53 protein-coding genes (1 of these 53 running past the window's edge) are annotated in these 56269 nt (G+C 67.5%); 24 read left to right on the top strand and 29 right to left on the bottom strand.

What is annotated here, in order from left to right:
• On the bottom strand, window positions 1-523 hold the 5' portion of the coding sequence (locus SB771_RS15410; RefSeq protein ID WP_175659299.1) for a Crp/Fnr family transcriptional regulator. 266 nt of this gene lie to the left of the window's left edge; only the first 523 of its 789 coding nucleotides appear in the window; it begins with the start codon at window positions 521-523; its stop codon lies off the left edge, out of view.
• A gap of 216 nt (window positions 524-739) precedes the next feature.
• On the opposite strand from SB771_RS15410, the gene SB771_RS15405 reads away from it, so the two are divergent.
• On the top strand, window positions 740-2392 hold the full coding sequence (locus SB771_RS15405) for an acyl-CoA synthetase (protein WP_175659298.1): 1653 nt from the start codon (window positions 740-742) through the stop codon (window positions 2390-2392).
• 54 nt (window positions 2393-2446) lie between these two features.
• On the opposite strand, the gene SB771_RS15400 is transcribed toward SB771_RS15405, so the two are convergent.
• The 3 genes from SB771_RS15400 to SB771_RS15390 form a co-directional block, all read right to left on the bottom strand.
• Window positions 2447-4429: a methyl-accepting chemotaxis protein gene (locus SB771_RS15400; RefSeq protein WP_175659297.1), complete on the bottom strand. Its 1983-nt coding sequence runs from the start codon at window positions 4427-4429 to the stop codon at window positions 2447-2449.
• Window positions 4430-4569: 140 nt separating this feature from the next.
• Entirely contained in the window at window positions 4570-5001 is a 432-nt protein-coding gene (locus SB771_RS15395; protein WP_006755377.1) for a YqaA family protein, read from the bottom strand.
• A gap of 59 nt (window positions 5002-5060) precedes the next feature.
• The gene (locus SB771_RS15390; protein WP_175659296.1) at window positions 5061-5705 is read right to left on the bottom strand and encodes a LysE family translocator; all 645 of its coding nucleotides are present in this window, start codon (window positions 5703-5705) and stop codon (window positions 5061-5063) included.
• 283 nt (window positions 5706-5988) lie between these two features.
• Between SB771_RS15390 and SB771_RS15385 the strand changes: the two genes are divergently transcribed.
• The gene (locus SB771_RS15385; protein ID WP_006755380.1) at window positions 5989-6471 is read left to right on the top strand and encodes an Lrp/AsnC family transcriptional regulator; all 483 of its coding nucleotides are present in this window, start codon (window positions 5989-5991) and stop codon (window positions 6469-6471) included.
• Window positions 6472-7192: 721 nt separating this feature from the next.
• Here the strand turns inward: SB771_RS15385 and SB771_RS15380 are convergent.
• Window positions 7193-8857, bottom strand: coding sequence for an IclR family transcriptional regulator (locus SB771_RS15380; RefSeq protein WP_175659295.1), 1665 nt, complete (start codon window positions 8855-8857; stop codon window positions 7193-7195).
• Window positions 8858-9034: 177 nt separating this feature from the next.
• Here SB771_RS15380 and SB771_RS15375 point away from each other — a divergent pair, with 177 nt between their 5' ends.
• Together SB771_RS15375 and SB771_RS15370 are read left to right on the top strand one after the other, a co-directional pair.
• A complete protein-coding gene (locus SB771_RS15375; RefSeq protein ID WP_105832838.1) occupies window positions 9035-9994 on the top strand; it encodes an MBL fold metallo-hydrolase in 960 nt (319 codons plus the stop codon).
• Window positions 9995-10176: 182 nt separating this feature from the next.
• A complete protein-coding gene (locus tag SB771_RS15370) occupies window positions 10177-11556 on the top strand; it encodes an MFS transporter (protein ID WP_175659294.1) in 1380 nt (459 codons plus the stop codon).
• A 206-nt stretch (window positions 11557-11762) separates the two neighbouring features.
• On the opposite strand, the gene SB771_RS15365 is transcribed toward SB771_RS15370, so the two are convergent.
• Window positions 11763-12563, bottom strand: coding sequence for an SDR family NAD(P)-dependent oxidoreductase (locus SB771_RS15365; RefSeq protein ID WP_126225350.1), 801 nt, complete (start codon window positions 12561-12563; stop codon window positions 11763-11765).
• 141 nt (window positions 12564-12704) lie between these two features.
• On the opposite strand from SB771_RS15365, the gene SB771_RS15360 reads away from it, so the two are divergent.
• Window positions 12705-13664 carry a GlxA family transcriptional regulator gene (locus SB771_RS15360; RefSeq protein WP_041491644.1) on the top strand — a complete coding sequence of 320 codons (960 nt, stop codon included), beginning with the start codon at window positions 12705-12707 and terminating at the stop codon, window positions 13662-13664.
• 10 nt (window positions 13665-13674) lie between these two features.
• On the opposite strand, the gene SB771_RS15355 is transcribed toward SB771_RS15360, so the two are convergent.
• The gene (locus SB771_RS15355; RefSeq protein WP_165753049.1) at window positions 13675-14166 is read right to left on the bottom strand and encodes a 2,4'-dihydroxyacetophenone dioxygenase family protein; all 492 of its coding nucleotides are present in this window, start codon (window positions 14164-14166) and stop codon (window positions 13675-13677) included.
• A gap of 193 nt (window positions 14167-14359) precedes the next feature.
• A complete protein-coding gene (locus tag SB771_RS15350) occupies window positions 14360-15334 on the bottom strand; it encodes a LysR family transcriptional regulator (protein ID WP_244096719.1) in 975 nt (324 codons plus the stop codon).
• Window positions 15335-15439: 105 nt separating this feature from the next.
• On the opposite strand from SB771_RS15350, the gene SB771_RS15345 reads away from it, so the two are divergent.
• Window positions 15440-16798 carry an aspartate aminotransferase family protein gene (locus SB771_RS15345; RefSeq protein WP_011658742.1) on the top strand — a complete coding sequence of 453 codons (1359 nt, stop codon included), beginning with the start codon at window positions 15440-15442 and terminating at the stop codon, window positions 16796-16798.
• A gap of 48 nt (window positions 16799-16846) precedes the next feature.
• A complete protein-coding gene (locus SB771_RS15340; RefSeq protein ID WP_175659292.1) occupies window positions 16847-18364 on the top strand; it encodes a CoA-acylating methylmalonate-semialdehyde dehydrogenase in 1518 nt (505 codons plus the stop codon).
• 171 nt (window positions 18365-18535) lie between these two features.
• Here SB771_RS15340 and SB771_RS15335 read toward each other — a convergent pair whose 3' ends face one another.
• From SB771_RS15335 to SB771_RS15325, 3 genes are all read right to left on the bottom strand, one after another.
• On the bottom strand, window positions 18536-18910 hold the full coding sequence (locus SB771_RS15335; RefSeq protein WP_012366002.1) for a hypothetical protein: 375 nt from the start codon (window positions 18908-18910) through the stop codon (window positions 18536-18538).
• Window positions 18911-19216: 306 nt separating this feature from the next.
• The gene (locus SB771_RS15330; protein WP_175659291.1) at window positions 19217-20149 is read right to left on the bottom strand and encodes an AEC family transporter; all 933 of its coding nucleotides are present in this window, start codon (window positions 20147-20149) and stop codon (window positions 19217-19219) included.
• A gap of 173 nt (window positions 20150-20322) precedes the next feature.
• Window positions 20323-21207: a LysR substrate-binding domain-containing protein gene (locus SB771_RS15325; RefSeq protein WP_041491454.1), complete on the bottom strand. Its 885-nt coding sequence runs from the start codon at window positions 21205-21207 to the stop codon at window positions 20323-20325.
• A 290-nt stretch (window positions 21208-21497) separates the two neighbouring features.
• Here SB771_RS15325 and SB771_RS15320 point away from each other — a divergent pair, with 290 nt between their 5' ends.
• A complete protein-coding gene (locus SB771_RS15320) occupies window positions 21498-21875 on the top strand; it encodes a nuclear transport factor 2 family protein (protein WP_175659290.1) in 378 nt (125 codons plus the stop codon).
• Between the two features lie 18 nt (window positions 21876-21893).
• Here SB771_RS15320 and SB771_RS15315 read toward each other — a convergent pair whose 3' ends face one another.
• On the bottom strand, window positions 21894-22694 hold the full coding sequence (locus tag SB771_RS15315) for a helix-turn-helix transcriptional regulator (RefSeq protein WP_175659289.1): 801 nt from the start codon (window positions 22692-22694) through the stop codon (window positions 21894-21896).
• 183 nt (window positions 22695-22877) lie between these two features.
• Between SB771_RS15315 and SB771_RS15310 the strand changes: the two genes are divergently transcribed.
• On the top strand, window positions 22878-24284 hold the full coding sequence (locus SB771_RS15310) for an APC family permease (RefSeq protein ID WP_175659288.1): 1407 nt from the start codon (window positions 22878-22880) through the stop codon (window positions 24282-24284).
• A 64-nt stretch (window positions 24285-24348) separates the two neighbouring features.
• Complete coding sequence (locus tag SB771_RS15305; RefSeq protein ID WP_175659287.1) at window positions 24349-25458, top strand: P1 family peptidase; 1110 nt, start codon at window positions 24349-24351, stop codon at window positions 25456-25458.
• A 159-nt stretch (window positions 25459-25617) separates the two neighbouring features.
• On the opposite strand, the gene SB771_RS15300 is transcribed toward SB771_RS15305, so the two are convergent.
• Entirely contained in the window at window positions 25618-25830 is a 213-nt protein-coding gene (locus SB771_RS15300; protein ID WP_011658750.1) for a hypothetical protein, read from the bottom strand.
• Between the two features lie 147 nt (window positions 25831-25977).
• The gene (locus SB771_RS15295) at window positions 25978-28161 is read right to left on the bottom strand and encodes an FUSC family protein (protein ID WP_175659286.1); all 2184 of its coding nucleotides are present in this window, start codon (window positions 28159-28161) and stop codon (window positions 25978-25980) included.
• 190 nt (window positions 28162-28351) lie between these two features.
• Between SB771_RS15295 and SB771_RS15290 the strand changes: the two genes are divergently transcribed.
• Entirely contained in the window at window positions 28352-29299 is a 948-nt protein-coding gene (locus SB771_RS15290; RefSeq protein ID WP_126225357.1) for a LysR family transcriptional regulator, read from the top strand.
• A gap of 142 nt (window positions 29300-29441) precedes the next feature.
• Here SB771_RS15290 and SB771_RS15285 read toward each other — a convergent pair whose 3' ends face one another.
• On the bottom strand, window positions 29442-29744 hold the full coding sequence (locus SB771_RS15285) for a DUF4148 domain-containing protein (RefSeq protein ID WP_012366011.1): 303 nt from the start codon (window positions 29742-29744) through the stop codon (window positions 29442-29444).
• Window positions 29745-29970: 226 nt separating this feature from the next.
• Entirely contained in the window at window positions 29971-31113 is a 1143-nt protein-coding gene (locus tag SB771_RS15280; protein ID WP_011658754.1) for a porin, read from the bottom strand.
• 307 nt (window positions 31114-31420) lie between these two features.
• On the opposite strand from SB771_RS15280, the gene SB771_RS15275 reads away from it, so the two are divergent.
• From SB771_RS15275 to SB771_RS15260, 4 genes are all read left to right on the top strand, one after another.
• Window positions 31421-31885, top strand: coding sequence for a VOC family protein (locus SB771_RS15275; protein ID WP_175659285.1), 465 nt, complete (start codon window positions 31421-31423; stop codon window positions 31883-31885).
• A gap of 73 nt (window positions 31886-31958) precedes the next feature.
• Window positions 31959-33200 carry a cytosine deaminase gene (gene codA / locus SB771_RS15270; protein ID WP_175659284.1) on the top strand — a complete coding sequence of 414 codons (1242 nt, stop codon included), beginning with the start codon at window positions 31959-31961 and terminating at the stop codon, window positions 33198-33200.
• A 178-nt stretch (window positions 33201-33378) separates the two neighbouring features.
• On the top strand, window positions 33379-34725 hold the full coding sequence (locus SB771_RS15265; RefSeq protein WP_175659283.1) for a chloride channel protein: 1347 nt from the start codon (window positions 33379-33381) through the stop codon (window positions 34723-34725).
• A 230-nt stretch (window positions 34726-34955) separates the two neighbouring features.
• On the top strand, window positions 34956-36278 hold the full coding sequence (locus tag SB771_RS15260; protein WP_041491456.1) for a TIGR00366 family protein: 1323 nt from the start codon (window positions 34956-34958) through the stop codon (window positions 36276-36278).
• Window positions 36279-36344: 66 nt separating this feature from the next.
• On the opposite strand, the gene SB771_RS15255 is transcribed toward SB771_RS15260, so the two are convergent.
• From SB771_RS15255 to SB771_RS15240, 4 genes are all read right to left on the bottom strand, one after another.
• Window positions 36345-37673, bottom strand: a complete 1329-nt coding sequence (locus SB771_RS15255) for an MFS transporter (protein WP_175659282.1) — start codon at window positions 37671-37673, stop codon at window positions 36345-36347.
• A gap of 233 nt (window positions 37674-37906) precedes the next feature.
• Window positions 37907-38839, bottom strand: a complete 933-nt coding sequence (locus SB771_RS15250; protein ID WP_175659281.1) for a 3-keto-5-aminohexanoate cleavage protein — start codon at window positions 38837-38839, stop codon at window positions 37907-37909.
• A 35-nt stretch (window positions 38840-38874) separates the two neighbouring features.
• Complete coding sequence (locus SB771_RS15245) at window positions 38875-39672, bottom strand: SDR family oxidoreductase (RefSeq protein ID WP_175659280.1); 798 nt, start codon at window positions 39670-39672, stop codon at window positions 38875-38877.
• A 74-nt stretch (window positions 39673-39746) separates the two neighbouring features.
• Complete coding sequence (locus SB771_RS15240; RefSeq protein ID WP_175659279.1) at window positions 39747-40457, bottom strand: GntR family transcriptional regulator; 711 nt, start codon at window positions 40455-40457, stop codon at window positions 39747-39749.
• 328 nt (window positions 40458-40785) lie between these two features.
• On the opposite strand from SB771_RS15240, the gene SB771_RS15235 reads away from it, so the two are divergent.
• Together SB771_RS15235 and SB771_RS15230 are read left to right on the top strand one after the other, a co-directional pair.
• Window positions 40786-41100 (top strand): helix-turn-helix transcriptional regulator, encoded by a 315-nt coding sequence (locus tag SB771_RS15235; protein WP_324251717.1) that lies wholly within the window; start codon window positions 40786-40788, stop codon window positions 41098-41100.
• The gene (locus tag SB771_RS15230; RefSeq protein ID WP_175659278.1) at window positions 41093-42352 is read left to right on the top strand and encodes a type II toxin-antitoxin system HipA family toxin; all 1260 of its coding nucleotides are present in this window, start codon (window positions 41093-41095) and stop codon (window positions 42350-42352) included. The genes SB771_RS15235 and SB771_RS15230 overlap by 8 nt, the downstream gene beginning before the upstream one ends.
• 15 nt (window positions 42353-42367) lie before the next feature.
• On the opposite strand, the gene SB771_RS15225 is transcribed toward SB771_RS15230, so the two are convergent.
• Together SB771_RS15225 and SB771_RS15220 are read right to left on the bottom strand one after the other, a co-directional pair.
• Window positions 42368-43786 (bottom strand): cytochrome-c peroxidase, encoded by a 1419-nt coding sequence (locus SB771_RS15225; protein ID WP_175659277.1) that lies wholly within the window; start codon window positions 43784-43786, stop codon window positions 42368-42370.
• 121 nt (window positions 43787-43907) lie between these two features.
• Window positions 43908-45581, bottom strand: a complete 1674-nt coding sequence (locus SB771_RS15220; protein WP_175659276.1) for a phospholipase C — start codon at window positions 45579-45581, stop codon at window positions 43908-43910.
• A 399-nt stretch (window positions 45582-45980) separates the two neighbouring features.
• On the opposite strand from SB771_RS15220, the gene SB771_RS15215 reads away from it, so the two are divergent.
• Window positions 45981-46835, top strand: coding sequence for an EamA family transporter (locus SB771_RS15215; RefSeq protein WP_175659275.1), 855 nt, complete (start codon window positions 45981-45983; stop codon window positions 46833-46835).
• Window positions 46836-46884: 49 nt separating this feature from the next.
• Here the strand turns inward: SB771_RS15215 and SB771_RS15210 are convergent, their stop codons facing one another.
• From SB771_RS15210 to SB771_RS15195, 4 genes are all read right to left on the bottom strand, one after another.
• On the bottom strand, window positions 46885-47220 hold the full coding sequence (locus tag SB771_RS15210; RefSeq protein ID WP_175659274.1) for a hypothetical protein: 336 nt from the start codon (window positions 47218-47220) through the stop codon (window positions 46885-46887).
• On the bottom strand, window positions 47217-47849 hold the full coding sequence (locus SB771_RS15205; RefSeq protein WP_165753070.1) for a type VI secretion system amidase effector protein Tae4: 633 nt from the start codon (window positions 47847-47849) through the stop codon (window positions 47217-47219). Before SB771_RS15205 ends, SB771_RS15210 begins: the two co-directional genes overlap by 4 nt.
• 3 nt (window positions 47850-47852) lie before the next feature.
• Complete coding sequence (locus SB771_RS15200; RefSeq protein ID WP_244096718.1) at window positions 47853-48413, bottom strand: PAAR domain-containing protein; 561 nt, start codon at window positions 48411-48413, stop codon at window positions 47853-47855.
• 225 nt (window positions 48414-48638) lie between these two features.
• Window positions 48639-49112, bottom strand: coding sequence for an Lrp/AsnC family transcriptional regulator (locus SB771_RS15195; protein WP_175659273.1), 474 nt, complete (start codon window positions 49110-49112; stop codon window positions 48639-48641).
• 319 nt (window positions 49113-49431) lie between these two features.
• On the opposite strand from SB771_RS15195, the gene SB771_RS15190 reads away from it, so the two are divergent.
• The 6 genes from SB771_RS15190 (at window position 49432) to SB771_RS15165 (ending at window position 53758) form a co-directional block, all read left to right on the top strand.
• Complete coding sequence (locus SB771_RS15190) at window positions 49432-50817, top strand: amino acid permease (RefSeq protein ID WP_165753072.1); 1386 nt, start codon at window positions 49432-49434, stop codon at window positions 50815-50817.
• Between the two features lie 43 nt (window positions 50818-50860).
• Window positions 50861-52063, top strand: coding sequence for an amino acid aminotransferase (locus tag SB771_RS15185; RefSeq protein ID WP_011658770.1), 1203 nt, complete (start codon window positions 50861-50863; stop codon window positions 52061-52063).
• Between the two features lie 130 nt (window positions 52064-52193).
• Complete coding sequence (locus SB771_RS15180) at window positions 52194-52592, top strand: DUF488 domain-containing protein (protein ID WP_175659272.1); 399 nt, start codon at window positions 52194-52196, stop codon at window positions 52590-52592.
• A 117-nt stretch (window positions 52593-52709) separates the two neighbouring features.
• A complete protein-coding gene (locus SB771_RS15175; protein ID WP_126225373.1) occupies window positions 52710-53003 on the top strand; it encodes a DUF1488 domain-containing protein in 294 nt (97 codons plus the stop codon).
• 16 nt (window positions 53004-53019) lie between these two features.
• A complete protein-coding gene (locus SB771_RS15170; protein ID WP_006752669.1) occupies window positions 53020-53259 on the top strand; it encodes a hypothetical protein in 240 nt (79 codons plus the stop codon).
• Between the two features lie 142 nt (window positions 53260-53401).
• Window positions 53402-53758 carry a metal ABC transporter ATPase gene (locus SB771_RS15165; protein WP_175659271.1) on the top strand — a complete coding sequence of 119 codons (357 nt, stop codon included), beginning with the start codon at window positions 53402-53404 and terminating at the stop codon, window positions 53756-53758.
• A 24-nt stretch (window positions 53759-53782) separates the two neighbouring features.
• Here the strand turns inward: SB771_RS15165 and SB771_RS15160 are convergent, their stop codons facing one another.
• The 3 genes from SB771_RS15160 to lhpI form a co-directional block, all read right to left on the bottom strand.
• A complete protein-coding gene (locus SB771_RS15160) occupies window positions 53783-54568 on the bottom strand; it encodes a helix-turn-helix domain-containing protein (protein ID WP_175659270.1) in 786 nt (261 codons plus the stop codon).
• Between the two features lie 17 nt (window positions 54569-54585).
• Entirely contained in the window at window positions 54586-54993 is a 408-nt protein-coding gene (locus tag SB771_RS15155) for a response regulator (RefSeq protein ID WP_006752672.1), read from the bottom strand.
• Between the two features lie 188 nt (window positions 54994-55181).
• Window positions 55182-56117: a bifunctional Delta(1)-pyrroline-2-carboxylate/Delta(1)-piperideine-2-carboxylate reductase gene (gene lhpI / locus SB771_RS15150; protein WP_175659269.1), complete on the bottom strand. Its 936-nt coding sequence runs from the start codon at window positions 56115-56117 to the stop codon at window positions 55182-55184.
• Between the last annotated feature and the right edge of the window lie 152 nt (window positions 56118-56269).

The raw sequence follows: 56269 nt of genomic DNA, 5'->3' as shown, positions 1-56269 counted from the left end.
ACGCGATGAATTCGCCCATCCGGTTGTTGAGCTGATGGATCACGAAGCGCGTGAACGGCAGGCTCGTGTCGAGCAGCGCATGGAACGTGTCGACCGGCACGAACAGCACGGTCGAGCGCTGGACCGCGACGACTTCGTACTTGCGCAGCTCGCGCTTGATTACGCTGCCTTCGCCGAACCAGCCGCCCGACGGCACGCCGGAAAACGTGCAGCCGCGGCCCGACGCGTTGAAGATCGCGAGCTTCAGCAACCCGCGATGCACGCCGATCCAGTATTCGGACGGCGCGAGCCGCTGCGCGATCACGTCGCCGGCTTCGCGCTGCTCGGCGCGCGACTGCGCGAGCACGAGCGCCTGGTGTTCCGGCGCCAGTGCGCGGAACCATGCGCACTGACCGAACAGCGCGGGAAGCGCGGGAAGCGCGGGCAATGGGCCGGGTTCGAGCGGCGTGTCGGCCGGCGGATTGGCCGACGGGGTGGCCGAGATAGCGGTCGCGTCGGGCGGCGCAACGAGAGGGTCGTGCATGGATGCGGGTTTGCGAGGATAGGGATAACGCGCAGCGCTCGACGCGCACTCTGTCGTTTCGATGACAGACGGCTCACAATAGCGCGCGTTAGGCTGTCGGCAATTGAACCACATCAAAACGAATCGGAGTGCATGCACTCCGGCTGGATACGAGATCGAAGCGTGCGCCGCGGCATCGACGCATGCGCCGATCGACGGAAAACGGGAGACAGGATCATGACGCAGATGTTCGAGGCCGGACTCGGCCGCCGCGACGCCAACTACGTGCCGCTCACACCGATCGATTTTCTGGTCCGCGCGGCCGAAGTCTATGGCGAGCGCCTTGCGATCGTGCACGGCGACGTGCGGCGCACGTGGGGCGAGACCCATACGCGGGCGAAGCAGCTCGCAAGCGCGCTCGCGCAGGCCGGCGTCGCGCGCGGCGACACGGTCGCGGCGCTGCTGCCGAACATTCCGGCGATGGTCGAGGCGCACTTCGGCGTGCCGATGGCTGGCGCCGTGCTCAATACGATCAACACGCGGCTCGACATCTCGTCGGTGCTGTTCATGCTGCGTCACGGCGAAGCGAAGGTGCTGATCGTCGACACCGAATACGCGGATCTCGCGCACCGCGCGGCGCGCGAAGTGCCAGGCCTGAAGATTGTCAGCGTCGCCGACGCGATGCCGGCCGACCCCGCGCGCTTCGCGGGCGCGACCGACTACGAAGCGTTCGTCGCGGGCGGCGACCCCGACTACGCGTGGACGCCGCCCGCCGACGAATGGGATGCGATCGCGCTGAACTATACGTCCGGCACGACGGGCGACCCGAAGGGCGTCGTCTATCACCATCGCGGCGCGTATCTCGCGGCGATCAGCAACATCCTCGAATGGGACATGCCGAAGCACGCGGTGTATCTGTGGACGCTGCCGATGTTCCACTGCAACGGCTGGTGCTTTCCGTGGGCCGTCGCGGCGCGTGCAGGCGTGAACGTCTGCCTGCGCAAGTTCGACGCGAAGACGGTGTTCGACTTGATCCGCAGCGAACGCATCACGCATTACTGCGGTGCGCCGATCGTGCAGAGCGCGATCGCGAACGCGCCGGCCGAGTTCCGCGCGGGCATCGATCACACGGTGCACGCGATGGTCGCAGGCGCGGCGCCCGCGCCGGCCGTGATCGCGAAGATGAAGGAGATCGGCTTCGACCTGCTGCACGTGTACGGGCTGACCGAGGTCTACGGCCCGGCGACCGTGTGCGCGAAGCAGGCGCACTGGGACGCACTGCCCGACGACGAGCGTGCGCGCCTGAACGCGCGGCAGGGCGTGCGCTATCACCTGGAAGCGGGCGCGACGGTGCTCGACCCGGACACGATGACGCCGGTGCCGGCCGACGGCGAGACGCTCGGCGAGATCATGTTCCGCGGCAATATCTGCATGAAGGGCTACCTGAAGAATCCGAAGGCCACCGACGAGGCGTTCCACGGCGGCTGGTTCCATACGGGCGATCTCGGCGTGCTGACGCCGGACGGCTATATCCGCATCAAGGATCGTCGCAAGGACATCATCATTTCCGGCGGCGAGAACATCTCGAGCATCGAGGTCGAGGATGCGCTGTACCGGCATCCGGCCGTCGCGGTCGCGGCGGTGGTGGCGATGCCCGACCCGAAGTGGGGCGAGGTGCCGTGCGCGTTCGTCGAGCTGCGCGAAGGCGCGAGCGCGACCGAGGAGGAGATCGTCGCGCACTGCAAGCAGCTGCTCGCGGGGTTCAAGGTGCCGAAGGCCGTGCGCTTCGGCGAGCTCCCGAAGACGTCGACCGGCAAGATCCAGAAATTCCAGCTGCGCAACGAGGTGGGATCGGACAAGGCGATCGACCTGGCGGGGGACAAGAAGTAGTCGGGGCACCCGCGGCGGCCGATCGTCCATCGCCCGTTGTCCGTCAAGCGTCCATCAAGCGTCGCGTTCGAGCCGGAACACGCTGACCGCGTCCGACAGTTGCGCGGCCTGGTCGCGCAGCGCGACGGCCGCGCGTTCGGCATCCGCAATCAGCGTCGCGTTCTGCTGGGTCGCCTCGCCGATCTGCGTGACGGCCAGGTTCACCTGCTCGATGCCGGTCGATTGCTCGCGCGACGCGGCGCTGATCTCGCCGATCAGCGTGCGGACCTGGTCGACCCGCGCGACGATGTCGCGCATCGTGCCGCGCGCGGCGTCCGCGATCCGGTAACCCTGTTCGACGGTCGTCGACGATTCGGTGCTCAGCGCATCGATCTCCTTGACCGCGGCCGCGCTGCGCTGCGCGAGCGCGCGCACCTCGGCCGCGACCACCGCGAAGCCCTTGCCGTGCTCGCCCGCGCGCGCGGCCTCGACGGCCGCGTTCAGCGCCAGGATGTTGGTCTGGAACGCGATGCCTTCGATCGCGCCGGTGATCTCGGCGATCCGGCGCGTCGCGCGGCCGATGTCGTCCATCGTCGCGACCACGCGCTGTACCGCGGCGTCGCCGTTCGTCGCGGCGGCCGATGCGTCCGCGACCAGCGCGTTGGCTTGCGCCGCATGCTCGGCGCTCTGCTGCACGGCGGCGGTGATCTGCTCCATGCTGGCGGCCGTCTGTTCGACGCTGCTCGCCTGCGTCGCGATCCGCGCGGCGATGTCGCCGCTGCCGGCCGCGATGCCGACCGTGCCGTGCGCGATGTCGGCCGAGCTGTTGCGCACCTGCGCGACGATTCGCGCGAGGCCGTCGCCGATCCCGTCGACCGCCTGCACGAGCCGGCCGATCTCGTCGTTGCCCGCGCTGCCGTGAGCGGCCGCGCCGTCGCGGATGCGCACGCTGAGGTCGCCCGCCGCATAGCGCTCGGAGGCCCGTGCGGCGGCTTCCAGCGGCCGGCTCACGACCCGGCGCACGACGATGACGAACAGCGTCGCGAACGCCGCGACGAGCACGGCGCCGATCATCAGGAAGCGGTTGCGGGTGGCGCGCATGGTGGCGAGCAACTCGTCGTCGAGCGCAATGCCGCCGACGAGCCATTGCCACTGCGGAATCGTCGTGAACGACACGAATTTCGCGGTGGGCCCGCCATCGTGCGCGGCCGGGTCGGTCGACGTGTACGCGAGCCGGCCCTCGCCGGCCGCGAGCATCTGGGCATAGGGGGCACGCTTGTCGTCGGCGGGTTGGCCGGCCGCATCGGGGTGCACGACGAAGGTGCCGCGCGACGCGCCCTGCGACGCATCGAGCACGAAGTAGTAGCCGTTGTCGCCGATTTTCAGCGCGCGGATGCCGTCTTCGACGAGCTTGAGCTCGGTGCCGATGTCGAGACCGACGAACAGCGCGCCGATCACGCGGCCGGTTGCGTCGGTCACCGGCTTGTACTGCGTGATGTACGGCCGGCCGAACAGCTTCGCGAGGCCCGTGTAGCTGCGGCCGGCGACGAGCGGCGCATACGCGGGGCCGGCGCGGTCGAGCTTCGTGCCGACGGCGCGTGCGCCGTCCTGCTTCTTCAGCGAGGTCGTGATGCGCACGAAATCGTCGCCGTCGCGCGCGAAGATCGTCGCGATCGCGCCGCTTTTCTTCAGGAACTGGTCGGGAATCGCGTAATCGAGGTCGAGCGGCTGGCCGCCCGCGAAGAGGGTCGGCGCGGGAACGCCGCCGATGTCGACCGTGCGCGCCGGGTCGAGCGAGAAATCGGCCGGCAGGAAGCTCGCGAACAGCGACATCGAGCGGTTGGCCTCGGCGGTCAGCGCCTTGTCGAACAGGTCGACCATTGCGCGGATCGACTGCTCCTTGTCGACGATCCGCAGGTGCGCTTCTTCAGCAAGCTGCTGGCCGGCGAAATGGGCGAGCGTCCACGCGAACACGGTAAACAGCAGGGCGACGAGCGCGCACGCCAGCGCGGCCAGACGCGCGCCGACGCTCACCCGGCCCAATTGGGTCAGTCTCATGAAGCATCCTGAGTGGGGAGTGAGAAAGGGCGGAACGCACGCGTCACCGCTAGTCGTTGCTTAATACGGCAACTTTCGCGAAATCTTTAGCGCGGTGTCGTCGATGGCGGCCCGGCCGGCGCGCAAAGGAGCGGCCAATGTCAGTGCGTCACGAGCCATGCGACGGCCAGATAGCGGCCGACCTTCGCGATCGTCACGATCGCGAGGAAGCCCGGCAGCGGCTCGCGCAGCACGCCGGCGATCATCGTCAGCGGATCGCCGATCACCGGCGCCCAGCTCAGCAGCAATGACCAGCGGCCGTAGCGCGCATACCAGCGTTCGGCGCGCGCGAGCGCGGCCGGCTTGATCGGAAACCAGCGGCGGTCGCGGAAGTGCTCGATGCCGCGGCCGAGCGCCCAGTTGATCACCGAGCCCGCGACGTTGCCGACGCTCGCGACGAGCAGCAGCGCCCACACCGGCTCGCGCCCGGCGAGCAGCAGGCCGGCAAGCACGGCTTCGGACTGGAGCGGCAACAGGGTCGCGGCGACCATCGACACGGCGAACAGGCCGCCGTAGGTGAGCAGTTCGGACATCGCGCGATTGTACCGGCCGTGGGTTGTGGGTCGATCGGCCGGCACCCGCGCGCGGCCGCTCAGTTCCAGCCGACCATGATCGCGCCCATTCCGACCAGCAGCCCGCCCGTCACGCGGTTCATCGCGCGCATCCGTGCCGGCCGCCGCAGCGCCCGGCTCAGCCGGTGCGAGAACAGCGCCATCGACGCGACTCCGCCGGCGAACAGTAGCGCGAAGGTCGCCGCGAGCAGCAGGAATTGCGCGTTCAGGCTCCAGTCGGCGTTCGGGACGATGAACTGCGGAAAGAACGACGGGAAGAACAGCAGCGTCTTCGGGTTCAGGCCGGAGGTGGCGACGCCGCGCCAGAACAGTGCGCGGCCGGTATCGGTGTCGGGTGCGGCGATGCCGGTTTCCGCCGAAGCCGCGGGTGCGGTTGCCGGCGCACGGCTGAGCCATTGCTTGCAGCCGAGCCACACGAGGTACGCGGCGCCGGCCCAGCGCAGCACGGTCAGCGCGTGCTCGTCGAGATGGACCAGCGAATTCAGGCACAGCGCGGTGAGCGCGAGTTGCAGCAGCACGGCGAGCGTGCCGCCCCACACGCAGGGCAGCGCACGGCGCCAGCCGGTGCGCAGCGCCTGGTTCATCGTGAGCAGGTTGACGGGGCCGGGGGCGTAGATGAGGACGGCGGATGCAGCGAGGAACGACAGATAAAGCCTGAACGACATGACGGGAAGGACGGGAACAGGGAGTCGGGCGCCGGCCCGGCCGCCGGATAGGCGCGCGGGCGGCGGGCAATCGCATGCCTGCGTGTCCGGCGCCGCAACTCGTGATTGCGGCCAGGCGTCCCGCTGCGAAGGGGTTGTCGCGGGGAGCGTGCCGGACAACAGGCATGGAGAAAATGTATCAAGCCGGCCGGTTAAAAGGCTTCCTGTTTTCCAGCAAAACGGAGCCGAAACCGGAATCCTGTTCAGCTAGAATGCGGATTTCAAGTAGAATATTCTTCTCGCCATGGCTACTCGCGAACGCACGCCGAAAACCCTCGACAACCAGGACCGCAAGATCCTCGGTGCACTGCAAAAAAATGCGCGTCTGTCGAACGCCGAACTGGCCGAACAGATCGGCATGTCGACCACCGCGTGCTGGAACCGCACGCGGCAGCTTGAACTCGACGGCTACATCGACGGCTACGTCGCGCTGGTCAACCAGCGCATGCTCGGCTACGCGGACATCGTGATCCTCGAAGTCACGCTCGATCGCCACGAAGACGACGCGCTTGCGCGTTTCGGCGCCGAACTCGCGGCGTTGCCCGAAGTGCTCGAGGCCTACCTGGTGTCGGGCGAATACGATTACTGGATCAAGGTCGCGGTGGACGGAACGGCCGGCTACGAGCGTTTCCTGCGCGAGAAGCTGTACCGGATTTCGAGCATTCGCCACAGCCGCTCGATGTTCGCGCTGCGGTGCATGAAGGACGTGCCGTCGATTCAGGTGTGAAGACGGCGAAGAACGTGGCCGCGCGTCATCGTGACGATGAAGTCGCGGTTGCGTTGAGGAAGGGCGGTAATCGGGCTGTCGCGGCCAATGCGCGGAGCCCGGAGCCGGATAGAGGCGGGAAATTCGAGCAGGGCGGGAAAACGGATGAATCTTCCGTGCCGAAACACTCGATCCTGGCACCGCCACTGACATCCGCATCACAGCGCCCACATCGCGTGAGCGCATCACTCATATCGGGGCCGTTCGGCCCTTTCTACGATATCCGTCGGGACACCGACGCCGGACGTAGCGGCCTTTCGGCGCGCGTCCCGGCAAGCGGATCAACCGGACATTTCTGCCGCCGGTCGGCGGCCAGTCGCTGCGTTCAGCGCGGCAGGCGTGCGTGCGCTTGAGCGATGATTTCGCAGTTCTCGAGGTGCAGTGCCCATGCTTCTGCAAGCAGTTCGCCAATACGTGCGAGCCAGCCAGCGGATTGGGTGGAACGATCGGAGATGTTAGACGTTTGCATGACGAAGCCCCGTATAGGTGGCGAGTTAGGGATAACCCTAATCATAGAGGAACGTCACCGCTTTGTGAAATGCGATTTCGTTATATGAGAATTACTGACAATTTGTGTTGCTGCTCCGCAACATAAGCCGCGTCCGTCATCGTCGTTACACAGGGGACAGACGTGACGAGGCCGAGGCGAGCAAGGCCTCGCAATGAGGGACAGGAAGGAACGTCAGGGCGACGATGACTCGCCGATCCACCCGAATCGCCACGACAGGCGGCGCGTCGCGGCGAGCAGCGTATGTGCGAGCGCGCTGTCCGGCCCGCGCGGGAAGCCGCGCGACGAGCCGATGATCGCGATCACGAGCCGGATGCTGCCGGTGTGATCGAACACGGGCGCGGCGATCGTCCCGATCCCCGGCACCGGCGCGTCGAATGCGAAATCGAGTTCGTCCGTGCGGATCGTCGCGAGCCGCGCGCGGAACGCGTCGTCGACCTCCATCGCGCCGCCGGCGAGCCGCACCGGCTCGTCGGCCAGGAGGCCGGCCAGCACGTCGTCGGACATCCCTGCCGCGAAGATCCGCCCGATCGCGGTATTCACGAGCGACATCACCGTGCCCACCTGCAGGCTCACATGCTGCGGCCGCGCCGATTCCTCGAGGCGGATCACGGTCGGCCCGAGCGGCCCGAGAGTCGCCGCGGCGACGCTCATGTCGGTCGCGGCCGCCAGCGCGACGATCTCCGCTTCGGCATCGCGCGTCGGCGACACTCGCTGCATCGCGATCAGGCCGAGCGCCTGGCCGAGCGGGCCGCCGCCGAAGCAGCCGGCATCGTCGCGGCTCAGCAGGCCGATCTTCTGCAGGCTCACCAGATGCGGAAACGCCTTCGCGGCCGGCATGCCGGCCGCCGCCGCGAGATCGCGCAGCGGCAGCGCACGGCCCGCCGAGACGAGCGCGAGCAGCAGGTCGCCCGTGCTGTCGAGCGCATTGATGCCGCGCTGGGCTTTCGTGTCGTCGGCGAGCGCGGGCGGCAGGCGCTGGATGGGCGCAGCCGCGGCCGGCGCGCCCGGCTGCGCGTCGCGTCCGGCGTCGAGCGACGCGGTGGCCTGCCGCGCCGCATCGCGCAACGCGGTCGCGATCGGGCCGTCCCAGCCGACATCGATCGACCCGGTCGAACCGATCACCGTCAACGCGAGTTGCAGGCGGCCGTCCGCGTCCAGCACCGGCACGCACATTGCGCTGACGCCCGGGCTCGGGCGGTCCACGCCGCGCTCGATCCCGCGCGCGCGGATCGCATCGAGCTCGGCCTGCCACGCGCCAGCATCGGACGTGGGCTGCTCGCCTTCCGCGCCCGCGAGCGTGTCGCCGGCGCCGGCCTGGCTGGCCGCCATCGCGTCCAGCAGCGCGGGGTCGCCGAACGCGCGGAACACGCGGCCGGTCGCCGTCGTATCGAGCGACATCACCGAGCCGACGTGCAGGTTCACATGCAACGGGTAGCCGCCGTGCTCGATGCGCACGATCGTCGGCCCGAGCACGCCCGGCACCGACAGCGCGACGCTCAGGCCGACCGCTTCCGCGAGCCGCGCCGCGTGCGGCAGCGCCGCGCGATAGGCCGGCTGACGTTCGATCGACATCAGGCCGAGCCGCAGCGACAGCGGCCCCGGCTCGTAGTTGCCGGTGAGCGCGTCGCGTTTCACGAGCGCGAGCCGCGTCAGGCTGACGAGATAGGTATGCGCCTGCGCGGTCGACAACCCGGCCGCGGCCGCCAGCTCCGACAGCCCGAGCGGCTTGCGCCGGCGCGCGAGCGCGTCGAGCAGCCGGCCGCCGACCTCGACGCTCTGGATCCCGCGCTGCGCCTTGGGCGGCGCGTCGTCTGCGCTGACTTCGTGGTTCTGCACGCGATGATTCTTCCGTTGACGAAACCCCGCATGGTATCCGACGCCATTTGACGCGCCAGCCCGCAGGTTTACCCGTATTAGACAATAGCAAGCGACTTTGTCATTGACAAATAATCGATGCAGGTCGATGATCCACTCACTCCCCTCAACACATGGCTCGAAGCCACGGAACGCAACATGGCCAAAGCATTCGCATCGCAAGCCGATCTGGAAGTGAAGAAGATCACCTGGACGCAGCTGTCCGAGAACGCGTACGCGTATACCGCCGAAGGCGACCCGAACTCGGGCGTGATCATCGGCGACGATAGCGTGCTGATCGTCGATACGACCGCGACGCCCGCGATGGCGCAGGACCTGATCGCGAAGATCCGCAGCGTGACCGACAAGCCGATCAAGCACGTCGTGCTGTCGCATTACCACGCGGTGCGCGTGCTCGGTGCGTCCGCGTATTTCGCCGAAGGCGCGCAGCACGTGATCGCGAGCCGCGGCACCTATGAAATGATCGTCGAGCGCGGCGAGGCCGACATGAAGTCGGAGATCGAGCGCTTCCCGCGCCTGTTCGCGGGCGTCGAGACGGTGCCGGGCCTGACCTGGCCGACGCTCGTGTTCGAGCGCGAGATCACGCTGTTCCTCGGCAAGCTCGAAGTGAAGATCATGCACGTCGGCTCGGGTCATACGAAGGGCGACACGATCGTCTGGCTGCCGTCGCAGAAGGTGCTGTTCTCCGGCGACCTGGTCGAATACGACGCGGCCTGCTATTGCGGCGACGCGCAGCTCGAACAGTGGCCGACCACGCTCGAGGCGCTGCGCGCGCTCGGCGCGGAAAAGCTCGTGCCGGGCCGCGGCCCCGCGCTGCTGAATCCGGCCGACGTGAACAAGGGTCTCGACTATACGAAGGACTTCGTGACGACGCTGCTCGCGCAGGGCCGCAAGGCCGTCGAGCGCAAGCTCGACCTGAAGGCGTCGATGGCGCTCACGCGCGAAGCGATGGATCCGAAGTTCGGCAACGTGTTCATCTACGAGCACTGTCTGCCGTTCGACGTGTCGCGCGCGTTCGATGAGGCGAGCGGCATCACGCATCCGCGCATCTGGACCGCGCAGCGCGACAAGGAAATGTGGGACGCGCTGCAGGACTGAGCGGGTCACCGCGGCGGGGCGTCCGGGCGGACGTCCCGCCGTTTTCCTGACGGCGCCTGAACGGCGGCGGCATTGCGCCGCGGTTTGCGGAGCCGACTTCCGATCTCACAAGAAAGCAGGGCGCATGCACGCCCTCGGAGACTGCTGCGCGCTCGAATCGCGCGGCCCGTTTGGAGAGAGACATGCCCCAATCGCTTCCCGCCAAAGCGACGATCGCGCACGCGAGTGCCGCGGCGTCGGCTTCCGCATACGAATCCGCGCCCGCATCCGATGCCGGCGACGCGCTGCTGTTCCGCAAGATCGCGTGGCGGATCGTGCCGTTCCTGTTCCTCTGCTACGTCGTGTCGTTCCTCGACCGCATCAACATCGGCTTCGCGCAGCTGCAGATGAAGCATGATCTCGGCTTCAGCGATGCGATGTACGGCCTCGGCGCCGCGGTGTTCTACGTCGGCTACGTGTTCTGCGAGGTGCCGAGCAACCTGCTGCTCGCGCGCTTCGGCGCGCGCCGCACCTTCACGCGGATCATGCTGCTGTGGGGCATCGCGTCGACCGGGATGATGTTCGTGTCGCAGCCGTCGCATTTCTACGTGCTGCGCTTTCTGCTCGGCGTGTTCGAGGCCGGCTTCTTTCCCGGCATCGTGCTGTACCTGACCTACTGGTTCCCGGCGAACCGGCGCGCGGCGGCGATCTCGGTATTCTTCGCGGGCGTCGCGGTCGCGGGCGTGCTTGGCGGCCTGGTGTCGGGCTGGATCATGCGCGACATGAGCGGCGTGCTCGGGCTGCACGGCTGGCAGTGGATGTTCGCGATCGAAGGCGCGCCGGCCATCGTGCTCGCGGGCTTCGCGTTCACCTACCTGGTCGACCGTCCACAGGACGCCGCGTGGCTCACGTCCGACGAAAAGGCGCGCGTCGCCGCGCTGTGCGGCGACAGCCGTGTGCACGGCGCCGGTCATGGCGCGCACGACACACGCAGCCTGCTCGCCGCGCTCGCGAACCCGCGCGTCTACCTGTTCGCGTTCATCTACTTCTCGCTGACCTGCGCATCGCTGACGCTCAATTTCTGGATGCCGCTGATGATCCGTGACTTCGGCGTGACCGACGTCGTGGCCGTGAGCCTCTACACGGTCGTGCCGAACGCGGTCGGCGCAGTCGGCCTGATCCTGATCGCGCGTCGCTCGGACCGCACCGGCGAGCGCCGCAAGCACTTCGCGTGCTGCACGATCGGCGGCGGGCTCGCGCTCGCGGCGCTGACGCTGCATCTGCACAGCTTCGCGGCGATGCTCGCGTGCCTGTCGATCGCGGCGACGCTGATCTTCGCCGCGCTGCCGATCTTCTGGGCCGTGCCGACCCGCTACCTGTCGGGCAACGCGGCCGCGGCCGGGATCGCGCTGATCAGCAGCATCGGGATCACGAGCGGCATCGTCAGCCCGTGGGTGATCGGGCTGATCCGCACGCGCACCGGCAGCATGGATCTCGCCGTGTACCTGCTGGCCGCGCTGCTCGCGCTGAGCGGCGCCGCGCTGATGCTCGGCGTGAAGGGTGAATCCGCGCAGCGCGCGTGAACCCCGGGCCGGTCGCTGCCGGCGGGCATCGTTGTCGTTGCACGGAGATGCGTGGCAAGCGGGGCGAAACGGGCTTGGGGTGACGAATCGGCTGCGTGGAATGCGTCGCGGCGTTTGACGACGACCGGCGAGCCGGCCGTCATCGACGCGCTTCGATTCGACAGCGTCGCGCCCGCGCAGGGCGGGCGCGACGCCGATATTGCCGATTAGCGCGCAGCCGCGTAGCGCGGCGCCGGCGAATCCGTCGACAGGTGCGGCGCCATCGTGCGGCGCGCGGCTTCGTACGCATCCCATTCGTCAGCCGCATGCAGCGACGGAATCGTCACGAGTTCGCCGCGCTCGAAGCCGACCAGCGCCGCGTCGACGAGGTCGGACGCCGACATCACGATCTCCTTCGGCAGGTGTTCGAGCGGCAGGCCGCCGGTCTGCCAGAAGTCGGTGGCCGTCGCGCCGGGCAGCACGGCCTGCACCTGCACGCCGTGGTCCGCGAGTTCGTGATGCAGCGACTGGCTGAACGCGAGCACGAACGCCTTGCTGCCGCCATAGACACCATTGAGCGTTTCAGGCGACAGCGCGACGATCGACGAAATGTTGATCACGGCGCCGCGGCCGCGTGCGACGAAGCCGGGCACGGCCGCATAGGTCAGGCGGGTGAGCGCGGTCACGTTCAGGTCGATCAGCCGCGTCATCGCGTCGACGTCGCTGTCGAGCAGCGGCGCGTGCGTGCCGACGCCCGCGTTGTTCACGAGCAGCGTGATGCTCGCGTCCTGCTTCAGCTTCGCCTCGACGGCGGCGAGCGCGGCGCGGTCGTTGAGGTCCGCGCCGACGATTTCCACGCTGCGCTGCGTGTCGTTCGTGATGCGCTCGGCGAGGGCGGTCAGCCGGTCGCGGTTGCGCGCGACCAGGATCAGGTCGTAGCCGCGGCGCGCGAGCCGGTCGGCGTAGATTGCGCCAATGCCCGACGATGCGCCGGTAATGACGGCGGTACCGCGATGTGCTTCAGTCATGATGTCGCTCCGTTGCGAAGAAAGGTGAGTGCGTGAAGGCATTCTGGCTTCGAATCACGGCGACGCAAATGACGTAGATGGGTATGATTTCGGACATCGGGGCGGTCATGACGGCCGTCACCCCCGGCACCGGAGACACACATGCACCGAATCGGCTTTTTGATCAGCGACGGCTTCCAGATCATGGCGCTCGCCGCGCAGTCGGTGTTCGAGTACGCGAACATGGGCGCCGGCGAACCGTTTTACGTGCTGGACAACTATTCCGTCGACGGCGGCGATGTGCGCTCGTCGCTCGGGTTGCCGGTCGCGACGCGCGCGCTGAGCGGGCGGATCGACGTCGATACGTGGATCGTCGCGGGCGTCAACGATCCGGTCGCATCGCCGGCGCCGGCCGGTGTCGTCGCGTTCCTTCGCCACCCGAACGCGCGCGCGCGGCGAATCGCGGGCATCTGTACGGGCGCGTTCGTGCTCGCCGAGGCCGGGCTGCTCGCGCAGCGTCGCGCGACGACGCATTGGGCGTACGGCCGCGACATGCAGAAGCACTTTCCGGAGGTTCGAGTCGAGGAAGACCGGATCTATATTGTCGACGGGCCGATCTGGACGTCGGCCGGGATGACGGCCGGCCTCGACCTGGCCCTCGCGATGGTGGAAAAGGATCTCGGTGCGGATGCCGCGCGGTCGGTCGCGCACAAGCTGGTGATGCACCAGCGCCGCGCGGGCGGTCAGTCACAGCATTCGGAAATGCTCGATCTCGCGCCGAAATCCGACCGGATCCAGAACGCGCTGAACTATGCGCGCCAGCATCTCGGCCGCGCGCTGACCGTCGAGGAACTGGCCGACGCCGCGCACCTGAGTCCGCGCCAGTTCAGCCGCGTGTTCACGCTCGAAACCGGGCAGTCGCCGGCGAAGGCGATCGAGCGGCTGCGGCTCGAGGCCGCGCGGCTGATGATCGAGCAGAGCCGGCATTCGCTCGACGTCATCGCGAAGGAGAACGGTTTCCGCGACCGGCGCCACCTGCGCGATGCGTTCGTGCGCGGCTTCGGCGTGCCGCCGCAGGCGGTGCGGCGCGACGCGCGGGCGGACGAGCGCGAAACGGCCTGAGCGGCGCCGCTCAGCGCGTGACGAACGCCGTGGCGTCGTGCGGCGCCGCGCGGGCATGCTTGCGCTGGCGCAGCAGCGCGACGCGGCAATTCTCGCGCGCGGTCTCGCGGCCGTCGTCGTCGAGCAGCACCAGGTCGCCGCGCATCACGTTGAGCGTGATCACGTCGTCGCCCGGTGCGCCGAGCGTTTCCGGCGTATGCACGGACCCGGCCGGTTCGAGCACCGTCGAGCCGGCCTGCGCGATCCAGTCGTACTCGCGGTAGCGCCACGCACCCTGCAACGTATGGACGAACACGTCGCCGTCGTGACGATGGCGCGGCAGCGTGCCGCCGGCCGGCATCTTCAGCAGCGCGGTCAGTGTGTCTTCCGCCGCATTGATATGCAGATACTTGATCGCGAGCCCCGGCAGGTCGGCGCTCATCGGCAGCCACGGCAGCGCGTCGCCGGGCAGGCACGAAATCGGCGGCAGGTCGGTGGGAAGCGGGGCGGACGGCTGCGTCATGGCGGGAGGCGGAGCGGAAACGGGAAGTGCGCATTATCGCAGAGGCGGATCGGGGCGCAGGGCTGACGCGGATTGCCCCCGCTGGGCGCTCGGCGTCGGCGCGGCGTCCGGGTTCGCGGCCGCGCTGGTCGCCGTGGTGTTCCTCATCCAGCTGACGCGACAGTCGCTGCCTGACGGCGGCGCCTGAGCCCGGTTACGCGTCACCGCCGCCGCCACCATCACCGCCCAGCCTCACCGCCGCATGCGCGGCTTCGAGGCACGACTGGAACAGCAGCGCCGCGCGTGACGGCCGCGGCGAGCGTCGCAGCAGGCTCACGAACCGGCACCGGTAGTTGAAGCGGTGCGGCGCGATCGCCTGCATCAACCCTTTGTTTTCGAAGCTCTCCGCGTAATGGTCGGGCAGGAAGCCGAGGTAGCGGCCCGACAGGATCAGCGTCGCGATCGATTCCTGGTCCGACGCCGTCGCGCTGCGCGTGAGCTTCGCGCGATGGCTCAGTTCCATGTTCGGCGAATGGAAGCCGAGCCCCGCGAACGCGTGGTTGCGGATCGTCGTCCACGTGAGCTTGCCGTGCGGCGCGTCGAAAAGCGGGTGCTGGCGGCCGCAGTACAGCAGCATCCGTTCGTCGAACAGCTCCGAATACACGAGGCTCCCCGAATTGCGGTGCGCCGGGATGATCCCGACCTGATAGCTGCCGTCGATGATCCCGCGCTCGACCTCGTTGATCGACGCGACATGCAGGTTCAGCGCGACGTCGGGTGCCTCGTCCGCGAACTGGCGGATCGCGTCGCCGAGCCGCGCCTTCGGGTTGGTGGCCGTCTTGTCGAATACGGCGATGTGCAGTTCGCCGCCCATCTTGTCGTGAATGCCGTCGATCCGGCTGCGAAATGCCTCCATCGACGCGAGCAGCCGCAGGGTTTCCTCGTATACCGTCTGCCCCTCGGCCGTCAGCGTGAAGCCCGCGCGGCCGCGCCGGCACAGCACGAGACCGAGGCGCGTTTCGAGATCCTTCACGTGCCGGCTGATCGTCGAGATGCCGATATTCAGTTCCAGTTCGGCCGCCGCCATCCCGCCGCACTGCACGACGCCCTTGAAAACCCGCAGCAGCCGCAGATCCATGTCGCTGAGCTGCCCGAGCAGCGCGCGGCTCTTCGGTTTCTTTGCTTGCATAGATGAGCAAGTGAACATTGATATTGCGATATTCAAAAGACTAATTGGCCTCCCGACAATGCGCAACATCATCCCAAGCACGAGGGGCGCGTCGCGCCGACCGACATGACCAATACGATCACCACCCGCCAGCAGGACGAGACCGACCTCCGCACCGATGCAGCCTGGCTCGACGCCCACTGGATGCCGTTCACGGCGAACCGCCAGTTCAAGTCGGACCCGCGCATGATCGTGGCGGGCAAGGACGCGTATTACACCGATGGCGAAGGCCGCAAGATCTTCGACGGCCTGTCGGGGCTGTGGTGCACGGGTCTCGGCCACGGCCGCGCGGAAATCACGGAAGCCGTGAGCCGCCAGGTCGCCCAGCTCGACTACGCGCCGGCGTTCCAGTTCGGCCATCCGAAGTCGTTCGAGCTCGCGAACAAGATCAAGGACCTGACGCCGGCCGGCCTCGACTATGTGTTCTTCACCGGCTCGGGCTCGGAAGCGGCCGACACGTCGCTGAAGATGGCCCGCGCATACTGGCGCGCAAAGGGCAAGGGCACGAAGACGCGCCTGATCGGCCGCGAGAAGGGCTATCACGGCGTGAACTACGGCGGCATCTCGGTCGGCGGGATCGGGCCGAACCGCAAGCTGTTCGGCCAGGGGATCGACGCCGATTTCCTGCCGCACACGCAGCTCGCCGAAAACAAGTTCTCGCGCGGGATGCCGGAGAACGGAGCCGACCTCGCCGATCGCCTGCTCGACCTGATCGCGCTGCACGACGCATCGAACATCGCGGCCGTGATCGTCGAGCCGTTCTCGGGGTCGGCGGGCGTCGTCGTGCCGCCGAAGGGCTATCTGAAGCGCCTGCGCGACATCTGTACCGCGCACGACATCCTGCTGATCTTCGACGAAGTCATCACGGGCTTCGGCCGTGCCGGCGCAATGACGGGCGCCGACGCGTTCGGCGTGACGCCGGACATCATGAACTTCGCGAAGCAGGTGACGAACGGCGTGCAGCCGCTCGGCGGGGTGATCGCGACGAAGGAAATCTACGACACGTTCATGGCCGTGGGCGGCCCCGAGTACATGCTCGAGTTCCCGCACGGCTACACGTACTCGGCGCACCCGGTCGCCTGCGCGGCCGGCGTCGCGGCGCTCGACCTGCTGGTGAAGGAAGACGCGGTGGCCCGCGTGCGCGATCTCGCGCCGCATTTCGAGGCGGCCGTGCACGGGCTGAAGGGCCAGCGCCACATCACGGACATCCGCAACTACGGGCTGGCGGCCGGCCTGACGATCGCGGCGCTGCCGGGCGAGCCGGCACGGCGCCCGTACGAGATCGCGATGCGCTGCTGGGCAAAGGGCTTCTACGTGCGCTACGGCGGCGACACGATCCAGCTCGCGCCGCCGTTCATCTCGGAGAAGCGCGAGATCGACAACCTCGTCAACGCGCTGTCCGACGCGCTGAACGAAGTGGACTGAGCCGCGGCGCGCCCGTTGCGACAACCGAATTCACGAAAGAGCCAGACAATGAAACACGACAGCAATGTGACCTCCACCGTCGGCCACCTGATCGACGGCAAGCGCGTCGACGGCGGCAGCCGCGTGCAGCCGGTGTTCGACCCGGCGACCGGCGAATCGCACAAGAGCGTCGCGCTCGCCGACAAGCTGACCGTCGAGGCCGCGATCGCGTCCGCGCAGGCCGCGTTCCCGGCGTGGCGCAACACGCCGCCGCTGAAGCGCGCCCGCGTGATGAGCCGTTTCAAGACGCTGCTCGAGGAGCACGCGGACGAACTGTGCGCGCTGATCACCGCCGAGCACGGCAAGGTGCTCGCCGACGCGATGGGCGAACTGCAGCGCGGGATCGAGAACGTCGAATACGCGACCTACGTGCCCGAGCTGCTGAAGGGCGAGCACAGCAAGAACGTCGGCCCCGCGATCGATTCGTGGAGCGAGTTCCAGGCGCTCGGCGTCGCCGCCGGCATCACGCCGTTCAACTTCCCGGTGATGGTGCCGCTGTGGATGTGGCCGATGGCCGTCGCGTGCGGCAACACGTTCGTGCTGAAGCCGTCCGAGCGCACGCCGTCGTCGACGCTGCGCATGGCCGAGCTCGCGCTCGAGGCCGGCCTGCCGCCGGGCGTGCTGAACGTCGTGAACGGCGACAAGGAGGCGGTCGACACGATCCTGACCGACGCGCGCGTGAAGGCGGTGAGCTTCGTCGGCTCGACGCCGATCGCCGAATACATCTATTCGACCGGCTGCGCGCACGGCAAGCGCGTGCAGGCGCTCGGCGGCGCGAAGAACTTCGCGGTGGTGATGCCCGACGCCGACATCGGCAACGCGGTGAACGCGCTGATGGGCGCCGCGTACGGTTCGTGCGGCGAGCGCTGCATGGCGATCCCGCTGGTCGTCGCGATTGGCGATGAAACGGGCGACAAGGTGGTTCAAGGGCTGAAAGCCGAGATCGAGAAGATGAAGGTCGGCCCGGGCAACGGTGCTGGCATCGACATGGGTCCGCTCGTCACGAAGCAGCATTTCGACAAGGTGACGAGCTTCGTCGAAGCGGGCGTGGAAGCGGGCGCGACGCTCGTCGTCGACGGCCGCGGCGTGAAGGTCGACGGCCACGATGGCGGCTACTACCTCGGCCCGTGCCTGTTCGATCACGTGAAGCCCGGCATGCCGATCTACCAGCACGAGATCTTCGGGCCGGTGCTCGGCGTGATCCGACTGAAGTCCCTCGATGAGGCGATGGCGCTGATCGACGCGCACGAATACGGCAACGGCACGTGCCTGTTCACGCGCGACGGGGAAGCTGCGCGCTACTTCAGTGACAACATCCAGATCGGCATGGTCGGCATCAACGTGCCGCTGCCGGTGCCGGTCGCGTACCACTCGTTCGGCGGCTGGAAGCGCTCGCTGTTCGGCGACCTGCACGCGTATGGCCCGGATGCGGTGCGGTTCTACACGAAGCGCAAGACGATCACGCAGCGCTGGCCGTCGGCCGGCGTGCGCGAAGGGACGGTGTTCAGCTTCCCGTCGAACCGCTGACAACCGCTGACAACCGCTGACGCGCGTTCCGCTGCGCGTCGCGCCTGCCGCTTGGCGGATGTCGCCATGCAGCCGGCGCAAGCGCGCCCAAGCCTGCCCCGATCCGCGATCGGAGCAGGCTTTTTTACGCGTGCCGCGGCCGCGCCGACACGCAACGCATGGAACGAACGCTTATGGAGCGACCACGTGCCACACGTTCTTGAAATTGTCGCCGTTGCGATCGCCCTGTTTCATGTCCTTCGAGAAGAAGTACAGCGGCTTGCCCTTGTACGCCCATTGCGGGCTGCCGTCGTCACGCTTGACGATCGTGTAGGGGCCGGCCGGTACGTCGGTCGCGCTGGCCTTGTACGGCGGCCAAAGGGTCTCGCATGGGCCCGAGCAGGCACTGGTGCCGGCGTTGGGCTTGTCCTTGTCGAATGCGTAGACGGTCATTCCGTTGGCGGCGACGAGCGCGCCGTTTTCGACTTTAGTGATCGAGCCTTGAGCCGAAGCTGAAATGGACGCCATGGCGAGCACGGCGGAACTGACAAGCAGCACGGCTTTCATGGGTACCTCCTTATAGTCCGGTGGGCGGCGCGAATCGCGTGCACGGCCGGGCGTGCGCACGATCGCGGGGAATGGTGCCGGAACACGGCGCCGTGTCAGCCGGTGCGAGCGACGCGGAGTCGAATGGCGGCTGAACGGACGCCATTCATTCACCATAGGCGGTTTTTGGCAGGGCTGCGAGAAGAACCGGGGGCGCATCGGCAGCGCGTAGGCCCCGCGCAACGGGGCGGCGGTTGCGCGCGGCGGGCGGATTCAGTCCCGTTCGACGGCGATTGCGGTTTCGTTGCGCGCGCCTGTGCCGGGCGGTCAGCGAAACACCGGCGCCGACGCGAGCGCCGTCAGCACGGCCGGCATCGCGAGCGCGGCGACGATCGTCTGGAACGCTGTGATGCCGGCCATCAGCGGCGCGTCGCCGCCGAGCTGGCGCGCCATGATGTACGACGAGGACGACGTCGGCAGCGCCTGGAACAGCAGCGCGATGGTCAGCGCGGCATCGCCGAGCCCGAACAGGCGGCCGGCCGCGAGCGTGACGAGCGGCATCGCGAGGAATTTGAATGCCGATGCGATACACATTGGCTGCATCCATGCGCGCGCCGCATCGAATTTCAGTGCCGCACCCACGCACAGCAGGCCGAGCGGCATCGACGCGGCGCCGAGCGCGCGCACGGCCGGTTCGACGGCGGCCGGAAACCCGACGCCGGCGGCCTGCATCGCGATCCCGAGCGCGCAGCCGACGACGAGCGGATTCGACAGGATCTGGCGCATGAGCGCCCCTGCGCCGAGCCGCGTTTCGCCGTAGCGCGCGAACACCAGCACGCACATCAGGTTCACGGTCGGGACGATCGCCGCGACGCACACGGCCGCGAGCGCGATCCCGTGCGCGCCGAACAGTCCGGCGGCGAGTGCCGTGCCGACATAGTTGTTGAAACGCACCGCGCCCTGGAATACCGACGTGAACCCGGCGCCGTCCACCTGCACGAACCGGCGGACCAGCAGCAGAAGCGCCGCGACGAGCACGGTCGAACCGACCAGCGCCGCCGCGAGCGGCAACACGGGCAACGATTGCAGCCGCGCATTCGCGAGGCCATGCGCGAACAGCGCGGGCAGCAGCACGTAGTAGCAAAGCCGCTCGGCATGCGGCCAGAACGCATCGCCGATGAAGCCCGTGCGCCGCAGGCCATGGCCGAACGCGACCAGCAGCGCGACCGGCGCGAGCGCGAGCAGGATCGGGCCGATCATCGGCGCGCCTTCAGATGGGCCGGGCGGGCCGGGCGCGACGGCCGGCAGGACAGCAGCGGAGCGAGGCGGGGATCCATACGGCGGGCAACATGGCGGCGTGCAATCCAAAGAGTGACGATGCTGCCAAGTTAAACACGCGGATGAAGCAGGAATAATGGTTAATTATCGGGTGTTCAATGAGAAATTCTCATCGATGACGCGGTGATTTCGGCGCCCAGCGCACGCGCGAAACGCTCAGCCGGGCGCGACCGGTGTTCGAGCAGCACGACCGCGCGGCCCATCTGCGGCTGGCCGAACGGCAAGCGCGTGACGGGCGGCAGACGCGCGAGCGTCGAGTCGGGCAGCGCGACGATCGCCGCGCCGAGGCCGCGCGCGACCATGCGCGCGATCGTCTCCGCGCTGTCGAGCACCATCTCCTCGCGCACGCGCACGCCGATGCGGCGCAGCTCGGCGGCGATCATCCGGCCGGCCCACGCCTGCGCGTCGAAACGGATGAACGGCAGCGCCTCGAGCAGCGTGCGCGCGTCGCGCTCCGCGTAGTGCGGCGGCGCGAGCAGCCAGAAGCGGTCTTCGTACAGCGTGGTCCACGTGAGTTCCGCCGGATGCGGGCGCACCGGGCGGGTCGTGATCGCCGCGTCGAGTTCGCCGGCCGCGACGCGGTTCGCCAGTTCGGCCGACATGCCGGCCGATACGTGCACGCGCAACGACGGATGCGCGTCGCGCAGCGCGAGTAGCGCATCGGGCAGCGGACCGGACAGCGCGGTTTGGATCGCGCCCACCCGCAGGCGGCCGACGAGCTTCTTCTCGTCGCTGAGCGCATCGGGAATCCGGTCGACCATCGCGAGCACCTGCTCGGCCTGCGCGACGAGAATGTTGCCGGCTTCGGTGAGTACCGGCTGGCGGCGCGAACGGTCGAACAGCTGGACGTTGTATTCGCTTTCGAGCGCCTTGATCTGCAGGCTCACGGCGGACTGCGTGAGCCCGATCGCCTCGCCGGCGCGTGCGAAGGTCCGGTATCGGGCGATCGCGACCAGCGTTCTGAATGCGCGTAGTGACATGGACTCGGTGAGGTGGGCGGCCGGGGCCGGCACGCGGATTGCTCGATGATGCCGGCGGCGGCGCATGGACGGCACGTCGATCGCGGTACCGATGGCCGCGCAAGCGCGCGGACGCAGCCCGCACGCCGGCGGACATCATGCCCGTGCGTGCGCAAACGGGCAACCGCGGCATCGGCAGGCCGACGCGGAATGCGTGGTGCGGTGCGGCGCGGGCCGCCCGTACGTGTTTCATCGATGCATCGGGACGACGCGGGCCGTCGCGTTCGTCCCGGTCCTTCGCGGAGGGAACGATGCCTGACGACCCCGGTGATGTGGCACGCGCGAGCTATCGCGCGTATGTCGACAAAGACCGCGACGCGATCGAAGCGCTGATCGCGCCGGACTTCCATTTCACGAGCCCGCTCGACAACCGGCTCGACCGCGACGCGTATCTGGCGCGTTGCTGGCCGAATAGCGCGATGCTCGCCGGCTTCGACTTCGTCGATGTTGCCGTGCACGGTGAATACGTGTTCGTCGTGTATGAAGCCGAAACGAGCGCCGGCCGGCGCTTCCGCAACGCCGAGCGATTGCGCGTGCTCGGCGGGCGGATCGTCGAGGCCGAGGTGTATTTCGGCTGGTATGTGCCGCACCAGGCGCCCGATGGCGGGTTTATCGAATCAGGTCGTTGACGGCGCGCATCGGCATGCCTACCCCGACGCATGCTCTCCCAGCGCCTGAATGAACCGCGAAAACAGCTCCGGCTGGGACGAGATCCCGAGCTTCGCGTAGAGATGCCGCCGATGCACCTTCACCGTCTCCGGTGAAATCGCGAGCCGCTCCGCGATCGCCTTCGACGAATTGCCGCGCAGCACCATTCGCGCGATCGACATCTCGCGATCCGTCAGCACGCCCGCGCCGAAGCGCGCGAGCGCCTGCTCGACGCGCGCGCCGAGATCGTCGTCGGGCGTCGCGCGCGCGGCATCGCCCACCAGCCGCCAGTGCTGCCGGATCGCCGCGAGCACCCACGGCATCGCGGCCGTCAGCTTGCCGAGCGGCTCGACGTCGAAGCGCGTGGCCGCGCCGAGCGACAACGACAGCAGCAGGTCGGGGCTCGGTCGCAGCAGGATCTGGATTTCGTCGTCGCCGACCGCATCGCGGAAGTAGCTCAGGAAATATTCGCTCTGCCGGAACAGGTCGGGCGCGACTTCCTCGAGCCGGTAGCAGCCGTCGGCGAGCCCGTCGTGCGCGGCCTGCAGGAACGGATCGAGCAGATATAACCCGTTGAGGTAAAGCGGCACCGGCGACGCGCTGTCGGTGCCGCCCGTGTCGTATTCGTCGAGCACGAGCGGCACGCCGTCGCGGCCGATCGCGGTCGCGAGCGCGTTGTCGAACGGCACCATTTCGTTGAGCAGCAGCACCAGGAAGCGCCAGAAGCGCGGCTGGCCGAGATGGTCGATTGCGCGGCCGAGCGCCTGGTGCATCGCGATTTCGGAGAAGAGTCGATCCATACCACCACCGGAGGGCGTAACACGAAGGGGGAATAGCGGTCCTGAATTTGGCTTCCTAGACTGCCACGCAATCAATCGGGCCCGAGTATGGGCGTTCAAAAAAACGGCGCAAAGGATCTGTCCGCACATGAAACGCGCAGGCGTCATGCATGGGCGGAAAGGCCGCAAGCACAGGAGAACGAAATGGCGATGATGTCGGAATCGACGGGCACGCTGCAAGCGACGCCTGTCACGGAAGACGCGCCGCGCGCGTTGTCGCAGACGCTCAGCGTGCGTGATGCGGTGATGATCACCGTGTCGGGCGTGACGCCTGCAAGCTCGATCTTCGTGATCGCGCCGTTCGCGATCCAGCAGGCCGGCAGCGGCGCGGTGCTGTCGTTCCTGCTCGGCGGCGTGCTCGCGCTCGCATTCGCGCTCTGCTACGCGGAGCTCAGCGCCGCGCACCGCAGCGCGGGCGGCGAGTACGTGATGGCCAAGCGCGTGTTCGGCACGCTGCCCGGCTACCTGACCTTCATCACGGTGCTGTCCGTCAGCGTGTTCATCCCGGCCGTGCTCGCGAGCGGCGCCGCGCCGTACCTGAACAACGCGCTCGGCACGCACTTCGGCAACCAGTCGGTTGCGCTGACGATCGTGCTGCTCAGTTACGTGCTCGGCATGCTGAACATCAAGACGAATGCGTGGATCACGGGCGCGTTTCTCGTCGTCGAGATCGGTGTGCTGATGCTGATCGCGGGGCTCGGCTTCGGCGCGCCGCATCGCGGGGCCGAGGTGCTGGTCGCGCCGGTCGTCGCGAGCGGCAATGCGCTGGTGCCCGCCACGTTCGCGGCGATCGTGCCCGCGATCGGCACGGCGATCTTCTGCTACAACGGCTTCGGCTCCGCTGCATATCTCGCGGAAGACCTGCGCGGCGGCAACCGCAACGTCGCGAAGGCGGTGATCTATTCGCTGCTGGTGATCCTCGTCGTCGAACTGATTCCGCTCACCGCGATCGTGCTCGGCGCGCCGTCGCTGACGGAGCTGACGAAGAGCGCCGACCCGATCGGCTATGTCGTGCGTTCGCTGAGCAACCCGGTGGTATCGCGCGTGGTCAGCGGCGGAATCTTCCTGTCGGTGTTCAATGCGATTATCGCGATCGTGATCACGATGGGGCGCCTGCTGTACAGCAGCGGCCGGCATGCGCTCTGGTCGCGCACCTGCAACCGCGCGTTCTCGACGATCCATCCGCGCTTCGAATCGCCGTGGCTCGCGACGCTTGCGCTGGCGGTGCCGTCGTCGGGGCTGGTGTTCGTGTCGAGCCTCGACGAGCTGACCGCGTTCACGGTCGACCTGCTGCTACTGATCTATCTGGTGGTCGGGCTGGCCGCGCTGGCGAGCCGGTTCGTGCGCCGCGACGTCGAACATCACTACCGGATGCCGCTGTGGCCCGTGACGCCGCTCGTCGCGGTCGCGGGTGCCGCGTACACGCTCTACACGACGCTGGCGACGGCGACCAAGTCGACCGACCTCATCATCATCGGCGCGCTGCTGGCGGCCGCGCTCGTGATGTATGCGGTCTGGGCGCGCCACAGCGACGCGTTCCGCGCGCTCTGAACGCCGCGTCAAAACCTTTGCATACCGAAACACCGAGCCAATGAAACACGGGAGGACATGCATCATGCGCACGAGGGATCTCGGCATCCGCATCGGACTCGGCACGCCGGGCCGCTTCAACGCGATCACGGACGTACCGGGCGTGCGGGTCGGACATTGCACGCTGAACGTCGAGAACGGCGACGCATCGATCCGCACCGGCGTGACCGTCATCGAGCCGCGGGCGAGCGCCGCGCACGATTCGCCGTGCTTCGCGGGTGTCCACGTGCTGAACGGCAACGGCGATGCGACCGGGCTCGAATGGATCCGCGAAGCCGGGCTGCTGACGACGCCGATCGCCTATACGAACACGCACAGCGTCGGCGCGGTGCGCGATGCGCTGGTCGCGAACGAACGCGAAGCGGCGGCCGGCCGCGTGTACTGGTGCATGCCGGTCGTGATGGAAACCTACGACGGGCTGCTCAACGACATCTGGGGGCAGCACGTGAATGCCGCGCACGTCCAGCGTGCGTTGGCCGCGGCGCAGTCGGGGCCGGTCGCCGAAGGCGGCGTGGGCGGCGGCACGGGGATGATCTGCCACGAGTTCAAGGGCGGCATCGGCACCGCGTCGCGGGTGGTCGCGGCCGACGCGGGCGGCTGGACCGTCGGCGCGCTCGTGCAGGCGAACTACGGTGTGCGCGAGATGCTGCGCGTGGCCGGCTATCCGGTCGGCGAGGTGCTGCGACACGTGCATTCGCCGTTCCGCGCGCCCGATGCGCCGGGCGAAGCCGGGATGGGCTCGATCGTCGTCACGATCGCGACCGACGCGCCGCTGCTGCCGCACCAGTGCACGCGCCTCGCGCAGCGCGCGAGCGTCGGGCTGGCTCGCGTGGGCGGCGGCACGGAGGATTCGAGCGGCGATATCTTCCTCGCGTTTGCGACGGGCAACGACGGGCTGCCGGCCGCGAACTACGGCAGCAAGGGTGCGCCCACGACGGCCGTGGCGATGGTGAACAACGACCATATCTCGGCGCTGTTCGCCGCCGCGGCGGAAGCGGTGGAGGAAGCGATCGTGAATGCGCTGGTTGCGGGAAGCGACGTCGAATCGCGCGGCGTGCGGGTCGAAGGGTTGGGGCAGGCGCGCTTGCTGGATGCGTTGCGCGAAGTGGGGTGGCGGCCGGGACGCGGCGCTTGAAACGCGATGCGCCGCTTCAATCGAAGCGGCGTGGCGGGCAGGGTCGTTGCGGTGATCGTTGCGGCGAGCGGCCGGCGCGTCGTGCGCGCGCGCATGCGATGCGGGTGAGGCATGCGATGCGTGCGCGGCGGGCCTGGCCGTGACGACGCGGCGTCATGCTCAGCTGCCGAAGTAGACGTTGCAGAAGCTGACGGGGCCGACGCATGCGTTCGGGTCTTCCTGCTTCGATTGCGCACGATCGACGCGACCGGCGGCCTGGACGGCTTCGGCGCGGTTCGCCGGTTGTTGCGCGTGGTCGGCCGGCGCGGGCTGCGCGTGCGCGACAGCGGCGGTGAGCGACAGGGCAACGAGGGCGAGGTGCAGCGGCTTCATTTGTGTTTCTCCTGGGTCAGTGCCAGTCTCGCTGGCAGTGAGGAAACTATAAGCGCGCACTGCTTGAAGATTAATCGCCGGGGGCGCAGAGCTTATTTCCAATCGGAACAAGGATGACGTTGCGCGCGCATCGATCGCCGTCGTCGATCAATGACGGTGGCGGTTGAACGGCGCGTCCTTGTCCAGCAGCGCGCTGCGGATGAAGTGCAGGCAGCCGACGATGCGCTGCATGCGGTGGCGCTCGGCGGGCACCGCGTACCACGCATGCAGCGTGTGCTGCGCGGCGCGGATCGCCAGGTTCACGGATTTGAGCGTGCGCGCGTGGTGGACCGGCGTCGGATCGTCGAAGAAGCGCGGGAGTTCGCGCAGCACCGCATCGACCGACACGGTCCAGCGCGTCGTCTGCGGCGGTTTCGATTCGCAGAACCCGTGCAGCTCGTCGCGCAGGTCGATCACCGCATGGCCGACTTCGAGCGTCGACAGCATCCAGCGCAGCGCGTCGCGATGCTGTCGCGTGCGTCTGACGAGCAGCGTGCGCAGCTGCGCCATCAGGTCGTGCGTGCTCGACTGGAAGCGCGCCGCGAGGCCCTCGCGCGTGCCTTCGCAGGCGAGCGTGACCTGGCGGCGCAGATCGTGCGCGATGCGCGACGTGAGCCACGGCATGTGGGTCGGAAACACCACCGCGAACACGATCGAGCACGCCAGCATTGCGATGACGACGGCGAAACCATTGTTGACCAGCACCTCGGGGGTATACGCGATCGCGTTGTCGGGCCCCGCGAGCAGGCAGAAGAACACCGCGAAGCCGATCCCGTAACCGGATAGTCCCGGACGCATCGCGAGAAACGCGCCGAGGCCGAGCACCGGCGCGAGGGCCGCGCACAGCAGCGGAAAGCCGTCGATGTTCGGATACACGTAGCACAGGAACACATAGCCGACCGCCGTCGCGAACGCCGCGCCGACGGCCATCTGCGCGACGAACTTCGACGCGCGCGGCGAAGTCGAGCTCAGCGCGCACGCGATCGCCGTGGCGATCACGGCGAGCGAGCCGCTCGGCCATTCGGACGCGATCCAGAACGCGCTCATCGCGCCGACGGCGACGAGCGTGCGCAGGAACGCGAAGCCGACGAAGAATGAATTGGTCTTCACCGCGTAGCGCGTGACCGAGCGTTCGAACGCATGATCGTCGCGGTCGAGCGACGCGTACGTGTCGGCATAGCCGACGTACTCGCCGATGAAGCGATACATCAGCTCGATCGCGGTATCGAAGTCGAGCAGGCCGCCGGCCGCGTGATCCTCGAGCGCGCGACGCGACGCTCGGGCAGCCTTCGGCAACGCGCCGTGAAAGCGGCGTAGTTCGAGCAGCGCGCCGGTGGTCGACGCGATCCCGCGCTGCCGCTCGTCGCGCAACGCGGTGATCCGCCGCGCGAGCCCGTCGACATGTGGCGCGAGCGCGTCGAGCACGGCGTCCGACCGGTTCGCGCGCAAGCGCTTGACGAGCTGGTGCAGCGCATGCAGGCGCGTGCACGCGTTCATGAACTCGCTGTTCAGCCGCGCGAGCCGACGGCTGCGCGCGCGAATGTGCGGATCCTCGAACGACGCGAACGCGCGATTGGCCTCGAACCCAACGATCTCGTCGACGAAATCGGCGAAGCGCCGCTCGAAATCGCCGCGCGCGAGCTCGCCCGACAGCGCGCCGGCCGCGAAGGCCGGGAACTTCACGTGGCGGGCGGTCAGCGAGCGCATCAGCGCCTTCGCGGAGCTGAGCGGCAGGATCAGCGCGCTGACGGCACCGGAGCACGCGATGCCCAGCGCGACTTCCGCGGCGCGCGTGAGCGCGGACTGGAACAGCGTCTGTGGCGTCATCACCGCCGGCAGGCCGATCAGCGCGGCGGTATAGCCGGCGAGCACGAACCCGTACCAGCGGAAGTGGCGGTTGCGCACCGCGAGCGCGATGCAGGCGCCGATCCACAGCGTGATGCCGGCCATGTACAGCTCCGGCTGCTGCGCGAACAGCCCGCCGAGCGCGAGCGCGGCGACGAGGCCGGCCGCCGTGCCGAGCACGCGATAGAAGCTCTTCGCGAACACCATCCCCGACATGGGCTGCATCAGCACGAACACGGTCGTCATCGCGGTGCGCGGCTGCGACATCTCGAGCCGCATCGCGATGCCCATCGCGAGCAGCGCGGCGAACACGGTCTTGGCGAGGTGTAGCCAGATCAGCCCGTCGCTCGTCGCCCAATCGCGCGCGGCGCCGCCGAGCGGATCGAGCCAGGCGCTCCATCGTGCGGGTTCGATGGACGGTCGCTCGATCGCAGGTTGTGGCTTCATGAAAAAAAGAGGGCGCGCGCGGTGTCGCGGCGCGTCCGGACGGGTCCGTTCGACTGATGAGGCGCCGATTGTAGGAGCGCGGCGCGCGGGCATTAACGCAGCTACGGGGAAACGATAGTTGCAGGCCGCGTAACAATCTGTCGCCTCCACTGGAGGAAAATGGCGGCTCCGCTACAGGTGGTTCACACGAATGGATACCCTACAAAACATGCGGGTGTTTACGCGCGTCGTCGAGACGGGCAGTTTCACCGCGGCCGCGCAATCGCTGAATTCGACGACGGGCGCGATGTCGCGCGCGGTGTCGGAGCTCGAGGCGCGCCTGCGCACCCGTCTGATGAATCGATCGACGCGCCGTCTCGCGCTGACGTCGGCCGGCGAAAGCTATCTGCGGCGCTGCCGGCAGATCCTCGCCGACGTCGATCGCGCCGAGGAAGAAGCAAGCTGCGCGCACGAGCGGCCGGCCGGCGTGCTGCGCATGCACAGCTTCGCGAGCGTCGGCCATCACTATGTGATGCCCGCGCTGACGCGCTATCACACGCAGTATCCGGGCGTGTCGATCGAGCTGTCGCTGTCGCAGCGCATGCCCGACCTGTTCGACGGCACGAGCGACATGGCGGTCGTGACCGCGTCGTCGCTGCCCGATTCGGAACTCGTGTCGCATCTGCTCGGCTCGACCTTCAGCATCCTGTGCGCGTCGCCCGAGTACGTGAAGCGCCACGGTGCGCCCGCACGCCCGCAGGATCTCGGCGCGCACGCGTGCCTGACGCTCTGCACGCCGGCTTTCCCGACTCACGAATGGGTGCTCGAAGGCGCCGAGGGCGTCGAGCAGATCCATGTCGCCGGGCCGGTGCAGACCAATACGGCCGAGTCGCTCGCGCTCGCGATCCGCGACGGCATCGGGATCGGCATGCTGCCGCTGTATTCGGCGATCGACGCGCTGCGCGACGGCACGCTCGTGCGCGTGCTGCCCGATCACATCCTGCAGAAGATGAACGTGTATGCGCTGTATCCGTCGCGCCGCTTCGTCGACGCGAAGGTGCGCACCTGGGTCGAGATGCTGCGGGCGCAGGTGCCGGGGATGATCGCGCGCGACGTCGAGATGCTGAACGCGATCGACCGCGAACCGCAGGCCGCGTGACGGCGAATCAAGAAAGAAACAGGATGGCAGCGTGCCGGATGGCGCGCTGTCTGTCCGGCCGCGTCATCACGGGCCGGTTTCGCGCGATAGCCGCCGCGCCCGCACGCTAAGCGTCATGCGGGCGCGGCGTTGCCGCATGCATTCACAGCGCGGGCTTCGCCGCCACGCCCGATTCGGTTGCGCCCGCACCGGCCGGGCCATATCCGCTTTGCGCGGCCTTGTGCTCGGCGAGCCGTTTTGCCGCGAGGCGCTCCTGCGCGGCCATGATGTCGTCCGGATAGTTGCCGGCGTCGCCGAGCGACGGGTTGTAGCCGACCGATTCGAGGTCATAGAGCTCCTGCAGCACCTGCGCGCGCGTGACGGGCGACTTGGCGGACTGCGCGAACGACAGGGCCGGTGCGGCAAGCAGGACGGCAGCGGCGGCGGTAACGACGAGCGATTTCACGATGTTCTCCTGTAGACGGGGGTGAGGCCGGTTCGGCGATCGATATGCGATCCGAACCATCGACGCCAGTCTATGCAGCGCACGCGGCCGCAAAAACCCCGATTCCAGGCAGGCTGCTTTCCAGATGGCACAACATTGGCGCACGTCGCCCGTGTCGACCCGACCCGTGCGCGGCGACACGGGCATGGCCGACGGGCGACGCGTCATTCCGTCATGCGGACGGCGATCAGAAGCGCGTGCGCATGCCGATCGTGCCGACGATCTGGTTCGCGGTGCTCGATGCGCCGCCCGACGTGTTGATGAACGCCTGGTAGCCGCGGCCCGATGCGTGCTGGTACATCGCTTCCGCGTACAGGTCGGTGCGGCGCGACAGCTTGTACACCGCCTGCAGGTCGACCTGGTGCCACTTCGGATCGGTGCCGTGCTTGCTGTCGGGGTTCGACACGCTGGCATCCGTGTACACGTAGGCCGCGCCGAGGCTGACGGCCGGCGTCACCGCATAGCGCACGTTCACGTCGTAGTTGTTGAACGCGACCTGGCCGGTGGAGCCGAACGAGCCCGAGTTGTCGTACTGCGAACGCGTATAGACGAAGCCGACCGTCGCCGGACCGAACCCGTAGCTGACACCGCCACCGTACGTGCGCATGCGGTCCGCGCCCACCGACCAGCCGCCCTGGCTCACGCTCTTCGCTTCGGCCACGTCGGTCGCGCCGGGGCTCGCGCTCGTCGAACCCTTCGTGCCGTTCATCTGCAGGTACGCGCCGGCCAGCTTCAGCGGGCCGTTCGTGTAGCTCGCCGCGACGCTGTACGCGCGATTGCCGGCGAAGTTCGTCGAGTTCGAGAAGCCGTACAGCGCGCCGACCTTGAAGCCCGCGATCGTGTCGCTCGTGTACTTGACCGCGTTGTTGATGCGCACCGAATGGTTCAGGTTGTCGTTGTCGAACGGATGCGCGAAGCCCGTATCGCCGAAGTCGCCGGCCGTCGCGGACAGCGGCGCGACGAAGTCGACCATCGTGTCGTACTGGCGGCCGAGCGTCAGCGTGCCGAAGCCGCTGCGGCTCAGGCCGACGTATGCATGGCGGCCGAACAGCTTGCCGTCCTGGCCGAGCGCGCCGTTGTTCGCGTTGAAGCCGTTCTCCAGCACGAACAGCGCCTTCAGGCCGCCGCCGAGATCCTCGGTGCCGCGCAGGCCGAAACGGCTGCCGTTGATCGTGCCGGTGGTCATTCGCCACTGGGACCCGCCGTTCACGTTGTTGGTGTACGCGATGCCGGCGTCGATCAGGCCGTACAGCGTGACCGAGCTCTGCGCATGCGCGAGCGGGGCGAAGAGTGCGGTGGCGGAGGCGGCGGCAATCAGGGTTTTGTTCATCTAAATGCTCCTGCGTGTGGGACGGTGATCAAAGTTCGGCGCAAGTGTAGGGGCGCCCCCGTCCGATTCCGGCGGCCGGCGCGCGAGCGCACCGTTGCGAGCCGCGCAAGAGTGCGTCATACGGTGTTCACAAACCGATGCCGCCGCCGGATGCCGGGCGTTTTCGCTCCCGATGCGGGGCGTGATGCGGGGTGGCCGCGCCTGCCGTGTCGCGCATTGACAACACGCGCGTCGCCGGCGCGGGAGTTGCTCGCCGCACCGCGCGCGTGGAGAATGAGCAGTCCCATGTCGGGACAAGGAGACATCGATGACTACGCATCACCGTCCGTCCTTCAGTGCCGCGCTCTGCTACCGCGACCCGAAAGCCGCGCTCGCATGGCTCGAACGTGCATTCGGTTTCGAACGCTCGCTCGTCGTCACCACGCCGGAAGGCGACATCGCCCATGCCGAAATGAAATTCGGTGACGGTCTCGTGATGATCGGCGGCGCGTGGGCCGACTTCATCGCATCGCCGGAAGACACCGGCGACCGCAATACCCAGCACGTCCACGTGCATCTGCCGGACGACGCGGACATCGACGCGCACTGCGAACGCGCACGCGCGGCAGGCGCGGAAATCCTGCAGGCGCCGGCCGATGCGTTCTACGGCGATCGCATGTATCGCGCGCGTGACCCCGGCCGGCACGTGTGGACGTTCGGCAAGCACGTGCGCGAGGTGACGAACGACGAGATGAGCGCGGCGACCGGCCTGAAGATCGAGGATTTCCGCTGAATGCCGGACCCGCTGAACGAGCCGGATTTCCCCACCACGCGGCGCGCTGACGCCGCATGACGCCAGGACCCACATGAATCTCTTCAATGCACGCCTGCGCGGTCGCGACGGGCTCTTCACGATCGGCATCGACGGCGACAGGATCGCGCGGATCGACGCGCAAACCGCGCCGGTCGCGCCTGCCGGCGCCGACGACATCGACGCCGGCGGACGTGTCGCGATCCCGCCGCTGGTCGAGCCGCATATCCATCTCGATGCGGTGCTCACGGCCGGCGAGCCGGCCTGGAACATGAGCGGCACGCTGTTCGAGGGGATCGAGCGCTGGTCCGAGCGCAAGGCGACGATCACGCACGAGGACACCAAGACGCGCGCGCATGCGGCGATCGGCATGCTGCGCGATCACGGGATCCAGCACGTGCGCACCCATGTCGACGTCACCGATCCGACGCTCGCCGCGCTGAAGGCGATGCTCGAAGTGAAGGACGAGGCGCGCGGGCTGATCGACCTGCAGATCGTCGCGTTTCCGCAGGAAGGCATCGAGTCGTTCGACGGCGGCCGCGCGCTGATGGAGCAGGCGATCGATCTCGGTGCGGACGTCGTCGGCGGGATTCCGCATTTCGAGAACACGCGCGAGCAGGGCGTCAGCTCGATCCGCTTCCTGATGGAGCTGGCCGAGCGCACCGGCTGCCTCGTCGACGTGCACTGCGACGAGACCGACGATCCGCATTCGCGCTTTCTGGAAGTGCTCGCGGAAGAAGCGCGCGTGCGCGGGATGGGCGCGCGCGTGACGGCGAGCCACACCACCGCGATGGGCTCGTACGACAACGCGTACTGCTCGAAGCTGTTCCGGCTGCTCAAGCGTGCCGGGCTGAACTTCGTGTCGTGCCCGACCGAGAGCATCCATCTGCAGGGGCGTTTCGACACGTTTCCGAAGCGGCGCGGCGTCACGCGCGTCGCGGAGCTCGATCGCGCGGGCCTGAACGTGTGCTTCGGGCAGGATTCGATCAAGGATCCGTGGTATCCGCTCGGCAACGGCAATATCCTGCGCGTGCTCGACGCCGGCCTCCATATCTGCCACATGATGGGCTACGAGGACCTGCAGCGCTGCCTCGACTTCGTGACCGATCACAGCGCGACGACGATGCATCTCGGCGACGGTTACGGGATTGCGGTCGGGCGGCCGGCGAACCTGGTCGTGCTCGACGCGGACAGCGACTACGAAGCGGTGCGCAGGCAGGCGAAGGCCACGCTGTCGGTTCGCCACGGGAAGGTGATCATGCGGCGGGAGCCGGAGCGCGTCACGTATCCGGAGTGACGCGGTCGCGTGGGAGGCGGCGCGCGCCGCCGCGTGGCGCCTTCGCTCGTTCATTCGTGAAATGCATGGGTTGAGAAGAAAAAGACGTTTGCCTCATGAGCGGCCCCCGCCTACGATTCTGACCTGACGGCGGCGTGCATGGTGCGCGCCGCCTTGTCGATCCTCGTTCGCCGATCTCATGCGCCTCGACCTTCCATCCGCTCCCGCGTCTTCTTCGCCGTCCGCCAGCCCGTTCGCGCGGATGGCGGTCGTCACCGTCCTGACCGGCATCGGCGCGGGCCTCGGCGGGATGCTGCTCGCGCTGCTGCTGCACGCGATCCAGCATGTCGCCTACGGCTACAGCCTGTCGCACGTGGTCGGCACCCAGAGCTTCCTCGCGGGCGTGACGCTGGCCGACCCGTTGCGCCGGCTCGCGGTGCTCGTCGTCTGCGGGCTCGTCGCGGGCGGCGGCTGGTGGGCGCTCTACCGGTACGGCCGGCCACTCGTCAGCATCCGCAGGGCCGTGCGTTCGGCCGATCCGCGGATGCCGTTCGTCAGCACGACGGTTCACGCGCTGCTGCAGATCGTCACCGTCGCGCTCGGTTCGCCGCTCGGTCGCGAAGTCGCACCGCGCGAGATCGGCTCGCTGCTCGCCGGGCAGCTCGCGCACCGTGCGGGGCTCACGTCCGCCGACTGCCGGCTGATGGTCGCGTGCGGCGCGGGCGCCGGCCTCGCGGCCGTCTACAACGTGCCGCTCGGCGGCGCCGTGTTCGTGCTCGAAGTGCTGCTCGGCACGTTCGAATTGCGCGCGCTGGTAGTAGCTGTCGTCACGTCGGCGATCGCGGCGGCCGTCGCATGGATCGGCCTCGGCAACGAACATCAGTACACGGTGCCGGCGTTCGTGCTGAGCGCGCCGCTGGTCGCGTGGTCGATCGTCTGCGGGCCGCTGTTCGGTTTCGCCGCATACGGCTTCGTGCGGCTCACGACCCGTGCGCGGGCGGATGCGCCGAAGGGCCGGCTGCTGCCCGTGCTCGCGCTGGTCAACTTCGCGGTGATCGGTGTGCTCGCGATGTGGTTTCCGCAACTGCTCGGCAATGACAAGGGGCCGGCTTCGCTCGGTTTCGACGGCACGCTGACGATCGGCGTCGCGGCGACGCTGCTCGTGCTGAAGGTGCTGATCGAGGCGGGCAGCCTGCGTGCGGGCGCGGAGGGCGGGCTGCTGACGCCGGGTCTCGCGAACGGTGCGCTGCTGGGCGTCGTGCTCGGCGGGCTGTGGGGCCTCGTATGGCCCGGCGCGTCGATCGGCGGGTGCGCGCTGATCGGCGCGACCGCGTTTCTTGCCGCGTCGATGCAGATGCCGATCACGGCCGTCGTGCTGCTGCTCGAATTCACGCGCGTGAATCACGACAGTCTCGTGCCGATGCTGCTGGCCGTGGCCGGGTCGCTCGTGGCGTATCGCTTCGCGCAGCAACTGGCCGAGCGGCGCGCGAATGCGATCGCGACGGTCGGCATGCCGGAGACGGTGGCGGCGACGGCGACCCACTGACCCGCGCCGGTCCACCGAAGTCATCCGCACGGGCGGCTCCCCCGGGGCTGCCCGACGTCGTTTTCCTTCCCGTTTCCTCGCCTCTTCTCGCGCGTATCGCTGCCTGATCACGATGGTGCGCACCCCAAAGCGCGTCTTTCGGTTCTGTGCAAAAATCCGCGCGTTTCCGCGCCACCGAACAACGAACCATACGCGCGCGGATGTCCGTATCAGGAAACGAGGAGCTCAAGTTGGTCCAACGCATTTCCCGCTTTTTCACGCAGGTGGTCCACCGCGTGCTGCCCGACCCGTTGATTTTCGCGATCCTGCTGACGATCGTCACGTTCGCGCTCGCCTTCGGCCTCACGCCGACCACGCCGGTGCAACTCACGACGATGTGGGGTTCAGGTTTCTGGAACCTGCTCGCGTTTTCGATGCAGATGGTGATGATCCTCGTCACCGGCCACGCGCTCGCGAGTTCGCCGCCCGTGCGCCGCCTGCTCGTTGCGCTCGCAAGCACCGCGCGCACGCCGGGGCAGGGCGTGATGCTCGTCGCGTTCGTCGGCGCGCTCGCCTGCGCGATCAACTGGGGCTTCGGCCTCGTGCTCGGCGCGATGCTTGCGCGCGAAGTCGCGCGCCGCGTGGCCGGCAGCGACTACCGGCTGCTCGTCGCGTCCGCGTACATGGGTTTCCTGAGCTGGCACGGCGGGCTGTCGGGTTCGGTCCCGCTCGTCGCCGCGACGAAGGGCAATCCGATGGAAAAGACCATCGGGCTGATTCCTGTGTCGGACACGATCTTCACGGGCTACAACGCGTTCATCACGATCGGGCTGATCGTGATGCTGCCGTTTCTCGCGCGGATGATGATGCCGAAGCCCGGCGATGTCGTCAGCGTCGATCCGGCGCTGCTCGCGGAACCGCCGAGCGTCGAGCGCCAGCTCGGGCCCGACGCGACGTTCGCGGAACGGATGGAAGAGAGCCGCGCGCTGTCGGTCGTCGTTGCGGCGCTGTGCGCGGCGTTCCTCGTGCTGCGTTTCATGCAGAAGGGCTTCGCGCTCGACATCGACACCGTGAACCTCGCGTTCCTCGCGGCCGGCATCCTGCTGCACCGTACGCCGATGGCCTATGCGCGCGCGGTGGCCGGCGCGGCGCGCGGTGCATCGGGAATCATGATCCAGTTTCCCTTTTACGCGGGCATCCAGGCGCTGATGGATCACTCGGGGCTCGCGGGCGTGATCACGAAGTGGTTCGTCGATATCGCGAACGTGCACACGTTCCCGCTGCTCGCGTTCCTCAGCTCGGCCGTGATCAATTTCGCGGTGCCGTCGGGCGGCGGCCACTGGGTCGTGCAGGGCCCGTTCGTGATGCCGGCCGCGCAGGCGCTCGGTGCCGATCTCGGCAAGGCCGCGATGGCGATCGCCTACGGCGAGGCGTGGACCAACATGGCGCAGCCGTTCTGGGCACTGCCGGCCCTCGCGATTGCCGGGCTCGGCGTGCGCGACATCATGGGGTACTGCGTGACGACGCTGCTGTTCTCGGGCGTGGTGTTCGTCGCAGGGATGTATCTGTTCTGACCGAACGCGGCGCGAGGCAGGCGGGGGCGGCCCGCCGCATCGCGCCGGCGTGAATCGCGCGCAGGCTCAGCGTTGCGATCGCGCAGCGGGCCGCTCGTGCCCGTGGCGCAGCGCGAGACTCGCGAACGCGGCGACGACGAGCGCCGCGGTGAGCAGCGTCAGTCCGTTCTTCGCATTCCCGGTCGCCTGTTCGATCGCGCCGACGACAGTCGGGCCGACGAAGCCGCCGAGCAGGCCGCACGTGTTCACCAGACCGAGACCGCCGGCCAGCGCGCTGCCGGCGAGTCGCGACGCCGGAAACGTGAACACGATCGACTGCACGACGAAGAACATCGACGCGGCGATGCATACGCAAGCGAGGCCGGCCACCGGCGACGCGTTTGCGGCGCCCACCATTCCGGCCGCCATCACGATGAGACCGCCGCACAGGATCCGGCGCGCATGATGCGACTCGCGCGCGAAGCGCGGCAGGGTTGCGGCGCCGAGTGCGGCGGCGAGCCAGGGCAACGCGGTCAGCAACCCGACCGCGAACGGCGAGAAGTGCCCCGATGCGCCGATGATGCCCGGCAGGAAGAAGATCACCGTATAGATCGTCAGCTGGTGGCAGAAGTACACGAAGATCGCGAGCCAGATCTGCGGATCGCGCAGCGCGGCGCCGAACCGGTGGCCGCCGTGGGCGGCGACCCCGGCATCCTGTTCGGCTGCCAGCGCGCGTTCGAGTGCGCGGCCGGTTTCGGGGGCGAGCCACGGCGCGCGGCTCGGCCGGTCGGGCAGCCGTGTCCACACGACGAAGGCGAGCAGGATCGCCGGAATCCCTTCGACGACGAACAGCCATTGCCAGCCGTGGAAGCCGAGCGTGCCGTCGAGTTCGATCAGCGCGCCGGCCAGCGGCCCGCCGACGATGTTCGCGATGCACACACCGAGCAGGAAATAGCCGGTCGCCCGCGCACGCTCCTCGCGACCGAACCAGTACGTGAGGTACAGCATCACGCCCGGAAATAGTCCGGCTTCGGCGGCGCCGAGCAGCAGGCGCATCACGTAGAACGACGTCGGGCCGCCGACGAACGCCATCGCGACCGACAACGCGCCCCACGTGATCATGATCCGCGTGATCCAGAAGCGCGCGCCGACGCGATGCATGATCAGGTTGCTCGGGATCTCGAACAGCGCGTAGGTCAGGAAGAACAGGCCGGCGCCGAGCCCGTAGGCCGCGGATGAAATGCCGAGATCGACGCCCATCGAGTGCTTTGCGAAGGCGATGTTGGTGCGGTCGAGGAAGCTGATCACGTAGGCGGCGATCAGCAGCGGCATGAGCTTGCGGAACAGCAGCCGGTTCAGCGACGCGCTTGCGTCGCCGGCTGCGGAAGGCAGGATCTGGACGTGTTGAGTGGACATGCGGACGACTCCGGTAAAGGCGAACGGGCGCACACGGCAAGCACGGCGCGCCGCGTTCGGCAGAGGCCGCTGCGTCGCGCGCAGCGGAGGGGCAGACGACGGAGCCGCGCCGGCGGCGCTCGGGCGGGAGCGGGGCGATCAAGGGCGTCCTGGCGCCGGCCGGCTTGGGCCGGCGCCTTGTCTCTGCGCTTGCGGGTCCTGGTGTTGGGCGGGTATCGGGCGCGCCCCGGCGGTCAGAACCGGACCGCGTCGCCACCCTTGAGATCGAGCATCGCGCGCGCCTCGGCCGGCGTCGCTATCTCCAGCGACAGTCCCTCGAGCACCTGCCGCATCTTCAGTACCTGCGCGGCGCTCGATTCGGCGAGCTGGCCGGGCGCGATCCACAGCGAATCCTCGAGCCCGACCCGCACGTGCGCGCCCTGTGCGGCGCCGATCGTCGCGAGCGGAATCTGGTTGCGGCCCGCGCCGAGAATCGACCACACGTAGTCCTGACCGAACAGGCGGTCTGCCGTGCGGCGCATGTGCATCAGGTCTTCAGGATGTGCGCCGATGCCGCCGAGCAGGCCGAACACGCTCTGCACGAAGAACGGCGGCTTCGCGAGCCCGCGGTCGACGAAGTGCGCAAGGTTGTACAGGTGCGAGATGTCGTAGCACTCGAACTCGAACCGCGTGCCGTTCGCGCCGCAGCGCGTGAGGATCGTCTCGATGTCGGCGAACGTGTTCTTGAACACCAGATCGCGGCTCTTCTCGAGATGTTCGCGTTCCCACGGATGCTTCAGTTCGCGAAAGCGCTCGAGCATCGGATAGAGTCCGAAGTTCATCGAGCCCATGTTCAGCGACGCGATTTCGGGCTGGAAATACAGCGCGGGCTGCAGCCGTTCGTCGACGGTCATGTGCGGGCTGCCGCCCGACGTGAGATTGATCACCGCGTCGGTCTGCGCCTTGATGCGCGGCAGAAATTCGGCGAACACGGCCGGGTCCTGCGTCGGCTTGCCGTCCGACGGGTTGCGCGCGTGCAGATGCAGGATCGCGGCGCCGGCCTGCGCGGCCGCGACGGCGGCCGTCTCGATCTGATGCGGCGTGACGGGCAGGTACGGCGACATCGACGGCGTGTGGATCGCGCCGGTCGGCGCGCAGGTGATGATGATTTTGCGAGCGTTTGCCACGAGAGGATTCCTTACGATGAGCGACGCAGGAGGCGTCAGAGCACTTCGACGTTGCCGCAGACGGAAATCGCCTGCCCGGTGATGCCGTGCCCGCCGGGCGAGCACAGGAACAGCGCGGTCGCGGCGATTTCGGCCGGATCCGTCATGCGCCGCAGCGAGATCTTCTCGAGATAGCGCTTCTCCATCTCGTCGTAGCCGATGCCGAGCTGCTGCGCGCGTGCTTCGATCACGCGGCGCATCCGCGGGCCGCGGACGATGCCGGGCTGGATCGCGTTCACGCGTATGCCGAGCGGCCCGAGCTCGATCGCGAGGCTTTTCACGAGACCGACGACGGCCCACTTGGTCGCCGCATAGGGCGTGCGGAACGCGTAGCCGAGCCGCCCCGCGACCGACGACAGCGCGATGATCGCGCCGCCGTGCTTCGCGTCACGCAGGAGCGGCACCGCGCGCCGCGCGAACTGGAATTGCGCGTTCAGGTTGATCGCGATCGTCTGCTCCCACTGCACGGGATCGATTTCGTCGATGCCGCCCGTGGGGCCGGCGATGCCTGCGTTGTTGACGAGCACGTCGAGGCCGCCGAGCGTCTTCGCTATGTCCGCGAACACGCGCTCGACCGCGGCCGGATCGGATACGTCGGCCAGCGTCGCACTGATCGCGGCGCGCGACGGCCGGTCCGCCAGCGCCGCGATCGCGGCTTGCGACGCATCGCACACGTGGACGCGCGCGCCGCAATCGGCGAACGCGTCGGCGATTTCGAGACCGATGCCCGACGCGCCGCCCGTCACGAGGACGCGCAGGCCGTCATAGGGTTTCAGCAGGTCGGAAGCTGTCATGCCGGGTTGTCTCCATCGTTGAAGTTATTGGGTGCGGCGCGCCTTCGGGGGCTGCTTGCCGCGGAAGGTGGCCGCTACGGCTTCGCATTCGCGCGCCGCGGGGTCTGCTCGGCGCGCAGCGTTTCGGCGAGATCGTGCGCGGCGCCGCCGATGTCGAGCGCGATGCCGGCACGTACGCCGGTGCCGTCGCGCCGTTCGAGCGCATCGACGATCGCGCGGTGCGCATCCATCGAGCGCCGCATGTGCGGGATATCGAGCGCGACCATGTTGAGGAACGGCCCGACGCGCATCCACAGGTTCTCGATGATCGCGAGCGTGCTTTCGCTCGCGCCGTGCGCGTAGATCGCGCTGTGGAACGCGAAATTGCTCTGCAGGTAGGCGCGCGAACGGCCGGCCTCGACCTGCGCCTGCATCGTTTCGCAGGTCTTGCGCACGGCGGCGATCTGCGCGTCGGTCATCCGTGCGCACGCGCGTTCGGCGATGCATCCTTCGAGCGCGATCCGCACGTCGCGCAGTTCGTCGAGCATGTCGAGCGTCATCGGCGGCACGACGAGCGCGCGGTTCGGGCCGTCCACCAGCGCGCGTTCGGCGCGCAGCCGCGTGAGCGCGGCGCGCACGGGCATCGTCGACGAGCCGACCGCCTCGGCGACGCTGCGCAGGCTCAGCGCCTGACCGGGCGCGAAACGGCCGCTCATCAGCGCTTCGCGCAGTTGCTGGTAGACCTTGTCGGCCATCGTTTCCGATTCGATGACTTTCAGTGCGGGCGGGACGATACGGGGTGCCAAGGCCGGGGGTTCTCCTGGGTTTGATCTGCGATCTGTGATCACACTTGCGATGGGCAAAGTGTTGTCGATGGGGACGGGTAGCGTCAAGGAGTTCGAGGTAGGGGAAAACGCGGGGCGCAAAGCGGGGTGTGGCCGGTGCTAACAAGAATGTGGCGGGGTATGACGGGGCATACGTCCATCAGGAGTTAATTCCGCGTCACTGGTGGTAATGACGCCATATTCGCCTATAAATCACAATATCAGGAAATTACAGTTCTTGAGCATGCTAACGCGTTAACTCTATAATATTGTGAGTTATATGCCCTCTGGCGCCACAAGGCCCACTATGTTGGAATTAAGCTTTCGCAAACCCGCTGAAATCGTCACACTCCTTTGCGAGCGGCTTCGCACGGAGCGATTGGCGTTGCAACTCACGCAGGCCGACGTGGCCGCGCGTGCCGGCGTCGGCGCCAATACCGTGTCCAACCTGGAAGCCGGACGCAATGTGAGCCTCGAAACGGTCATTCGTGTAGCCATGGTTCTTGGACGAAGCAAGGAACTCGAAGCGCTGTTCCTGCCGAAGCTCGATAGCCTGGACGATGTTCACCGGTATGAAAAGAGCGCCAAACGTCAGCGCGTCAAGAGGACGACGAGAAATGATTGAGCGGGTCGATGTCTACTACGACGGCTGGGGGGAGCACTGGCTGTGGGGATCGCTGGTCTCGACGACGGCCATCACGGGGCGCCCGTTGATCGTATTCGAATATAGCGATGACGCACGCAAGCGGGGGCTCGAGCTGTCGGCTTATGCACTGCCGGTGCATGGGAGCAAGCTGCGCAAGGATTTTCCGGCCCATCAGCTAGGGCTGCCGGGGCCCGTCTACGACGCGCTGCCCGACGGATGGGGCATGTTGCTGATGGATCGGTTGTTCAAACGCCGCGGCCTCAACGCGGCACGCATCGGGCCGCTGGAGCGTCTGGCTTACATTGGCAGCCATGCGATGGGGGCCATGTCGTTCGAACCCGTCGCGCCCGAGATCCAGGAGCCGCAGCCGAATATTCCCCTGGATCGGCTCGCGGCCGAGGTACAGGAAGTCCTCGATGGTGAAGGCGGAGCGTTCCTTCATCAGTTGCTGCAGGTCGGCGGTTCTCCGCAAGGCGCCAGGCCGAAGGCGCTGGTCTATCGCGATCCGCGCTCCGGCGTCTTTACCACGGCCGCCGCGGCGGGTTTTGAAGCGTGGCTGGTCAAGTTCCCGGCGCGGCAAGAGCATCCGGAGGTGTGCGCGATCGAGATGGTCTACGCCGAGTGCTTGCGCATGTGCGGCATCGAGACCCCCGACACGTTGCATTTCGATTTGCCGGGCGGGATGGCGGCATTTGCATCCAGGCGTTTCGATCGACGGGACGGTCTGCGCGTGCCCATGCAAAGCGTCGCTGCGTTTACCGGTGCCGATTACAAAACGCCGGGTGCGCTGGATTACGTGAATTTCCTGCGTGCGACCCACATGTGCACCAATGACGTCCGCGAAAAGGCGCGGGCGTTCGAGCGGGCGGTCTTCAACGTCGCCTTCAACAACCGGGACGATCATCCCAAGAACTTCGCGTACATCATGGCGCGATCCGGCGAGTGGAAGCTCGCGCCGGCCTATGACGTGACATTCTGCGAGGGACCGGGCGGTTATCACCAGATGGACGTCATGGGCGAGGCCCTGCAGATCGACCGAGCGGCCTTGCTCGGGCTGGCGAAGGAGGCGGAGATTCCCCCCGCGGCGGCCGGCGACATGATCGACCGCATGTGCTCGGTGGCCAGCCGATGGTCGGCCATTGCGACGCGCGACTATCAGGGCACCATTACCGACGATACCCTGATGCACATTCAGCGTCGGATCGACGAGAACGTTGCGCTGCTCCGCTAGTGCAACGGCGATTCCTCAGCGTGCCGGCTCGTCGGTCAGCGTCCCGAGAAACGCGACGATATCCTTGATGTCCTGCTCGGTCATCGCGGGCTTGTCGCCGGGCTTGCGATCGAACGGCGCATCGGTCACGTCGACGTTCGCGCGGTACTGCGGCGGAATATCGTCGTACTCGTCGACCTTGCCGTCCGCGCCGCGCGCATAGAACTTCTGCGGCGAGATGCTGCGCTCGTTGTAGAACGCCATGACCTGGTCGAGCGTATGGAACACGCCGTTGTGGAAGAACACCTGGCGCGTCGCCGCGTTGCGCAGCGTAGGCGTGAGGAACATCCCGCAATACTGCGTCTGGTCCTTCAGGTCCTCGCGGAACGGCCCGCACACGCCGAGATCGTGGAACGCCGGGTTGCGGTTCTGCGCGAGCGCCCGGTTGCGCGGCGCGCCGAGCGCCTCGTACTGGTAGTCGGTAAACATCGGCGGCAGGCCGTCCTTGCCGGGCCTGGACAGATGGCAGCCCGCGCAATTCGCCTTGTCCGGATCGTTGAAGAGCCTCAGCCCGCGCAACTCGGCCCGCGTCAGGCGCGCGCGGCCCTCGAGCCAGCGATCGTACTTGCTGTTGTACGGATGGAACGACGGATCCTCGACCTGATAGCGCGCGATCGCGAACATCGCCTCCGACACCAGAAGCTGCGGGCTGGAGAACACGCGCGCGCCGAACAACTGCTCGAACTGCGCGCGATGCGACGACTGCGCGAGCTTGCGCGCGACGTCGTCGACGCTCGCGTTCGCCATCTCGACCGGATTCAGCAGCGGCCCGAACGCCTGCTGCTGCAGCGTATCGGCGCGGCCATCCCAGAACATCCCGCCCTGCGGCACGAGTTGCGGCGCGGCCGACGTGCCGGCCACCTTCTGCGCCTTCACGACGCTGGCCGCGGCTGCCGCCTGCTGCGCGACGCTCGGCGCGGCGTCGTTTTCGCCCGCATCGGGGCCGATGCTGAAATTCGGCTGGCGGTACAGGTACATCAGCGACGGCGGCGGACGGTAACCCTGCTGCGTCATCGCGAGGCCGCCCGGCTGCACGTCGAGCCCGTTCGGCGGCCCGTATGCATGATCGGGGCTGTGGCACGACGCGCACGACTGCTTGCCGGATGCCGACAGCGACGGATCGGCGAACAGTGCACGCCCAAGTTGCGCGACCGCGGACAGCGGCTGCGCGGCCGGGCGCTGCAGCACGACCGGATGCGGATTCGCGCCCGTCCAGTCGGCGACGACGTCGCCGATCGCCGCCGGCGTCCGAGCCGGAAACGCGATCGCGAACGCGCCGTAGCCGAGCACGGCCGCGCCGAGCACGAACGCCGCGCGGCGCAGTACGCGGGCAGGGGAACGCGGCGCGGCGGCGCCGGATGCGTCGGGAGACGGGAACGCGGGACGAGCTGTCATGCTGGCGGTCGAAGGTCGGGTGCGGCGTAAAGGCGGCGCGGTGAATGGAAACGGCCGGCGCACGATGCGCCGGCCTGCTGCTGCTTGTTATTGCCTGCTGCTAACGATCAGGCAATGCCGGTCAGATCGACGGCGCCGCGCTCAGCACGGTGCCTTGCGTCGGATCGAGATACAGCGGCGCCGTATTCGGCTTCGACGCGAAGTCGAACAGCCCGCGCAGGTCGCCCGCCGTCGCATCGAACGAACCGCCGCCGATGCGCTGGCCGCCGAGCCAGTTGTCCTCGATGAAGCGCACGACCGACGCCTGGTCGATCATCGTGTGGTCGACATAGTTCTGCTTCGCGTACGGCGAGATCACGACCAGCGGAATGCGCACACCCGGACCGCAGCGGCCGTTCACGGTGCCGCCGTTCACGCCGGTGGTGCCGCCCGTGCCGCATGCGCCGTTGCCGTTCACCTGGTCGACCGCATCGGACGACGCGTGGGTCGGCGCCGTGTACGCGTGGTCGTACCAGCCGTCGGAGTCGTCATAGGTGACGATCACGGCCGTGTTCTTCCAGTCGGGCTGCTGCTGCAGGAAGTTGACGACCTTCGTCACGAACGCCTGCTCGTCGAGCGGATCCGAGTAGCCCGCGTGCGCATCCTGCGCGGCCGGCGCCTTGAGGAAGCTGACCGACGGGAAATTGCCGGCCTTCACGGCCGCGAAGAAGTCGTCGCTGTCGTACTGGTGGTTCGCCGGCTCGGCCGTCTTGCCGTCGGCCTGGACGCTCGAGCCGATCGCCGCGACGCTGCTCGGACGCGTGTGCTGCGGGTTCGCGGTCGATGCGTAGTACTGGAACCAGTTGTGGTGCGGGATGTAGTCGGCCGTCGCCGCGTTCACGGCGGTGGCGACGGTGCTGCGGTTACAGCCGGTCGTGCCGTTGCCGTTGGTCGTCGACAGGTTGAAGCCGCCCATGAAGCCGCCCCACGTGATCTTCGCGGCGTTCAGCAGGTCGCCGATGTTCTTGCTGCTCATCATCGCCTGGTCGGTCGTGCTCGAGCACACGTCGAAGCCGGGGTCGACGTCGTTGATCATCGTGAAGCCGCCCTGGCCGTCGTTGACGTAGTACGAGGTGGCCGCGAGCGTCGACGGCTGCTTCGACGTCTTGACGATCTGCATCCCGTTGGTCTGGCCCGACACGACGTTCAGCGCGCCCGGCGTCGACGGGCCGTAGACCGTCGTATACGCGTTGTCGCTCATCGCGAAGCGCTGCGCGTAGTTCCACAGCGCGGTGACGGTGTTGCCGTCGAAGTAGCCCATCACCTGGCCTTTCGTGCCGAACGCGCCGGCGCCGCCGGACGAGCCCTTGCCGGTGTATTTCGGGAACAGGTCGGCGAGGCCGTTGTCCTCGGCCTGCTGCTCGGCCGTGTACGCGTGGTTCTGGTCAGCCGTCGCGGCCTGCGTGCGGTCGAGGCGGAACGGGTTCGCGGCGTCGGTGCCGTTGGCCGTGTTCGTGAAGTTCGGGTTCGCGGTGAGCAGCGTGCCCGTCAGCCCGTTGACCGTCGGCGTGCCGGGCTTGGCGGTGAAGGCCGGTTCGCCGGACGGGTTCGACGCGTTCGGGTAGGTGCCGAAGTAATGGTCGAACGACACGTTTTCGCCGTAGATCACGACGACGTGCTTGATCGGCGTGGCGGTCTGCAGTGCATCCTGCGACGACACCGCGGGCGTCGACGTCGGATCGTCGCTGCCGCCGCAGGCGAACAGCGCAAGCGCTGCGCCTGCACAGGCGGTGACGAGCAAGGCTTGACGGAACATCGGGAAACTCCAGGTGAGGTGGTCGATGGTGGAGAGCGGCCCCGTCGTCGTCTCGGTTCGGCGCGGGGCTCGTGATGGAGCACCGGCATTGAAACAGCCCGGTATGAAGATATGGGGGCGAATCGGTTTCGCGACGGTTGCGCCGCGGTATCGACTCCATTACGGCGAGACGCGGCGCGAAAGACAGCAGAAAGGCGCGGGCCGATGCAACCGGCGCGACACATTCGGCGGCGGGCGCGGTCGTCGCCGTGGATGCCGCGCCGGGCGGGCCGCGGCACGTGCCGGGTGTGTCGGTCCACGCGGTCGTGCAGCGGCTTTTTTGACAATCCGGTGACACATTCATACGATGATCGGCCCCGGCAACGATTTCGCGTTGCCGGCCGTCAGCGAGTATTCAACGTGCCGATCCCCGTTCTGCTTGCCGTCCTGTGTGCCGCCTTCCTGCATGCGTCGTGGAATGCACTCGTACGCAGCAGCGGCGACCGGCTGCGCTCGGCCACAGTGCTGCAGATCGCGATCGGGCTCTTCGCGCTGCTGTTCCTGCCGGGCGCCGCGCCGATCACGCCCGCGAGCTGGGCCTGCGTCGTCGCGTCGGCGGTGATCCATGTCGTCTATACGTTGCTGCTGGTGCGCGCGTACGAGCACGGCGACCTGAGCGTCGCGTATCCGGTCGCGCGCGGCACCGCGCCGCTGCTCGTCACGCTGGGCGCGGCGGTGTTCGCGGGCGAGCGCCTGAACGCGGGCGCGCAATGCGGACTCGTGCTGATCTGCGCCGGCATTCTGGCGATCGGGCTCGAGCGCGGGCGGGGCGCGCCACACCGGATGGCGCCCGTGTTGCTGACCGCGTTCGCGACCGGCGTATCGATCGCCGCGTACAGCGTGGTCGACGGGATCGGCGTGCGGGAAAGCGGCAGCACGGTCGGCTATACCGGGTGGATGTTCGTGCTGACGGGGCTGCTGATGGCCGCGTATTACCGGCTGCGCGCGGGGCCGCTGCGGCTCACGCAGGATATCGGCGAGACGGCGAAGGCCGCGGGCGGCGGCGTGTTCGCGGCGCTCGCGTACGGGATCGTGATCTGGGCGATGGATCGCGCGCCGATGGGACCGGTGTCGGCGCTGCGCGAAACGAGCGTGGTGTTCGCGGCGCTGATCGCGCGCGTGTATCTCGGCGAGCGGCTGACGCCGCGTCGCGCGGGCGGGTGTCTGGTGATTGCTTGCGGGGCGCTGCTGATCAGCGCGTTCGAGGCGACCTGAGAGAGCGTGGCGGCGCGCCAGCCGCATTGCGCCGCCCCGTTGATCCGAGTTAGCTAAACAGACCTAGCGCGCCTGCCGCATAGCTCGCGAGATGAAAAAACACGACAAACAGCGTAGCGACAACGACCACGGTTGCCCATTTGCGCGACGACCAGCGCCGATAAGCGAACGCGTTGATTGCGGCAAAGAGGACCGAGGGCCACAAGGTGAGCGCCAGCAGGCCGACGATGAATACGGCGTGAGAGGCGCAGTGCTCCATGTCGTTACAGCCGGTGGAATGTGACGGCGTAGCGGACCACCGAATATGGCTGAACGCATAGAGGGATGCCCATGTCGCGAGCAAGCCCCATATGAATCCGCCGAGGGCGGCAGCCAGTCGTTTCATTCCACTTCCCAGAAAAGGATTTCTTTCGAGTCCGCCAGGTCCGAATACCAGTTTCCGCGCCGGCCCCGAAGATAATCGAGCGGATTAATCATCGACCGTACGCCGAGGCGAAACCGCCAGAATGATGCGGCAGACGGCGTGAGGGTATCCTTGTTCCACAGATCGATATGTCCGCCACTCAAGGCGTCAGCCGAATCCCCTTCCTGTCGCCAGTAGCCGAAAAAGTAGATGATACCGGTTCGGCCCCTTATCTTGTCCTGCCAGTCCGGCCCCGTGACATTTTCGGGTTTGCCGAGGCCGAGGAATGGGCGGAGTTTCAACCATTCGGCCAGTTCATAAGCGCGAGTCGCAGTTGCTTTGCCGTTGAGGAGCAACCGTCCCAACGTTCCTTTTCCCGGCATCGGCTTCAGTACCTTTTGCGAAAACGACTTCATGTCGCTCCCGGCCGCATGAAACGTAACGCTCATCCGGATCGCACATTGATTTTCATACTCGCCGGTCGGGTCGTCGTATGGGTCTTTCGTCGGGTATGCGCGCCAAAGCTGCTGAAATGTCAGTGCTTTGAGCGGTACGGTTTTTTCGGAGAGGGGTGTGTTGTTGGTGCGGACGTTCGTGGGCGGATTCGGCATCAGTCATGCTCCGTATTGCTTTGCGATAGCTTCGTCGCCCCAATGGACGACGTAAGTGCCGCTCGCCGCCATGGTGTCAATGCGTGGGAGGGCGCCACTGGAGTCAAGGCATCCGGAATACGTACGGCCGTCTGCTGTCTCGATGTAGTAAGGATATCCAGCGAGTATTGACCCGCGCGCAACGCACTTGATCTTCTCGTCGTATTGGAAAGGCGCGGCTCCTGATTGCTCTGTCGGGGCAACGGGTCGTGCGCTGCCTATCGCCGGTGCAGTACTGGGTGCATTACCTTCTTCATAGAAAATCATGCTGTCGCCGCCCGCCATGACCTTGTTCTGTTCACATGGGCAAAGAACCGGGTCACCATTTAGAACGACTCTGCGGCCATGGCAACTCATACGCTGGGCGCTGCCAAAAATCTTGAACGTTCCCTTGCAGTCACCACATGTCGCTTCGTCTCCGTCGATGGCGACATGCTTGCCGTTGTCGAACATCGTGGACGTGACCGCAATGACGAATCCGCCGGTCGTGGTCGGATCGCCGTCTCTTACTGCCGTTCGGCGCATGGTCGATTCTCTGTCTGTTAAGGAAGAAAAGACGATCGCCGACAGCAGGCACGTTGCCTATTGGATATGTACGATTTTTAGTGAAAATCGCTACCGAATGATGGGTGGCGAGTCGATATGGCGATATTACGCGGGAAACGGAGGGGCGGCGCAAGCCACCACTATCTCCAGGTGGGTCGCACACAGCCGGTGCATTACCGGTGGCCGCGCCGGAAGCGCCGGCCGCTAGCTGTCCAACGGCATCGCACTAGTGCACTTGATTTCATCGAGACAGACACTCGAATGCACGCCGCTGACGCCGGGAATGCGCATCAGCGTTTCGAGCAGGAACGTGGACAGCCCCTTCAGATCATGCGCGACGACCTTCAGCACGTAGTCGATATCGCCCGTCACCGAGAAACATTCCTGGATCTGCGCGAGATCCGACACGAGTTTCTGGAACTTCGACAGATCGCGGATATGCCCGCGCTCCATCGTCACGTGCACGAACGCGGTGACGCCGAACCCGAGCGTATCGGCGCACAGACGGGTTTCGTAGCGGCGGATCGCGCCGATCTCCTCCAGCCGGCGGTGGCGCCGCAGCGTCTGCGCGGGCGACAGGCCGACGGCCTTGGCCAGGTCGAGGTTCGACGCGCGGCCGTTCTCCTGCAATACCGACAACAAGTGGCGATCGATGCGATCGAGAACCGGTTCAGGCATTTTTGTTTCCTCGTCTGTCTCCGGGGTGCAATTTTATCTCATAATGTAGGGTTTGCATGAGCGGGTTACGCAACCCGATTTCGCCGTCGCGACGCTAAACTGACGCCGGATTTTCGTGCGCGGCCGCGGCGACGCGGGCGAGGACGACGGTCGGCGGCCGGGCTGGCGGGCCTGCCGACAGGAATCGGGCGTCACCGCGCGAAGATCGCAGTCCCCAACCCGGCGGCTCCACGAACGGCCGCCGGCACAGCAAAACAACGCCCGGCACACCGAGGCGTGCCGCACCGCTTCCGGCGGAGGCGGGCAACATGGAGAAGACATGGTTTCTGGAAACGAGAAGGACGGCCTGAAGCGGGGGCTGAAGAACCGGCACATCCAGCTGATCGCCCTCGGCGGCGCGCTCGGCACGGGGCTGTTCCTCGGCATCGCGCAGACGATCAAGATGGCCGGCCCGTCCGTGCTGCTCGGCTACGCGGTGGCCGGCATCGTCGCGTTCTTCATCATGCGCCAGCTCGGCGAGATGGTCGTCGACGAGCCGGTGGCCGGCTCGTTCAGCTACTTCGCCGATAAATACGTCGGCCACTTCACCGGCTTCCTGTCCGGCTGGAACTACTGGGTGCTGTACATCCTCGTGAGCATGGCCGAGCTGTCGGCCGTCGGGATCTACGTGCAGTACTGGTGGCCCGGCGTGCCGACCTGGGTGTCCGCGCTGGTGTTCTTCGTCGCGATCAACCTGCTGAACCTGGCAAGCGTGAAGTCGTACGGCGAGACGGAATTCTGGTTCTCGATCATCAAGGTCGCCGCGATCGTCGGGATGATCGGCTTCGGCGGCTGGCTGCTCGCGAGCGGCCACGCGGGCCCGGAGGCGAGCATCGCGAACCTGTGGCAGCACGGCGGCTTCTTCCCGAACGGCGTGTCGGGGCTCGTGATGTCGATGGCGGCGATCATGTTCTCGTTCGGCGGGCTGGAGCTGATCGGCATCACCGCGGCCGAGGCCGACGATCCGAAGCACAGCATTCCGCGCGCGACCAACCAGGTGATCTACCGGATCCTGATTTTCTACATCGGCGCGCTGGCGGTGCTGCTGTCGCTGTATCCGTGGGAAAAGGTCGTCACCGGCGGCAGCCCGTTCGTGCTGATCTTCCATGCGCTGAGCAGCAACCTGGTCGCGAACGTGCTGAACGTGGTCGTGCTGACGGCCGCGCTGTCGGTCTACAACAGCGGCGTGTACAGCAACAGCCGGATGCTGTTCGGCCTCGCGAAGCAGGGCAACGCGCCGAAGGTGCTGTGCTCGGTGAACAAGCGCGGCATTCCGCTCGCCGCGCTCGGCGCGTCGGCGCTCGCGACCGGCGCATGCGTGCTGGTCAACTACTTCATGCCGGGCAAGGCGTTCGAGGTGCTGATGGGCCTCGTCGTGTCGGCGCTGATCATCAACTGGGCGATGATCACGCTGATCCACCTGAAGTTCCGCCAGGCCAAGCGCATCGCCGGGGAGCAGACTTCGTTCCGCAGTCTGGGCTATCCTTTCACGAATTACCTGTGCCTGGTGTTCATGGCCGGCATTCTCGTCGTGATGTACCTGACGCCGGATCTCCGTCTGTCGGTGTACCTGATCCCCGTATGGCTCGCGGTGCTCGCGATCGGGTATCGCTTCCGGCAGAAGAATGCGGGCTATGCGATGCGCGACGGCGCGTCCGCGCGCTGACACGGGCACCACGATCATCCTTCCAGACGAGACCGACATAGCCATGTTCGAACACATCGACGCGTACCCGGGCGATCCGATCCTGACGCTCAACGAGAACTTCCAGAAAGATCCGCGCGATCAGAAGGTCAACCTGAGCATCGGCATCTATTTCGATGCCGAAGGCCGGATTCCCGTGATGGGTGCCGTGCGCGAAGCCGAAACCGCGCTGCAGCGCGACCTCGGCCCGAAACCCTACCTGCCGATGGTCGGCCTCGCCGCGTATCGCGACGCCGTGCAGGCGCTCGTGTTCGGCGCCGATCACCCGGCGCGTGCGGCCGGCCGCATCGCGACCGTGCAGACGCTCGGCGGCTCGGGCGCGCTGAAGGTGGGCGCCGATTTCCTGAAGCGCTACTTCCCGGACGCGCAGGTATGGCTCAGCGATCCGAGCTGGGAAAACCACCGCTTCATCTTCGAGCGCGCCGGCTTCACGGTGAACACGTACCCGTACTACGACGAAGCGACGGGCGGCCTGAAGTTCGACGCGATGCTCGCGGCGATCGACGCGCTGCCGGCGCGCAGCATCGTGCTGCTGCACGCGTGCTGCCATAACCCGACCGGCGTCGATCTCGACGAAGGCCAGTGGGAGAAGCTGATCGACGTGATCGAGGCGCGCGGGCTGCTGCCGTTCGTCGACATGGCGTACCAGGGCTTCGGCGCGGGCCTCGACGCGGATGCGTTCGCGGTGCGCGAACTGGCCCGCCGCGGCGTGCCGGCGCTCGTCGCGAACTCGTTCTCGAAGAATTTCTCGCTGTACGGCGAGCGGGTCGGCGGCCTGAGCGTCGTCTGCGAGGATGCGGCCGCGGCCGAGCGCGTGCTGGGCCAACTGGCCGGCGCGGTGCGCTCGAACTACAGCAACCCGCAAACCTACGGCGCGAAGGTCGTGGCGACCGTGCTCAACACGCCGGCGCTGCGCAAGCAGTGGGAAGAAGAGCTCGCCGCGATGTGCCGCCGCATCGCGCGGATGCGCCAGTCGATCCACGACGGCCTGCGCGACCACGTCAGCGGTGAAGCGCTCACTCGCTACGTGAAGCAGCGCGGGATGTTCACGTACACGGGCCTGACCGAAGCCCAGGTCGACGCGCTGCGCGAAGTGCACGGCGTGTACATCCTGCGTTCGGGCCGCATGTGCGTCGCGGGCCTGAACGATTCGAACGTCGGCATCGTCGCGGAATCCATCGGCAAGGTGCTGAAGAGCGGCGTCTGACCGCACGCCTTCGGGCGCCCGATCGTTTCGCCGAAACCGGCTGTCTCCTTTGTGGAGGCAGCCGGTTTTTTGTTGCGCGGCGGCGGCGCGGCGCTACGATGGAAACTCGAACGCATGACCAAGGAGCGGCATGGCAATTCGAATCGTACGGCTCGGCACGCCGCGCGCGGCCGGCGAGGGCCTGAGGATCGGCACGGTGCGGCGACCGCCGCGCGGCGTACCGAGGGCGGAATTCGCGTCGCGCAACTACTATGATGTATGGTTGCCGACGTTGTCGCCGAGCCCCGAGCTCGTCGCGCAGGCGCTGGCGGCCGAAACCGACGCCGAATGGCGCGCGTTCACGCGCCGCTTTCGCGCGGAAATGGCGCATGGCGACGCGCCGAAGGTGCTGGATCTGCTCGCCGCGCTGTCGGCGACGAGCGCGTTCTCGATCGGCTGCTACTGCGAGGACGAACGCCGCTGCCATCGCGGCGTGCTGCGCGAACTGCTGGCCGAGCGCGGTGCGGCAATCGACGCGGACGCGGGCTGAACGCCGCTCCACGCCATGCGAGGGGCGCCGCATCGTGCGGCGCAGCGAAGCCGTTGACGTGGGTCAAGCGCGCGGCCGTGCAGGCGGCTATGCTCATGTCATGGGATCGTCACGACGATGACAGGCGGACAGATGCAGATTGCCTTTCCACCGGAACCGCCCGAATATTGCGGACGCGATCTGGTCGTCGCATTTTCGGCGCTGGTCGATGGTCGCTGCGTGCAGTGCGCGATCACGGCCGAAGCGCTGGAAGACCATTTCGGCGCGCCATCGCTGCTCGAGCGGGATCTGCTCGCTGCGTTCGAAGCGCATCGGTCGGCGATCGATGCGATGGCACGACGAATGCTCGAAGAAATCGGGGGACGGCCGGTGTTGCTGCATAGCGGTCATTTCCGGCTCGAGGAAGACTGATCCCGCAGGAGGGCGCATGACACTGCAAGGTACGATTCATGAACGCGACTGGTCGGTCGAAATCGAGACGCGACCGTGCGAATCCGGCGAGTTCCGCTGTCGTGTGTCCGTTGAGCATGGCACGGGGGCGGCGCGTTTTCATCACACGTTCGAACACAGTCACGCGTATCCCACCGAGCACGAGGCGGCGATCGAAGGGCTGCGGGCCGGGATGACGTGGATCGAAATGAAGGCGTCGCAGACATTCAGCGTATGAATTCTCTCGCGCCGATGGTTGCGCGCAGGTGGGGCTGCCACAGGCAGTGAACGCCGCGTCGGTCATCGCGCCGCGTACGGGACAGGGATACACAGTGACAGGTACGCGGTCGACGGGCACCGATCTCGTCAGGAGGCGCCCCATGGGCGTGGGCATGCAGATCGTCTGCGTCGGATTCACGGGGTACGCCGCACTCGAAGCCGAGGCGGGGGCGCAACTGGTGCGGCTCGAACGATTCCGCGCACGGCTCGCCGATTGCCGGCTGACGATCGAGTCGCGCACGACCGATGACGGAGACCGCACCTACGACGTGCGGCTCGAACTGCTGATGCACGATCGCGCGCCGGCATCGCTGCCGTCCAGCACCGGCGACGATGTGAACGACACGATGCGCCGCGCGTTCGCGCACGCCGAACAGGCGCTGTCCGCGTGGCACGCGGACGAATCCGAAGCCGCCGTCGCGTTACGTCAGGTCAAGACGGGCGCCGCCGCGCAATGATGCCGGCCGCGCGCGCTCTATCCGTCAGACCTGTGCGAGCGCCTGCGCGTCGATGATCCGCACGCGCTTGCCGCGTGTTTCGACGAGCGACTCCCGATGGAACCGCGAGAACATCCGGCTCACCGTCTCGAGCTTCATGCCGAGATAGCAGCCGATTTCCTCGCGCGTCATCCGCAGGTTGAATTCCGATGCCGAATAACCGCGCGCTTCGAAGCGCGACGACAGGTTCAGCAGGAAATGCGCGACGCGCTGCTCGGCCGACATCGTGCCGAGCAGCAGCATCTGGCTCGATTCGCGGACGATCTCGCTGCTCAGCATCTGATAGAGAAAATGCTGCATCGATTTCATTTCGCGGCATGCGGCTTCGAGCGCGACGAACGGGATGATGCACACGACGCTGTCCTCGAGCGCGATCGCGTCGCAGCAGTGGCGGCCGGTGCCGATGCCGTCCATGCCGAGCGTTTCGCCGGCGATCTGGAAGCCGTTCACGTGCTCGCGGCCGTCGCGATGCATCATCACCGTCTTGAACGAGCCCGCGCGCACCGCATAGATGCTCTGGAACGGGTCGTCGGTGCGGAACAGCGAGTCGCCCTGGCGAACGTGCCGGGTCGAGCAGATGATCGCGTCGAGGCGGCCGTATTCGTCCGCGGTCAGGTCGGGCGGCAGGCACATCGAGCGCATCGCGCACACTGAGCAGCGCGCGGCCGGATGTTTGGCGGTGTCGGTGCGTGCGACCGCGTGAAGCGGCATCGGTGGCCGAGCCGCGACGGGCGGGGCGGTGGCGAAGGCGGTGGCGGTGGCGGTAGACATGAATCACTCCGGCTCGATCAGGGTTGGTGCGCGCGAGCGTGCACCAGGGATTCGATGACGCGGCATGCGGCGTCGAATTCGGCGGTCTTGTCGAAGAAATAATCGGCTCCGGCCGCCGCGCATGCCTCTCTGAATGCAAGCGCCGAGTGGTTCGTCAGCACGATCGTGACGACGGGCGGCGCGGCCTTCGACAGCATCCCGATCAGCTCGAGACCGCCGCCGTCCGCGAGCCGCAGGTCGACGATCACGACGTCCGCGCGGCTGCTGCGGATGTGCGTCCACGCGTCCTGGCCGTCCTCCGCTTCGCCGACGACCACGACGCCGCCGATCGCGCCGACGAGCAGCGCGATGCGTTGCCGCACGGCGACGGCGTGATCGACGAGGAACACCCTGAGCGCGACGGCGGGTGACAGGCTGGCATTCATGCCCGCAGTATCGTGTTGCGCCGCCGAAAATGAAATCGGCCGAATTGGAAGTTTGTGTAGGCCTGTTCGACGCGTTGTAGGGCGATTCCTACAAGCGCGGGCGAAAGCGGCGGCGACGCTAGGGGCGGGCCGCCGGGAGGCGTGGGCGATTGTCGGCCGCTGCCGTTGTTGCTGCCCCCGCCGTGGAATCAGTCGCCCCGGCGCGCGTCCAGCGCATCGCGTGCCGTGCGGCACGCGGCCAGATCCCATGCGGCACAGCCGACGGTCTTGAACAGCAGCGGTCCGCGACGCTCGAAGGCGCCGCGCAGGACGTCGGCGAGCGACGCGACCTGTTGCCAGTCGACCTGGGCGACGATCAGGTCGCCGGCCTCGTGACGCGCGCCGGCCGGGTCGTCGACGACCAGCCGGCTGTGGCGCACGGTGTCGGCGTCGATCTCGGCGGCGTCCGCGGTGAACGCGCCGACGCCGACCACGAGGCGGCCTTCGCGCGCCGCTTCGCGATAGACGGGCGTGCGGCTCGTCGTCAGCGTGACCACGACGTCGATCGCATCGGGAATCGCGTCGCCGTCGAGCGGCGCGAGTTGCGGGGCCTGCGCGCGGTGCGCGGCGCAGAACGCGGCCGCGCTGCCGGCGCGCGAGCCGCGCACGTGCAGACGCGCGTCCGGAAAGATCGCCGCCAGCGCTTCCGCGTGATTGGCCGCCTGCTTGCCGGTGCCGATCAGCAGGATGTCGCGCGGCGCGGCGCCGTGCAGCGCCTGGATGCCGAGCGCGGTGATGGCCGCCGTGCGGCGCCCCGTGACGGTCGGGCCGTCGAGCACGAAGCGCATCTCGCCCGTCGTCGCGTCGTACGCGCTCACCTGGCCGAGGATCGTCGGCAGCCCGCGCGCGGCGTTGCCGGGGCACACGTTCACGAGCTTGTGGCTCGCGAGGTCGCGCGCACTCGACGGCATCGACAGCATCACGCCGCCTCCCTGCAGCGGCACGACGAGCCGTTCGGGGCTGACGATCTCGCCGGCCGCATACTCGGCGACGGTGTGCGTGAGCGTGGCGAGCAGCGCCGGGTAGTCGAGCAGCGCGGCCGTTTCGGCGGCATTGAAAGCGGGAATCCGGGAGAGGGCGGTCATCGTGTCGGTCGGTTGGATCGGTGAGCGTGGACGACGGGCGCAACGCGCGCTCGCCACGAAAGCTGCCGGAAATAGCCACGGCAGGCGGTCTGGATCAAATCTATACCAGTTGATGGCCAACCGGCAATCCGTAAAATCAGGCAGATGACCGA

The organism is Burkholderia sp. SIMBA_051 (assembly GCF_046534915.1).
Taxonomy (GTDB): Bacteria; Pseudomonadota; Gammaproteobacteria; order Burkholderiales; family Burkholderiaceae; genus Burkholderia; species Burkholderia ambifaria.
Note: the sequence above shows the minus strand (reverse complement) of the source record. Positions and strands in the feature narration are given on the sequence as shown.

Bases quoted from the DNA above. Each gene is read 5' to 3' on its own strand.
- SB771_RS15345 (WP_011658742.1), top strand. From the start codon at position 15,440: ATGACCAATACGATCACCACCCGCCAGCAGGACGAGACCGACCTCCGC.
- codA (WP_175659284.1), top strand. From the start codon at position 31,959: ATGAATCTCTTCAATGCACGCCTGCGCGGTCGCGACGGGCTCTTCACG.
- SB771_RS15280 (WP_011658754.1), bottom strand. From the start codon at position 31,113: ATGAACAAAACCCTGATTGCCGCCGCCTCCGCCACCGCACTCTTCGCC.
- SB771_RS15400 (WP_175659297.1), bottom strand. From the start codon at position 4,429: ATGAGACTGACCCAATTGGGCCGGGTGAGCGTCGGCGCGCGTCTGGCC.
- SB771_RS15390 (WP_175659296.1), bottom strand. From the start codon at position 5,705: ATGTCGTTCAGGCTTTATCTGTCGTTCCTCGCTGCATCCGCCGTCCTC.
- SB771_RS15355 (WP_165753049.1), bottom strand. From the start codon at position 14,166: ATGACGCAGCCGTCCGCCCCGCTTCCCACCGACCTGCCGCCGATTTCG.
- SB771_RS15290 (WP_126225357.1), top strand. From the start codon at position 28,352: ATGGATACCCTACAAAACATGCGGGTGTTTACGCGCGTCGTCGAGACG.
- SB771_RS15295 (WP_175659286.1), bottom strand. From the start codon at position 28,161: ATGAAGCCACAACCTGCGATCGAGCGACCGTCCATCGAACCCGCACGA.
- SB771_RS15245 (WP_175659280.1), bottom strand. From the start codon at position 39,672: ATGACAGCTTCCGACCTGCTGAAACCCTATGACGGCCTGCGCGTCCTC.
- SB771_RS15350 (WP_244096719.1), bottom strand. From the start codon at position 15,334: ATGCAAGCAAAGAAACCGAAGAGCCGCGCGCTGCTCGGGCAGCTCAGC.
- SB771_RS15305 (WP_175659287.1), top strand. From the start codon at position 24,349: ATGCGCACGAGGGATCTCGGCATCCGCATCGGACTCGGCACGCCGGGC.
- SB771_RS15195 (WP_175659273.1), bottom strand. From the start codon at position 49,112: ATGCCTGAACCGGTTCTCGATCGCATCGATCGCCACTTGTTGTCGGTA.
- SB771_RS15225 (WP_175659277.1), bottom strand. From the start codon at position 43,786: ATGACAGCTCGTCCCGCGTTCCCGTCTCCCGACGCATCCGGCGCCGCC.
- SB771_RS15255 (WP_175659282.1), bottom strand. From the start codon at position 37,673: ATGTCCACTCAACACGTCCAGATCCTGCCTTCCGCAGCCGGCGACGCA.
- SB771_RS15220 (WP_175659276.1), bottom strand. From the start codon at position 45,581: ATGTTCCGTCAAGCCTTGCTCGTCACCGCCTGTGCAGGCGCAGCGCTT.
- SB771_RS15320 (WP_175659290.1), top strand. From the start codon at position 21,498: ATGCCTGACGACCCCGGTGATGTGGCACGCGCGAGCTATCGCGCGTAT.
- SB771_RS15275 (WP_175659285.1), top strand. From the start codon at position 31,421: ATGACTACGCATCACCGTCCGTCCTTCAGTGCCGCGCTCTGCTACCGC.
- SB771_RS15265 (WP_175659283.1), top strand. From the start codon at position 33,379: ATGCGCCTCGACCTTCCATCCGCTCCCGCGTCTTCTTCGCCGTCCGCC.
- SB771_RS15230 (WP_175659278.1), top strand. From the start codon at position 41,093: ATGATTGAGCGGGTCGATGTCTACTACGACGGCTGGGGGGAGCACTGG.
- SB771_RS15165 (WP_175659271.1), top strand. From the start codon at position 53,402: ATGGGCGTGGGCATGCAGATCGTCTGCGTCGGATTCACGGGGTACGCC.
- SB771_RS15395 (WP_006755377.1), bottom strand. From the start codon at position 5,001: ATGTCCGAACTGCTCACCTACGGCGGCCTGTTCGCCGTGTCGATGGTC.
- SB771_RS15375 (WP_105832838.1), top strand. From the start codon at position 9,035: ATGGCCAAAGCATTCGCATCGCAAGCCGATCTGGAAGTGAAGAAGATC.
- SB771_RS15205 (WP_165753070.1), bottom strand. From the start codon at position 47,849: ATGCCGAATCCGCCCACGAACGTCCGCACCAACAACACACCCCTCTCC.
- SB771_RS15200 (WP_244096718.1), bottom strand. From the start codon at position 48,413: ATGCGCCGAACGGCAGTAAGAGACGGCGATCCGACCACGACCGGCGGA.
- SB771_RS15405 (WP_175659298.1), top strand. From the start codon at position 740: ATGACGCAGATGTTCGAGGCCGGACTCGGCCGCCGCGACGCCAACTAC.
- SB771_RS15160 (WP_175659270.1), bottom strand. From the start codon at position 54,568: ATGTCTACCGCCACCGCCACCGCCTTCGCCACCGCCCCGCCCGTCGCG.
- SB771_RS15365 (WP_126225350.1), bottom strand. From the start codon at position 12,563: ATGACTGAAGCACATCGCGGTACCGCCGTCATTACCGGCGCATCGTCG.
- SB771_RS15170 (WP_006752669.1), top strand. From the start codon at position 53,020: ATGACACTGCAAGGTACGATTCATGAACGCGACTGGTCGGTCGAAATC.
- SB771_RS15175 (WP_126225373.1), top strand. From the start codon at position 52,710: ATGACAGGCGGACAGATGCAGATTGCCTTTCCACCGGAACCGCCCGAA.
- SB771_RS15180 (WP_175659272.1), top strand. From the start codon at position 52,194: ATGGCAATTCGAATCGTACGGCTCGGCACGCCGCGCGCGGCCGGCGAG.
- SB771_RS15310 (WP_175659288.1), top strand. From the start codon at position 22,878: ATGGCGATGATGTCGGAATCGACGGGCACGCTGCAAGCGACGCCTGTC.
- SB771_RS15385 (WP_006755380.1), top strand. From the start codon at position 5,989: ATGGCTACTCGCGAACGCACGCCGAAAACCCTCGACAACCAGGACCGC.
- SB771_RS15360 (WP_041491644.1), top strand. From the start codon at position 12,705: ATGCACCGAATCGGCTTTTTGATCAGCGACGGCTTCCAGATCATGGCG.
- SB771_RS15370 (WP_175659294.1), top strand. From the start codon at position 10,177: ATGCCCCAATCGCTTCCCGCCAAAGCGACGATCGCGCACGCGAGTGCC.
- SB771_RS15185 (WP_011658770.1), top strand. From the start codon at position 50,861: ATGTTCGAACACATCGACGCGTACCCGGGCGATCCGATCCTGACGCTC.
- SB771_RS15300 (WP_011658750.1), bottom strand. From the start codon at position 25,830: ATGAAGCCGCTGCACCTCGCCCTCGTTGCCCTGTCGCTCACCGCCGCT.
- SB771_RS15210 (WP_175659274.1), bottom strand. From the start codon at position 47,220: ATGAAACGACTGGCTGCCGCCCTCGGCGGATTCATATGGGGCTTGCTC.
- SB771_RS15325 (WP_041491454.1), bottom strand. From the start codon at position 21,207: ATGTCACTACGCGCATTCAGAACGCTGGTCGCGATCGCCCGATACCGG.
- SB771_RS15190 (WP_165753072.1), top strand. From the start codon at position 49,432: ATGGTTTCTGGAAACGAGAAGGACGGCCTGAAGCGGGGGCTGAAGAAC.
- lhpI (WP_175659269.1), bottom strand. From the start codon at position 56,117: ATGACCGCCCTCTCCCGGATTCCCGCTTTCAATGCCGCCGAAACGGCC.
- SB771_RS15340 (WP_175659292.1), top strand. From the start codon at position 16,847: ATGAAACACGACAGCAATGTGACCTCCACCGTCGGCCACCTGATCGAC.
- SB771_RS15335 (WP_012366002.1), bottom strand. From the start codon at position 18,910: ATGAAAGCCGTGCTGCTTGTCAGTTCCGCCGTGCTCGCCATGGCGTCC.
- SB771_RS15315 (WP_175659289.1), bottom strand. From the start codon at position 22,694: ATGGATCGACTCTTCTCCGAAATCGCGATGCACCAGGCGCTCGGCCGC.
- SB771_RS15330 (WP_175659291.1), bottom strand. From the start codon at position 20,149: ATGATCGGCCCGATCCTGCTCGCGCTCGCGCCGGTCGCGCTGCTGGTC.
- SB771_RS15155 (WP_006752672.1), bottom strand. From the start codon at position 54,993: ATGAATGCCAGCCTGTCACCCGCCGTCGCGCTCAGGGTGTTCCTCGTC.